Origin of the sequence: Lyngbya aestuarii BL J (genome assembly GCF_000478195.2) — a bacterium.
In the GTDB taxonomy this organism is placed as follows: Bacteria; Cyanobacteriota; Cyanobacteriia; order Cyanobacteriales; family Microcoleaceae; genus Capilliphycus; species Capilliphycus aestuarii.
This window is the reverse complement of record NZ_AUZM01000014.1, coordinates 57,672-109,351: the sequence shown is the minus strand read 5'-3', so window position 1 is coordinate 109,351 and position 51,680 is coordinate 57,672. Positions and strand designations below refer to the sequence as shown.

General features: G+C 41.5%; 34 protein-coding genes and 2 pseudogenes (1 of these 36 only partly in view). 18 read left to right on the top strand and 18 right to left on the bottom strand.

Translation table 11 applies throughout. From position 1 onward, the window contains the following. Positions 1–2,349: histidine kinase dimerization/phospho-acceptor domain-containing protein (locus M595_RS08470; RefSeq protein WP_023065669.1), on the bottom strand; the 2,349-nt coding region annotated here is incomplete at its 3' end. Positions 2,350–2,676: 327 nt separating this feature from the next. On the opposite strand from M595_RS08470, the gene M595_RS08465 reads away from it, so the two are divergent. The 7 genes from M595_RS08465 to M595_RS08435 all read left to right on the top strand — a co-directional run bounded on the left by M595_RS08465 (position 2,677) and on the right by M595_RS08435 (position 7,909). Beyond that, positions 2,677–4,248, top strand: a complete 1,572-nt coding sequence (locus M595_RS08465) for a metallophosphoesterase family protein (RefSeq protein WP_023065712.1) — start codon at positions 2,677–2,679, stop codon at positions 4,246–4,248. A gap of 331 nt (positions 4,249–4,579) precedes the next feature. Beyond that, positions 4,580–4,915: a cation:proton antiporter subunit C gene (locus M595_RS08460; protein ID WP_040483796.1), complete on the top strand. Its 336-nt coding sequence runs from the start codon at positions 4,580–4,582 to the stop codon at positions 4,913–4,915. A 26-nt stretch (positions 4,916–4,941) separates the two neighbouring features. Beyond that, complete coding sequence (locus M595_RS08455) at positions 4,942–6,369, top strand: cation:proton antiporter (RefSeq protein WP_023065676.1); 1,428 nt, start codon at positions 4,942–4,944, stop codon at positions 6,367–6,369. Further along, positions 6,366–6,758 carry a Na+/H+ antiporter subunit E gene (locus M595_RS08450; RefSeq protein ID WP_023065737.1) on the top strand — a complete coding sequence of 131 codons (393 nt, stop codon included), beginning with the start codon at positions 6,366–6,368 and terminating at the stop codon, positions 6,756–6,758. Before M595_RS08455 ends, M595_RS08450 begins: the two co-directional genes overlap by 4 nt. Then, on the top strand, positions 6,758–7,015 hold the full coding sequence (locus M595_RS08445) for a hypothetical protein (RefSeq protein WP_023065731.1): 258 nt from the start codon (positions 6,758–6,760) through the stop codon (positions 7,013–7,015). Before M595_RS08450 ends, M595_RS08445 begins: the two co-directional genes overlap by 1 nt. After that, a complete protein-coding gene (locus tag M595_RS08440) occupies positions 7,012–7,290 on the top strand; it encodes a monovalent cation/H(+) antiporter subunit G (RefSeq protein WP_023065683.1) in 279 nt (92 codons plus the stop codon). Before M595_RS08445 ends, M595_RS08440 begins: the two co-directional genes overlap by 4 nt. Continuing rightward, entirely contained in the window at positions 7,283–7,909 is a 627-nt protein-coding gene (locus M595_RS08435; protein WP_023065719.1) for a DUF4040 domain-containing protein, read from the top strand. Before M595_RS08440 ends, M595_RS08435 begins: the two co-directional genes overlap by 8 nt. Before the next feature lie 172 nt (positions 7,910–8,081). Here the strand turns inward: M595_RS08435 and M595_RS08430 are convergent, their stop codons facing one another. Further along, positions 8,082–9,380, bottom strand: a complete 1,299-nt coding sequence (locus M595_RS08430; protein WP_023065729.1) for a glutamyl-tRNA reductase — start codon at positions 9,378–9,380, stop codon at positions 8,082–8,084. A gap of 188 nt (positions 9,381–9,568) precedes the next feature. Continuing rightward, the gene (gene glpX, locus M595_RS08425; protein ID WP_023065662.1) at positions 9,569–10,609 is read right to left on the bottom strand and encodes a class II fructose-bisphosphatase; all 1,041 of its coding nucleotides are present in this window, start codon (positions 10,607–10,609) and stop codon (positions 9,569–9,571) included. A gap of 314 nt (positions 10,610–10,923) precedes the next feature. Here glpX and M595_RS08420 point away from each other — a divergent pair, with 314 nt between their 5' ends. Further along, positions 10,924–11,268: a thioredoxin family protein gene (locus M595_RS08420; RefSeq protein WP_023065713.1), complete on the top strand. Its 345-nt coding sequence runs from the start codon at positions 10,924–10,926 to the stop codon at positions 11,266–11,268. A 242-nt stretch (positions 11,269–11,510) separates the two neighbouring features. Here the strand turns inward: M595_RS08420 and M595_RS08415 are convergent, their stop codons facing one another. Together M595_RS08415 and M595_RS33130 are read right to left on the bottom strand one after the other, a co-directional pair. Beyond that, positions 11,511–12,086 (bottom strand): hypothetical protein, encoded by a 576-nt coding sequence (locus M595_RS08415; RefSeq protein WP_023065663.1) that lies wholly within the window; start codon positions 12,084–12,086, stop codon positions 11,511–11,513. A gap of 565 nt (positions 12,087–12,651) precedes the next feature. Continuing rightward, positions 12,652–15,456 (bottom strand): annotated as a pseudogene (locus M595_RS33130) (beta strand repeat-containing protein); the annotation flags it as partial. Between M595_RS33130 and M595_RS33125 the strand changes: the two are divergent. Beyond that, positions 15,362–16,012, top strand: coding sequence for a hypothetical protein (locus M595_RS33125; protein ID WP_510984654.1), 651 nt, complete (start codon positions 15,362–15,364; stop codon positions 16,010–16,012). The pseudogene M595_RS33130 and the gene M595_RS33125 overlap by 95 nt on opposite strands. 119 nt (positions 16,013–16,131) lie before the next feature. Here the strand turns inward: M595_RS33125 and M595_RS33120 are convergent. The 3 genes and pseudogenes from M595_RS33120 to M595_RS08400 all read right to left on the bottom strand — a co-directional run. Next, a pseudogene (locus M595_RS33120) lies at positions 16,132–17,484 on the bottom strand (calcium-binding protein); the annotation flags it as partial. 120 nt (positions 17,485–17,604) lie between these two features. Next, complete coding sequence (locus M595_RS32685; RefSeq protein WP_023065726.1) at positions 17,605–21,492, bottom strand: Ig-like domain-containing protein; 3,888 nt, start codon at positions 21,490–21,492, stop codon at positions 17,605–17,607. Positions 21,493–22,149: 657 nt separating this feature from the next. Next, positions 22,150–24,333, bottom strand: coding sequence for a hypothetical protein (locus M595_RS08400; protein WP_023065665.1), 2,184 nt, complete (start codon positions 24,331–24,333; stop codon positions 22,150–22,152). Between the two features lie 79 nt (positions 24,334–24,412). Between M595_RS08400 and M595_RS08395 the strand changes: the two genes are divergently transcribed. From M595_RS08395 to M595_RS08385, 3 genes are all read left to right on the top strand, one after another. Further along, complete coding sequence (locus tag M595_RS08395; RefSeq protein ID WP_023065701.1) at positions 24,413–25,834, top strand: proton extrusion protein PcxA; 1,422 nt, start codon at positions 24,413–24,415, stop codon at positions 25,832–25,834. Between the two features lie 92 nt (positions 25,835–25,926). Beyond that, positions 25,927–26,292 carry a DUF2237 family protein gene (locus M595_RS08390; protein ID WP_023065672.1) on the top strand — a complete coding sequence of 122 codons (366 nt, stop codon included), beginning with the start codon at positions 25,927–25,929 and terminating at the stop codon, positions 26,290–26,292. A 93-nt stretch (positions 26,293–26,385) separates the two neighbouring features. Next, on the top strand, positions 26,386–29,670 hold the full coding sequence (locus tag M595_RS08385) for a PAS domain S-box protein (RefSeq protein WP_023065718.1): 3,285 nt from the start codon (positions 26,386–26,388) through the stop codon (positions 29,668–29,670). Between the two features lie 32 nt (positions 29,671–29,702). Here the strand turns inward: M595_RS08385 and cas6 are convergent, their stop codons facing one another. From cas6 to M595_RS08360, 5 genes are all read right to left on the bottom strand, one after another. Next, entirely contained in the window at positions 29,703–30,812 is a 1,110-nt protein-coding gene (cas6, locus tag M595_RS08380; protein WP_023065724.1) for a CRISPR-associated endoribonuclease Cas6, read from the bottom strand. Positions 30,813–31,016: 204 nt separating this feature from the next. Continuing rightward, positions 31,017–31,889, bottom strand: a complete 873-nt coding sequence (locus M595_RS08375; RefSeq protein WP_023065706.1) for a Bpu10I family restriction endonuclease — start codon at positions 31,887–31,889, stop codon at positions 31,017–31,019. A gap of 15 nt (positions 31,890–31,904) precedes the next feature. Continuing rightward, positions 31,905–33,095 carry a DNA cytosine methyltransferase gene (locus M595_RS08370; protein WP_023065666.1) on the bottom strand — a complete coding sequence of 397 codons (1,191 nt, stop codon included), beginning with the start codon at positions 33,093–33,095 and terminating at the stop codon, positions 31,905–31,907. A 60-nt stretch (positions 33,096–33,155) separates the two neighbouring features. Further along, positions 33,156–33,488 carry a divalent-cation tolerance protein CutA gene (gene cutA, locus M595_RS08365; protein WP_009782318.1) on the bottom strand — a complete coding sequence of 111 codons (333 nt, stop codon included), beginning with the start codon at positions 33,486–33,488 and terminating at the stop codon, positions 33,156–33,158. A gap of 78 nt (positions 33,489–33,566) precedes the next feature. Further along, entirely contained in the window at positions 33,567–34,472 is a 906-nt protein-coding gene (locus tag M595_RS08360) for a pentapeptide repeat-containing protein (RefSeq protein ID WP_023065727.1), read from the bottom strand. A gap of 226 nt (positions 34,473–34,698) precedes the next feature. Between M595_RS08360 and M595_RS08355 the strand changes: the two genes are divergently transcribed. The 5 genes from M595_RS08355 (at position 34,699) to M595_RS08335 (ending at position 44,944) form a co-directional block, all read left to right on the top strand. Beyond that, complete coding sequence (locus M595_RS08355) at positions 34,699–40,998, top strand: translocation/assembly module TamB domain-containing protein (protein WP_023065705.1); 6,300 nt, start codon at positions 34,699–34,701, stop codon at positions 40,996–40,998. Positions 40,999–41,064: 66 nt separating this feature from the next. Then, positions 41,065–41,817 (top strand): hypothetical protein, encoded by a 753-nt coding sequence (locus M595_RS32205; protein ID WP_023065721.1) that lies wholly within the window; start codon positions 41,065–41,067, stop codon positions 41,815–41,817. Beyond that, a complete protein-coding gene (locus M595_RS08345) occupies positions 41,810–42,355 on the top strand; it encodes a pentapeptide repeat-containing protein (RefSeq protein WP_023065740.1) in 546 nt (181 codons plus the stop codon). The genes M595_RS32205 and M595_RS08345 overlap by 8 nt, the downstream gene beginning before the upstream one ends. Before the next feature lie 438 nt (positions 42,356–42,793). Beyond that, the gene (purF, locus tag M595_RS08340; RefSeq protein WP_023065714.1) at positions 42,794–44,272 is read left to right on the top strand and encodes an amidophosphoribosyltransferase; all 1,479 of its coding nucleotides are present in this window, start codon (positions 42,794–42,796) and stop codon (positions 44,270–44,272) included. A 204-nt stretch (positions 44,273–44,476) separates the two neighbouring features. Continuing rightward, on the top strand, positions 44,477–44,944 hold the full coding sequence (locus M595_RS08335; protein WP_009782322.1) for a helix-turn-helix domain-containing protein: 468 nt from the start codon (positions 44,477–44,479) through the stop codon (positions 44,942–44,944). A gap of 256 nt (positions 44,945–45,200) precedes the next feature. On the opposite strand, the gene M595_RS08330 is transcribed toward M595_RS08335, so the two are convergent. Then, the gene (locus tag M595_RS08330; protein ID WP_040483798.1) at positions 45,201–46,913 is read right to left on the bottom strand and encodes an ABC transporter ATP-binding protein; all 1,713 of its coding nucleotides are present in this window, start codon (positions 46,911–46,913) and stop codon (positions 45,201–45,203) included. Positions 46,914–47,251: 338 nt separating this feature from the next. Next, on the bottom strand, positions 47,252–48,904 hold the full coding sequence (locus tag M595_RS08325; protein ID WP_023065693.1) for a dipeptide ABC transporter ATP-binding protein: 1,653 nt from the start codon (positions 48,902–48,904) through the stop codon (positions 47,252–47,254). A gap of 184 nt (positions 48,905–49,088) precedes the next feature. On the opposite strand from M595_RS08325, the gene M595_RS08320 reads away from it, so the two are divergent. Next, a complete protein-coding gene (locus tag M595_RS08320; RefSeq protein WP_338041646.1) occupies positions 49,089–49,358 on the top strand; it encodes a bestrophin family protein in 270 nt (89 codons plus the stop codon). 26 nt (positions 49,359–49,384) lie between these two features. Here M595_RS08320 and M595_RS08315 read toward each other — a convergent pair whose 3' ends face one another. From M595_RS08315 to M595_RS08305, 3 genes are all read right to left on the bottom strand, one after another. Next, the gene (locus M595_RS08315; protein ID WP_023065738.1) at positions 49,385–49,759 is read right to left on the bottom strand and encodes a DUF4870 domain-containing protein; all 375 of its coding nucleotides are present in this window, start codon (positions 49,757–49,759) and stop codon (positions 49,385–49,387) included. A gap of 283 nt (positions 49,760–50,042) precedes the next feature. Then, on the bottom strand, positions 50,043–50,378 hold the full coding sequence (locus M595_RS08310) for a DUF4870 domain-containing protein (protein WP_023065671.1): 336 nt from the start codon (positions 50,376–50,378) through the stop codon (positions 50,043–50,045). A gap of 23 nt (positions 50,379–50,401) precedes the next feature. Beyond that, a protein-coding gene (locus M595_RS08305; protein WP_023065700.1) for a PAS domain S-box protein crosses the window boundary here: on the bottom strand, positions 50,402–51,680 show its 3' portion. It continues 1,451 nt past the right edge of the window; only the last 1,279 of its 2,730 coding nucleotides appear in the window; its start codon lies beyond the right edge, outside the window — the gene reads right to left on this strand; it ends in the stop codon at positions 50,402–50,404.

Sequence of the window (51,680 nt, the reverse complement as noted above, 5' to 3'; positions counted from 1 at the left end):
GGATTCAAAAATGCGATTTATTTTATCTGCGGGTATACCTATTCCCGTATCAGAAACGGTGACTGCAACTTGAGAATTTGCAGCTTTTTGATCGACTTTTGGTTGATGATTGTCACTATTTTCATCCCAACTAATGACTTGAGCAGAAACCGTAATAGAACCTATTTCTGTAAACTTAACTGCATTTCCAATGAGATTATGGAGAATTTGCTGCAAGCGGTTTTCATCTGCTTGTACGAGGGGTAAATCAGGAGAAATATTATTAATCAATTGTAAGTCTTTATTCCGAACAAAAGACTGATTTAATGTTAAAACAATTTCAGTAATCTCTCTTAAACCTGTTGGCTTTACTTGTAGCCGAATCGTATTGTGTCGCAGCTTAGAAAAATCAAGAATATCATTGACTAATGTCGAAAGTCGATGTCCACTATGAGCAATCATCATCAGATTTTTGCGTTGTAAGTCTGATAGCGTTCCTGTCGCACCTTCTAACATTGACTCTGCAATTCCTATCATGCCATTTAACGGGGTTCGCAGTTCGTGAGAAGTATTAGCAAGAAATTCATCTTTGAGCTTATCTAAACGTTCAAGTGCTTCATTTTTAAGCTTTAATTGAGCCGTAAAATTATGACGTTCGGCTTCGGCTTGTTTGCGTTCGGTAATATCCTCAAAAACAACTACAGCATAAATAATATTCTGATCACAATCATAAATAGGTTTGGCTAAAACTTCACAAGGAATGATCTCATTGTGATGACGAATCTCTAGATTTTCTGTTTTTAAACTTTTTCCTTTTAACGCTCGAATTAAAGGGAGTGCTTTGCTTGGATAAATTTGATCTGTTCCAGCCAAATAAAGTTGATAGATTTCCGAAAATTTCTCTAAGGATGTGTTGGGAATAATTCCTTTATTAAATAATTTTTTTGCCGTTTTATTCATAAACGTTAATTTGTCTTGAAAATTATCATAAACTAATACTCCAACGGGTAAACTTTCTAAAAATTGATAGAGGCGATTTTCACTGTGAATTAAACGCTCATTTAACTGTTGCATCGCGATATTTTTAGCTTCCAAGGTGCTGAAATATTCTTGAAGCTGTTCTCCCATACATTGAAAAGATTCAGCCAATTCTCGGACTTCATCACAATGAGAAGAATCTACTTGATAATTCCATTTTCCTTCACTAATTGCTTTCGCGGCTCGATTTAAACCTAAAATAGGTTTAGTCACCCATTGAGCGGTTAAAATTCCGATTCCAAAGGCAATCATAAAAGCAACAAGACAGAGTAAAATAGTTGTGCGGGTATTGGCTTGAATTTTTCCCATAAAGTCATCTTCAGGAACCACCACCACAATCAACCAATCTAATCCCAATTGATCTTGATAGGGAACCACTTGTACAAATTTTCGTTGATCATTGCTCTGAAAATTAAGTTGTTGAGACTGTTTGATTTGACTCAAATGTTCGTAGCGTTCAATCAGATGCTTTGTCGTTTCAGCAATCAACTGATTTTCACTGTTAATCGCAGCTAGACGTTGAGCCTGCTTGTCATTGTCATTAAAAATAAATGGTTCTTCTCCCGTAGAATTTGCAACCAACAAACCCGAACGCTCAACGATAAAAACTTGACTGTTTTCACTAATATTGATACTTTCTGCGAGATAATCACTCACTAAACTGAGAACAATATCAACCCCAATGACTCCGCGAAAATTACCCTGACTATCATAAAATAAATTTGAAGCTGTGATCCCCAACTCTCCCCCGGTGAACGTGTAGATTTTACTCCAGTTGGGTTTTTCAGTTAGAATAGTATTCACATACCAAGGTCTAACTCTGGGATCATATTCATCAACGCCCAAAAATTCATTCCGGTTTCCCTGTTCATCTAAACGATAAGAATAACGTTCCGGTGAAAATTCAACTTGTCTCGCGACAGAGGAACCATCTGCCTCTCTTTTTACATAAATAAATTCTCCCTCCTCACTCCCAAAATAAATCGCATACACTGAGTTAAAAAGTTGAATTTGTTCCCAAAGAAGATATTCAGAAAACTGTTTGTCTTCAAATGAAAGAATTCCTAATCTTGCAGAGCGGTGATTAAGGCGAGTAATCAGATAGGGTTTTTCTAAATAATCTTTGAGGCGAAGTTGAACCCGTTTTGTGACTTCATTACAAAGTTGAGAAGCGACATCGTTAACTGCTCGTTGTCCGTTGCGCCAAGAGAGATAACCCGTTAATCCCACCGTCGCCAACAGTTGTATCATAAAAGGAACGATTAAAACTGTTCGCAACCGAACCCGACGAGTCAGAGGAGAAACTAGACGGTTAAAAGATTGTATCAGCATTAACAAAAATCCCCCTGTCTAGTATGGTGCGAGTTTTGAGTTCACAGTTTAAGTCAAGTCGAAGCTGCTCAAGAAGCACAGAGATCAATTTACAAATTAGGTACCGATAAAGTCCATCGGACAAACTCAGAGAACCATTGAGTCAAATGCTCTAACCTATTTATACTAGACATCGAGTTCATCGGAAAATACGGACAACCTCAAAAATAATAATCATCCCAGATCTGTTGATCAAAAACGACCGTGCATCTGAAGTGGAAATTGCGTTAAAATCCGACAGGGCGAATTTATAAATTCCCGGCATCTTAGAGCCAGGTAAAAATATCCATGCAATTTATCACTGATCCTCCCATTACCCATAAAATCCGTCAAATGAAACAACGGGTTCGTTGGCAAGACTCTTGTATTATCAGTCATAACATCGATCAAACTCGTTTGGTTATAGACGATCAACAAGGAGACAACCCCGAATTTTCATTTTTAGTCGTTGGAGATAGCGGTACCGGACGCCATCGTGGACATAGCCCTCAACGAGAAATTGCTCAATTATTACTCAAACAGAGCGATTATTACCCTCGCTTTCTTCTGCATACAGGCGATGTGGTCTATCTGACGGGTTCTGCTGGTTATTATCCTCAGAATTTTATCAAACCCTATCGGGAGTTTCTTGTCGGTGGCGATCGCTACAAACAAATTGCCTATGACCAAATGGTGTTTAACTTGCCTTTTCTACCGATACCGGGAAATCACGATTATTATAATTTACCCCTTCTTTATGGTCTGATGGCTCAATTAAGTTGGCCTGTTCGTCATCTGTTAAAATCAAGAATCGATTTTGATGTCAGTTGGCGAGGTTCAGAGACGGGAGAGGCTTATGCACGAGCCTTTTTAGACTATCTCCAGCAGTTTCATAACTCCCCAGATTTAGAACGTCATCTGGATCAATATTACACCGCAGAAACCTCAACAGGTCGTTGCTTAAAGTATCAACCGAGTCAGTTTACCCGCTTACCAAACCGTTACTATACATTTTGCTACGGTGGAATCGATTTTTTTGCCCTCGACTCCAACACGTTTAATGCTCCGATACCGATTCCTGAAAATCAAGCCGGAGAAGAACAACGCCGTCAACTCCTGCAACGTTTGCGTGATCTCGAACAAGAAAAACAAGAATTACTCGTTGAATCGAATAAACTTGATCCCAATAACCCCGAACAGTCCGAACAACTTGATGATAATCAAGCTAAACTTGAGCAAATTGATGAAATGCAGTTTGATATTCACAAAAGACTCAATGCTGAATCGAATGGTGAGGTTGATATCGAACAATTACGGTGGTTAAAAAATCGATTAATTGCCTCTTGGCAAAACCCAGAAGTTCGCGGACGGGTGTTATTTTTTCATCATCCTCCCTATGTTACCGAAGCCACAAAATGGGAGCAAGCTCAAACTTTAGCAATTCGTTATCATCTCCGTCAAGTTTTCAATACTGTTTCTCAAACGATTGGTGAACAGGCAAAAGAGCGGCCAATTGTTGATTTAGTAATTAATGGTCATGCTCACTGTTTAGAACACTTATATACAGGAGATACTGGATACGCAGATTCTCACATCAATTGGATTGTTTGTGGTGGAAGTGGGTATAGTTTGCGTCGTCAAAAATCAGAAGGGCCAGAACTATATGAGGAGATAGAGAACGAACCCAACCCCCGTTTAGTGGCAAAGTCCAAGTTATTTATTGGTCGTCATGGTCATGGTAGCAAGAAACGCCGACCTTATTCGGGTTTAAGAATTGATGTTCGTTCGGGTCAACCCCCTCGGTTTTTTGTACAACCTTTAGTTGCAGAACGGTTTCACTCAAAATGGCATTATCCTGAGTGTGAAGGGTTTACAATTTAAAGCGTTGTGGTTCGTTTTCTCCTGGGATCAAACCGACTGTTTTTGATCACAATGACATCACTTTTCTGTACACCGATTGACCGAGAAATTGAGCTTCCCAATACAGCCTGAAATTTGATTTCAAATCAGCAGAATGTATTGTATCATAGTTGGGTAAAAATATCAAACCCTAATCTCTAAGTAACAGGGATAAAGTGTTTGAGATCCCAGCTAGGGAAACTCAAGATCAGAAAATGTATTTTTTTAAAGATTTTTAGATAAAGTATTAATAATATATTAATGTATTTTTAAAAGCTGATTACAATCAACCCTTACCCAACAGACAATCCCTGTGTTAGAAGCATTCGTATTCGCCACAATCTTGTGCGGCTTTTTCGGAATCATCCTCAAAAAGAACCTGGTCATGAAGATCCTGTCGATGGATGTGATGAGTACGGGGGTGATCGCCTATTACGTGCTAGTCGCATCACGAGACGGTTTATTCACACCCATCGTTTCTGGCATCGAAACAAAAGCTTACTCCGATCCGGTTCCCCAGGCGGTCATTTTGACAGCAATTGTGATTGGCTTTTCGATACAAGCATTAATGCTCGTCGGCGTGATGAAGCTAGCACGGGATAATCCGACATTGGAAAGCAACGAGATCGAAAAGAACAATACACCGTAAACGACCTACTCGTAAACGACACACCCATGAACACTATCACGATCGCCTGGATCGCGCTCCCCTTTTTTGTGGGGTTCCTGATTTATCTCATCCCCAAGTTTGACCGCTACCTCGCCCTCAGCATTACCCTAGTTTCAGCCGGATATGCAACATTGCTCTTTGTCGAAGGCTCACCTGTAACGCTAGAGTTACTGAATAATTTTGGTGTCACCCTAGTCGCAGACCAATTAAGCGGCTACTTTATCTTAACCAATGCTCAGGTTACAGCCGCAGTCATTCTTTACTGTTGGGGTAGAAATAAAACAGCCTTTTTTTATACACAAGCCATCATTTTGCACGGTAGCGTTAATGCCGTGTTTATCTGTGCTGATTTCATCAGTTTATACGTGGCTCTGGAAGTGATTAGCATTGCCGCCTTTCTCCTGATCACCTATCCCCGAAGCGATCGCTCCATTTGGGTAGGCTTGCGGTATTTGGGTATCAGTAACACCGCCATGCTATTTTATCTGGTGGGGGCGGTACTGGTTTATCAAGCCAATCATGCCTTTGCATTTACTGGATTAGGAAACGCACCCCCAGAAGCGGTCGCCTTGATCTTTATGGGACTGCTAACCAAAGGAGGCATCTTTATCTCCGGATTTTGGCTACCGTTGACTCACTCCGAATCGGAAACGCCAGTCTCTGCTTTATTGTCGGGAGTGGTTATCAAAGCCGGAGCTTTTCCCCTAATGCGTTGTGCGTTGATGGTCGAGGAGGTTGCTCCCATCATCGGAATTTTTGCGGTGGGGACAGCGTTTTTGGGAATAGCCTATGCCCTCTTTGAAGAGGATACAAAACGCATATTGGCTTTAAGTACGATTTCTCAGTTGGGCTTTATCTTAGCTAATCCCATCGCTGGCGGTTATTATGCCCTCACCCATGGCTTGGCTAAATCTGCACTGTTTTTAATCGCAGGATCTTTACCGAGCCGCAACCTCAAAGAACTCCAAAATAAACCGATTAATACCCCCATTTGGATTGCCTTACTAATTTTGAGCCTGTCTATTTCTGGCCTGCCTTTATTACCCGGTTTTGCAGCAAAGACGTTGACCTTAAAAACTCTCCCAACCGCTCAAGCGATCGCCATGAACATCGCCGCTGTCGGAACCGTCATTGTATTTGCTAAATTTATATTTTTGCCCCATAAGAACCAAAAGAATATCCGACCCAGTTTGTGGCCTCCACTGATCTTATTAATTACCGGGTTAATGGTGGCAGATATTGTCTCTTTAGAGCTTTACAGCCTCGCAAATATTACAAAAGCACTGGTCACGATTGGTTTGGGATGGTCGGCGTATTTTTTGATCTTTCAACGGTCTACACTCAAACTACCCCGTGTCATTGAACAATTTGAGCATTTGATCGGGGTAATGAGTCTGATGTTGATTGCGCTGTTTTGGATGGTGTTGGCATGATCGGGTATCTCAATTTAATCTTACGACTGACCATTTGGTTTTTGCTCACCTCAGATTTGAGTGTGGATAATATTGTGATCGGGGTAAGCATCGCCTTCCTGTTACCCCGTCGTTTTACCTCTCGCGAAAAACTCAGCGATTGGTTGCGGGTGTTTTGGGAAATTCTGGTGGCAATTCCCCAAGCTTACATCGAGGCGGTTGAAATTATGATTCGTCCCCATAACGACGAAGAGGTGGTTACAGAACGAGTCAAACCTCAACGGACACCTGGCTTGGTCTTCCTCGACATCTTCCTAATCACGTTTACCCCAAAGACTATCGTTGTGAAATACCACGAAAAAGGCTGGTTTAAAGTCCACCGAGTTCTACGGAGATCGAGAAACAAGTGATGAACCTAGCACTAATTGCGATGATTTTAGCGTTGCTGATTCCCATTTATGAGGCTTGTCAGGATGATAATATTTGGCAAAAAATGTTGGCATTTGCCAGTATTGCTACCAAAACATCTATTATGATCCTCGTGGTTTCTGTCTTACGCGATGATTGGATGATTGGAGTAGTGGGGGTGATCATCCTCAGCGTGGGAAATGCTGGATTAATGTTGCTCGCCAATATACTTAAACGAATGAGTGAACTTAGACCATGATCGATCTACTCAGTAATATCTGTATCGGTGTTGGAATTGTTTTTTGGTTTTGGGGAACGTTTCCCCTGATCGGCAATCGCTCTGTATTATTTAAGCTACATAGTCTTTCGGTTGCCGATACTCTCGGCTCGATGAGTATTATCATGGGGCTACTGTTGAAAATTCCCAGTGAATGGCCGCTTCTGATCCTCGCTATCATCTCCTTAGCGATTTGGAATACAGTGCTAGGGTATGTGTTAGCCTACTGTTCGAGTAGTGGGGATGATTATGAATGATAGCTATGTTTATGTGATCACGGCTCTACTCCCCTTAGCGGCTTCTATGCTCGTTTTCCAGCGGAATCCTTTTCACGCCCTAGTGATTCGGGGCATTCTGGGGGCTGTAGCGGCATTGGTTTATGCTGTTTTGGGGGCGGCGGATGTGGCTTTAACGGAGGCTCTCGTCGGGACGATGCTCTCGATTACGCTGTATGCTGTCGCCGTGCGTTCATCCTTAATTATGCGCTTGGGTGTGATTCAAGATCAGTTGATCCCCCTTGAGGGGGATTCTCTGGCCAACGACAAATTTCTCCCTGAAAATATCACTGAACCCCATTTAACCCAACTGGTTTCGGAGTTGATAAAAATTTTAAGTCAACACTATGTTCGTCTAGAACTGGTTCCCTATACCAATCCCCAGGCTTTGCAACGAGCGTTGATGGATAAAGAAGTTCATGCAATTTGTGCGCCTGAATATTGCGATCAAGAGAGCGCCGTCGAGAAAAACGAAAGCCCGTTTTATCACACGAAAGTCCGCATTCAACGTCTCTATGAAATCATGCAAACTGAACTTTCTTCACCTGAGACTCTCCTCACCTATGTACAAGTTTTAGATTCAGAAGACAAGCATCTTTGAACACTAAATTAAAAATCTTCAATGCGAACGCGCTAACGATAGACTGAACAAAACCGACAACTTTAGAGTGAGTTTTTCAAGTTGATTGCCCAACTAAGACGTTAACGCGATCGCAGTTATTTTAGAGAACGAATGCTGTCGAAAATGCCGAGAGGCAACCGACAAGAATTGACTAGCTATAGAGTTTGCTAGAAGAATTATCAGATTCGAGATTAAACAACATTTCTAAAGTTGTCATCGCTCGACGTCGAGCTTCAATATCTTGCTGCGCCCGCAGTTGTACCATCGGATCATGGAGAATTTTATTTACAATTCCCCGAGTTAAAGCTTCGATTACCTCTTGATGTTTTTCAGCAAATTCTGAACCCAAACGAGACAAAGCTTTTTCTAATTCTTGTTCTCGAATGCCTTCGATTTTTTGTCTTAAACAACTAATAATCGGTACTGTTTCTAAACTCCGCCACCACACATCAAAGGCTTCCACTTCTTCTTCGAGTAAAACCTCAGCTTCTTGAGCCATTTGACGGCGAGTTTCGTGATTTTGAGCCACAACCGCTTTGAGATCATCAACATTAAACGCCCGAATATTGGGGAGTTCAACCACATCAGCCGCCACATTACGAGGAACAGAAATATCAACCAACATTAAAGGTTGATGAGGGTCTAAAGCCCCTTCTAATTTAGCCCGATCTAAAATCGGATCAGTGGCACCTGTACTCGTAAACACAATATCGGATTGACCAATAACAGTCATCATTTCCGATAGCGGATGCAGTTTAAAATCGGCTTCACGGAACTGCAACGCTAATTCTTCAGCCCGTTTGGTTGAACGGTTAACAATCGCAATTTGAGTCGCACCCTTTGACAATAAGTGCTGAACTAATAAGCGCGACATTTTACCCGCACCGATAATCGCCACCCGATAGCCACTGAGATCTTCAAGTTTCATTTGTACCAGTTCCACCGCAGCCGAACTGATAGAAACCGCACCCGTACCAATATTTGTTTCTGTACGCACCCGTTTTCCGGCGGTAATCGCCTGTTTAAACAAGCGGTTGAGAATTTGACCAATCCCTTGATGACGTTGACCCAATTTGTGAGTTTGTTTAACTTGGGCGAGAATTTGTCCCTCTCCCAACACCAAACTATCCAAACCCGCCGAAACTCGCATCAAGTGCATAATGGCATCTTCATGCAGTAGCGTAAACAAATGAGGACGTAATTGGTGTAACGTTAACTTACTCAACTCTGAGAGAAACTGAGTCACTTCCCGAATACCCGGTTGAGTTTCAGAAGCAACCACATAAATTTCCATGCGGTTACAAGTGCTAAGAATCGCTACTTCCTCGATATGAGGGTAACTCAATAAATGAGCAATTGCACTTTCAATGTCTTGTTCTGGAATACTCAGTTTTTCACGAACGTCAACGGGAGCCGTTTTGTGACTTAAACCTACAACTGCAATATTCATAAAACGGTTGTTTGTTAATTCTTTTTTGTTAGTGATTTGCGCGTGATCACGGGCAGAACCTTCCTAGCTCTAAATTCCAGATTGCTAGAGATTATTCTTAAACTTGCCCTCAGACAGAAATGAGGAATGTGTTTATAGAGCAGTTTCGCTCCGTAATTTTTGATTCCCCATTCCTGACTCCTCTACCTTTAGTGTAGCTGTAGAGCTTTGGGTTTCGAGTCGAACATATGAATCGTATCAACGAAACGAGCAGTCTTGGACTGAGAAGAAATAACCAAACTCTCAGTCCGCGCGCCCCCGTGGAAGAAGCGAACCCCTTCCATCAGTGTTCCCGGTGTGATTCCACAAGCAGCAAATAACACCGTGTCACCCGATGCTAACTCATCGTCACTGTAAACGCGATCGGGGTCATTAATTCCCATCGATTTTAAGCGTTCCATGTTACCTTCTTTGCTTTCTCCGATTAAACCTGTTTTTACAACTTCGGGGTCATAAATCAGTTGTCCTTGGAAGTGACCACCCAGACAGCGCATAGCCGCCGCAGAAATCACCCCTTCCGGAGCGGCACCAATGCCCATCAAAGCATGAATATTAGTTCCGGCAAACGCGCAAGAGATCGCCGCCGAGACATCACCATCACTAATCAACCGAACTCGCGCTCCGGCTGTACGAATTTCATTAATTAAGTCTTTGTGACGAGGGCGATCCATCACCACAACCACCATTTCTTCAATACTGCGGTTCATGCAGTCTGAGAGAATTTTCAGGTTTTCGGTTGCTGATTTACGAATATCGACATGATTTTTGGCAACCGCTGGAGCGGCTAACTTCTTCATGTAGAAGTCTGGTGCCGCAAAGAGACCTCCTTTCTCCGCAATTGCCAAAACTGCCATCGACCCATTCTGACCGTAAGCAACTAGGTTTGTACCTTCGCAGGGGTCAACCGCAATATCGATTTCGACTAATTGTTCGGGGTCGCAAAAGCTGGAAGCATTTTCTTGAGTACAAATGCCAACTTCCTCACCAATATAGAGCATCGGTGCATCATCGCGCTCTCCTTCCCCGATTACAATCCGACCTCTCATGTGAATCTTATTCATCCGATTACGCATGGCATCAACAGCCACTTGGTCGGCAGTATCTTTTTCACCTTTACCCATCCATCGAGCTGAGGCGATCGCCGCCTGTTCAACAACTTCGATGATTTCTAAACCAATGACATTATCCACAGATTTTATCCTCCCAACATCTGAGCTTGCCAAATTCTATTAGGCACTCCCAGTGTTAAAGTCTATCAGAGGGGGGGATCGGCTTGGCATTCTCTTGCCGATGGTTTGTGTTAAGTTTTGCTTCTTTGCTCTGCTCCTATTGCCTCTGGGTCAACTCTGTAACCGATTCCGATTAATATGATAATTTGGGTTTAATCTAAAAGTAGCAAAGCCAAGCCAACTTAGATTCTATTCCATAGAGCCGAAACCCTATCTCCTGTTAAACTTTTTCTTTCCATTCACCCTGGTGATAGGCAATGCCAGTACAAAAAACCATGAGCAATAATGTGATTGTTATTCAAGATTCCGATTTTGAAACCGAAGTCCTGAGCGCTGAACAGCCTGTTTTAGCCTATTTTTGGGCAACTTGGTGTGGCCCGTGTAAACTGGTGGCGCCTTCTGTCGAAGCTGTTGCTCAAACCTATGGCGATCGCTTAAAGGTTGTTAAACTTGAAGTCGATAAAAGTCTCAATGCTGCCAAAACCTGCAAAGTTGAAGGCGTACCTGCACTGAGGTTCTTTAAAAATCAGCAAATGATAGAGTCCCACGAGGGAGCGATTACAAAACAACAATTAATGGACTGGGTTGAACAAAAACTTGAGAAGACCGAAAACTCCTGATCGCAGGAATCATTAAGATTGACTTAACTGAGAACGGGTTTAGGGATGGCTATAGGTTTTAGGGAATCTAGCCTTAAGTTACACTAGACCCGTTCTATTTTTTCTCAATCTTAATATTATTGCTCAAGTTCTGATTGAATTCTTTGTTGAGTCTAGTTTTATTGTATATACTGTAGAACATCCAAAATTGAGTAATATAAATAGAGCCAAAAATCACGACTCACTTTCTAATCCGTTAAAATTTAGGAACTCGGACTCAGTTGAGGAAAAGATTCGCGCAGAGCTAAATATTGAGGCTTCACCTCAGTTTCTAGCATAAAGTTACCCTGTTGACCATAAGCTTCAATCAGAGCTTGATGAGCCAGTTGAGCGGTGACTTGAAATTCCTCCATCGCTTGAGAATAAGCATTTTCTGTTTGTTTAACCGTTTCAGCTAATGATTCTAAGCGTTTTAAGGCGGCAGTGGCTTCGAGTTTGCGTTGATTTAGTTGAGGTTCGAGCTTTTTGAGTTCTTTTTGTTTGAAAGCTAAAGTTTCCTTTGCTTTTATTAACTGTTTGACTCGTTCTTTTTCACCTTTGAGAGACTGAAAATGGAGTTGCAAACGCTCCTCTAAAGGCATGAGTCGGTTAGGAGGTTGAAATACAGAAGGAATTTCGAGTTGAGAGATGGTATCCGTGAGTTGTTGGATATCAATCTGAAGTTGGGAGAACTGCTCTGAGAGATTAGATAGAGATTGCACAGGTTCAGAGGTTGAAGACACATCTGAGGAAACAAGGGTTGATGAATTTGGGTTCAGGGATTGAGACTTGACAGCCATAATTAAAGTTTGTTCGTTGTTTGATCGGTTTTCAACGATGCCCCCTGATCTTCAGGATAATCCTTCTCAAATACTTACTTGTGTTTAGACGTAATGCACCCTTAGAAATATCCTGAATAATCGGGAATAATTCCTGTTCAAAATTAAAACGTCTATCAATGCTGTACCAGAACTAAAACTGTCACAATTCTGGAACAGAGAAAAGCTTTTACAAAATGTTTGTTAGTTGTTTAACACTATAACAAACCATAACAATTATAAGATCATCTCTAATGAAAATCAAGGTTTTTGGAGTGAGGATGTTTGATTTCTTCCCAGGAGTTGGGGTGTCATGTCTATGTAGAATTATACCTAGAGAAGCGTTTGACTGGAGTCGGTACTTCGGAAACTCAGAAAAGTTAATTAACTGGGACGATTAGCGGGCTTAGACCTGGTGACTTAGGGACAAGTGTTATGAAGAAATTATACCTACAATTTGATTCTTGATTTACAGTTAGCCATAAAAAAAGTGGGCATTTATTGACACCCACTGATTGATTTAAACAAAAGATACTTCAGAACTTTTTTAGATAATAATGAAGTCATCGGTTAGCAGTTCAGTCACTCCTGTTACCCCTGAAAGTTGAACCAGAATCTGGGAATTATCACCTGCAAGATTATTACCATCTGCATCATAAATAAGATAAGTATCGCTACCATCATCAAAAGCAAATATTCCCGGTTCTCCTTCAGTGAGAATATTGGCTGAAACATCAGTTTGAACCGTTGTAACAAGGTTGATCGTTGTACCAAACTCCAGTTGAATTTGATCCCCATTCGTTGAACCCAAACCCTCAAAATCAGTAATCACATCAAACTGACCTAAACCAATTTGGGTATTAACTGCATCCGTCGAACTGGCGTTAAATGCTAATCCTCCGCCATCTTCAGGACTCACATAACGGAATAAATCAGTACCGCTACCTCCGGTGAGATTATCTATTCCCAAACCTCCGGTAATACTGTCATTTCCAACACCTCCAACAATGCTATCATTATCGTTATCTCCGCTTAAAGTATCGTTCCCTTCCAGACCATCTAAAATGTCATTTCCACCTAAACCATTGAGGTTATCACTGAGAGTTCCTCCGCTGAAAGTTTGAGGAGTGTCACTAGAAAAGTTGTCTACATTCACTCCAACCTGAGCGGTATCTATTCCACCCCGACCATCGCTAATTGTGTATTGAAACTGACCGAATCCCCGAGTCCCGATCCGAATATATTCTATCAGCGTACCATCAGTAGTTACCTCGTTAGTACCAACCCTGGTTATAGAAGTAATGGTTAACGGATCGGCATCGGGATCGCTATCATTTGCGAGAACATCAATGATGAATGGATTGGTATTATTCGTAAAGAAAGTACCCTCATCATTCGCAACAGGAGGACGGTTAATTTCCAGCAAAGTTGTTGCAGTATTGCTGTTTAGTTCGCCATCATTCAAAACAAATTGAACAGTGCGATCGCTTAAATCGGGATCGGGATCTATGTTATTGTAAATGACTCGTCCCAGTAGCGTCTCATACTCGGCTAACGTTGCACTTCCGGTAATATTAAGAACACTGGTAGAGGTATCGTAATTAGCAGTCACTCCAGTAGGTAATCCACTAGCCGACAAACGCTCATTTTCACCATCTGGAGGATTAACTAAAGTCACTGTTGCTGACTCAATATTCGTATCATCCGGGTCAACAATACTGGTACTTCCAACATTAACAACGGCTGTCCCTGTTCCGCCAGTGGTAAAAATAGTAGCGAAGTTTGTACCGTCTGTAGTCGTGTCTACATCCAAGAAAGGCGGGTCATTAACAGCAATAATATTAATGCTGGAAGTCGCCGTATTGCTATTAACTTCACCATCGTTTAAAGACACTTCAATAGTGCGGGTTGTGGTGTTTGGATTTTGAGAGAGGTTATTGTAAACCACTTGACCAATAGCGGTTTCATACTGTTCTAACGTTGCTGTTCCCGTTAAATCTAAAACCCCCGTTTCACTGTTGTAATTTGCAGTAATTCCACCCGGTAACACCCCATTAACCGACAAACTCTCATCAGTATCGTCTAAAATATTGGTCAAAGAAACAGTCGCCGAATCAATATTAGTATCATCCGGATCGACAACACCAACATTCCCCGAATTTGCAATATTAACTGCGCCTTCATCTTCGGTAAAGGTATTCGTAAAGTCGGTATTAGTTGCTGTCGTATCAAGATCTAGTTCCGGTGGATCATTAACCGGAATAATCTCAAGTTCTGTAACTGCAATATCGCTATCACTCAAACCATCATTAACTGTTACCTCAATTTGACGAGTTCCATCTGTCGGATTTTCGGAGGTATTTTGGTAAACAATTTGTTCAATTGCGGTTTGATAATCTTCGAGCGGTGCGCTACCTGTTAGCGAAAGAATACCTGTAGATGTCTCATAATTTGAAGCAATTTGATCGGGTAAACTTCCGCTAATTGATAAACTTTCTAAATCGCCATCTTGCAAGTTGGTAATCGCAATTGTCGCCGACTCCAGATTAGGATTATTCAAGTCGGTAATACTGACAGAACTCGCAATATTAACCGCAGTATCCCCCTCTGTAAAACTGGCATCAAAGCCTGTTCCATCTGTGGTTTCATCTAAATCTAACTCCGGTGGAAAGTTAACTTTTATGGTTGCATTGGCGACCTCACTATTCTCGATACCATCATTAACAACCACGTCAATAATACGGTCTGTTGTATCAGGAACCTCCGCAGTATTATTGTAGACAATTTGGCTAATTGCGCCTTCATAAGTAGCGATAGGTGCCGTACCCGTTAACGTAATTTGTCGGGTTTCTGGATTAAAATCTCCTACCGTAATTCCACTGGGTAAAGCACCTGTAAAAGATAACGTTTCATTCTCATCTAGAGCGTTTGTAAGTGTTACCGTTGCGGAAACTAAGTTCGTATTATCTGGATCGGTAATATTGACTTGATTTCCGATAGAAACCCCAGACTGTCCGACAGTAAAAGTAGTGGTTAAATTGTTTCCGTCTGTTGTACCATCGAGGTCTAACTCGGGCTGTTCATTATCTACCTCAACATTAATAAAAACGGTTGCAGTTCCCGTTTGAAGATTGCTATCAATTGCGGTATAAGTAAACGAATCTACACCCGAAAAACCTTCTGGCGGCGTATAAACTAACGACTGACCATTATTTGTAACTGTTCCGCCATTTTCTGTAGTGTTATCGAACAGACTAATGGTGAGAATATCGATCAGTTCGCCTGCTGCTAAATCATTATCCAACAGTGTAGTTTTACTGATAGTTAGTTCGGTATTTTGTGTTGCTTCTAAGCTATCATTGCCGAGTTCTAGAGGGTTTGTATCGGGCGTAGGAGTAGGAGCAGGGGGAGGTGTAGGAGCAGGGGGTGTAGGAGAGGGCGTCGGTGAAGGCCCAGCACCAGGGGTGGGTTCGGGGTCGGTTCCCGGTGTGGGTTCGGGGTCAGTTCCCGGTGTGGGTTCGGGTTCCGGTGTGGGTTCGGGGTCAGTTCCCGGTGTGGGTTCGGGTTCCGGTTCCGGTTCCGGTTCGGGTTCGGGTTCCGGTTCGGGTTCGGGTTCGGGTTCCGGTTCTGGGTCGGTTCCCGGCGTGGGTTCGGGGTCGGTTCCTGGTGTCGGTTCTGGGTCAGTTCCCGGTTCGGGGTCGGTTCCCGGAGTGGGTTCCGGTTCCGGTTCGGGTGTGATAGGACTGTCTGGATTTTCAATAAAGTCTGTATTGGTAAAGTTCGCGCTACTAACCCCTTGGAGAACCGCTAAAAACTCACCTGTATTCTTATCAATGAGAACCGTATTGCTATCTCGCCCTTCAATTAATAGATCTTCAAAAACCAGTCCCCCTGTTAACCCAATTTGATCAACCCCTTGTTCAAAATCCGTAATAATATCAGCCTGATCTATGGTTTGACCACCTGTTGTCCCGATAATAATACTACCACCGGACTCAGACTGATTGAGTACCAAACCCACTGAGAAAATATCGCTTCCTTCACCACCCGTAACAACATCAGCACCGCGACCCCCAATTAACAGGTCATTACCGATATCACCGGACAAGGTATCAGGGCCTTTACCCCCATTGAGAATATCTTCGCCTTGACCGCCAAAAACCGCATCGGCGCCAATATCACCACTAAGAAAATCATCACCCTGATTTCCGAGAACTTGATCGTTCCCCGTTCCTCCGAAAACGCTATCATTGCCAACATCCCCGAAGATAATATCATTACCATCACCTCCGATCGCACTATCATCCCCTTGACCGCCATAAAGCTGATCATCGCCAATTCCGCCATCAAGGAGATCGGTTCCCGAGTTTCCAAACAGGACATCATTTTCATCCCCTCCAGAAACCGAGTCATTCCCCTCACCCCCAACAACGGTATCATTTCCCTTGTCGCCAAAGAGAACATCATCCCCACTTCCGCCAATTAAACTATCATTCTCGCGACCCCCATACATATTATCGGCACCGACTCCACCCAGCAAAGTATCAGAGTCTTTATCCCCAAACAGGGAGTCATCGTCGGCGTCTCCCAGAATAAAGTCATCGTTTTGACCGCCTCGTAGACAGTCTACGCCTTCACCGCCTTGAATACCATCATTACCCTGATTTCCGTTAATCACATCATCACCGCCATCCCCACTGAGAATGTCATCTCCGGCTAAACCAAAAACGGTATCATCGCCATCGAGGGCGGAAATATTATCGTTGAAATCACTTCCTAAAATCGAGTCACCGTCTTCAGTTCCTACCCCTGCGCCTTGAATAAAAATAAACTCTGGTTCTTCGGGTTCCGGGTCAGAGTCCTCGTCATCATCACTATCATCATCATCACTATCATCATCATCAGGTTCGGGGTCGGGTTCGGGTTCAGGTTCGGGTTCGGGTTCAGGTTCGGGTTCAGGTTCAGGTTCGGGTTCAGGGTCAGGTGCGGGTGTGGGTTCCGGATCGGGTTCCGGTTCCGGGGGTTCAAAGTCATCCGGGGTAAATAGAAATGAACCCGCAGGCCCCGGTTCAACATCTCCACCATCTCCAGCCAGAGTTTCAAAACCGCCATCTTCTACGGGTCTTAAAACAATTAGTTGTCCGTTTTCAACCGATATCGCTTCGAGATAATTTTCATTGGGAACAAAGACTAACTGTCCGCCTTGGTTCACTAACGTTCCAAACCCTAACTCGGGTGGACTAATACTCTGAACAATACCGGGTGTATCTGTGGGAACTAGAACAGCAATTTCACCAACAAATAGTAATCGATTACTGGGTTGTACTCGTCGGGCAACGACCGCAGAAGTTTCTGAAACACCAACACCTGTAGAGGTCATACTTTTAACTCCTTTTCTAACAATTTATCTGTAAATTTGATTGTATAAAACAGTTTTTCAAAAACGGGTAATCCGTTAGACTAATTCGAGTAAAGTGCTAATGAATTACCCTCAATTCAACTAGATAATCGTGAAGTCATCCGCAGCAATAATCGTACTAATATTGTCGGTTGACGGATCAATAGAGGAGAGAATTCCCAAATCAAAAGCAGGTAAACTATCATCACTGAGATCTGGATCAAAAGCGAGAACATAGTTACCCGAAAAACCAGAATAACTGAGGTTATTTCGATAGACAATTAATGCCGAACTATCATTAGAACCATTTTGGTTTGCCAGTTGAGCATTCACCGCTTGTACATCATCAAACGTATCTTGGAAGATGATTAACTGTCGGCCAGTAATATCATCCCCTTCTGAACCTAAACTTGTGATAATAATGCTTTGCAGTGGTGTAGATGTACCCACATTTGGAACCAAACCGGGGAAATTACTCGTTCCTGAAACAATCAAGAACTGATCATTACCCACCTGATCAAAGTCATTAATAATGTCAACCCCTTCACCGGGATTGAGATAGTAGAAAACATCATTCCCTGCATCCGAAATCAGCAGATCACCGCCTGCACCTCCGGCGAGAGTATCATCTCCTGTTCCCGCCCGGATTGTATCATTTCCGCCATCTCCGAACATCAGATCATTATCTTCTCGTCCGAAGATCACATCATCATTATCTCCCCCAAAAATAGAGTCCTGACCCTGTTCCCCAATTAGGGAGTCATTGCCCTTTTCTCCAAAGATACTATCATTTCCGACTCCTCCACTGATGGTGTCACTCCCGCCACTGAGAGAACTAATTCCTGTATCTCCTAACAGGGTGTCATCTCCTTGATCACCGGAAATCGAGTCACTTCCTTGATCGCCAGAAATCACATCACTATTATCTTGACCCAGTATCGTGTCGTCATCTTCTCCACCCCGAACAAAATCACGACCCGCACCCGCGAAGATTACATCTTGACCTGCATCTCCTCGTATGGTGTCTTCTCCGGCGTTTCCATTCATCGTATCATCGCCAATTCCCCCCACTAGAGAATCGCTTCCGAGTCCAGAGGAGAGGTTATCATTACCTTTTCCACCGTCGAGTATGTTACTTTCATTTCCACCAATTAAGACATCATTCCCGTCATCGCCTTGGAGGGTGTTGATACCAGCCGCGCCATCGAGTAAGTCATTCCCCGATCCTCCGACAAGAGAATCATTCCCCTCTTGACCTAACTGAATATCATCGCCAGAACCTCCGTCAATCACATCATTACCTGTTCCGCCATCGAGGGAGTCATTACCGCCTAAGCCTCGAATCACGTCGCGGCCACCACCACCCAAGATGCTATCATCAACGTCTGTACCGACGAGAAGTTCGCCCAAGTCGTTACCATTGGTTGCTTTTCCGGGGATTGTATTTAACGTTCGATCAACCAAAGCAATATTAAATAATGCTTGGGGTAGAGTCCCAATACCATCTGTCACGGCAAATAAGAATCCATCTTCTCCAGCCGGGCCATCACCATCAAAGCGTATTGAACCGTTATCAATATTTTCCTGAGTAAAGCGATCGCCGACTCGTAATGCTTGAGTTTGGGTTCCGAGTTGAAGTAGATCACCTCGTTGAGTTCCTTGGGTGATGATGTACTCTACTTCACTGGGGGGATCGTCAGGATCGACGGCTAATAAGGTATCTCGGCTAACTGTTGTTGCTTGTGGATCGCTCAAGTCTACCACTAACAGTTGATTATTGGCCAGAACTGGAGGTTGATTAACCGAAAGTGTGACTAACGCTGTATCGGTTCGATTGCCAGTGTCAGTAATGGTATAGGTAAAGGCATCGGTTCCCAGGAATCCCGCTTCCGGAACATAGGTAAAGACGCCCCCGCCTTGGTTGATCAGTTCACCGCCTGTTGTTGGACTAAAAGCGGTAATTTGAATGACATCGCCATCGGGATCGGTATCATTGGTCAGAACGTTAAAGGTAACGGGTTGATCTAGGTTTCTTTTGATCGCGTCATCATTGGCTACAGGCGGACGGTTGACTGGTGTGGGTGGATCGATTGGTGTTGGGGTGGGTGGATCGATTGGTGTTGGTGTGGGTGGATCTGTCGGTGTGGGTGGATCTGTCGGTGTGGGTGGATCTGTCGGTGTAGGTGGATCTGTCGGTGTAGGTGGATCTGTCGGTGTAGGTGGATCTGTCGGTGTAGGTGGATCTGTCGGTGTAGGTGGATCTGTGGGCGTAGGTGGATCTGTCGGTGTGGGAGGTGTGGGTGTGGGTGTGGGAGGTGTGGGTAAATTATCGAGGGAAACGGAAACAAACTTATCTTCACTCAAGCTTCCACTATCAACCCCTAGCAATACGGCTAAAAATTCTCCTTCTTCGCCGCGACGAATAATCGTATCTCCGGCGTTTTCGCTGCTTTGAGAAATATCAAGATCGCTGAAGTTCAATCCTCCGGCTAACCCAATAAAGTCATCGGGTTGAAAGTCTTGAACAATATTAGCTTCTTCAATACTTTGACCCCCTGTTCCTTCGGCGATCGCAAAGGTATCACTTCCAGTCCCCCCTGCTAAGGTATCGGCGCCTTCTCCCCCAAACAAAAAGTCTGATCCGAGTTCACCGGAAATTTGGTCGTTTCCTTCTCCGCCCAAACCCGTATCGGAACCGGTGCCGGCAAAAATGGTATCATTGCCGAGATCGCCGAGTAACGAGTCGGCGCCATCATTGCCAAATATCAGGTCTTCGCCACTGCCGCCATAAACGCTATCATTGCCTTCATCGCCCCAAGCGACATCATTATCTTTATCGCCCAAAACGAGGTCATCATCTAAACCTCCCCGTAGAGAGTCGTTGGCTTGTCCGCCATACATCACGTCTCGACCTTGACCGCCGAGTAGAGTATCTTCGCCTAAATTCCCAAATAAACCATCATCGCCATCTTCGCCCACTAAGCGATCGCTTTGTTTTCCACCGTAGATTTGATCATTGCCTGTTCCCCCTTCCAACGTATCATTATCGGTGTTTCCAAACAGAAAATCAATGCCTTCGCTGCCTTGAATTTGGTCATTTCCAGCTAAACCAAAAATGCTGTCATTTCCTTCTAAACCATCAATCACATCTTCACCGGATGAGCCTGTGATGCTATCATCTTCGACAGTTCCTTTGCCAATGCCTTCGATCAAAATCGGCAGATCTTGAGGAATAACATTAATCACGACTTCAGCTAAGTCTGTAGCGGTGCCGTCAGTGACGGTATAACTAAAGCCATCTAGACCAAAAAATTCGCGGTTGGGTTCGTAGGTAAAGATTCCAGCCCCGGCAAATGCTAGTGTACCATTTTGGGTCTGTGTGAATGTCCCAATATTGAGAGTATCTCCATCGGGATCTATATCATTTTCTAGGACGTTAAAGAAGACGGGATCTCCCTGCTTTGTCTGAAATTGATCGTTGACTGCATCAGGGGGTTGATTGGGTCGGAGGGTATCATCCCCGCCTCCACCATCTCCACCACCATCTCCACCACCATCACCATCTCCACCTCCTCCGGTGGTATCATCTCCACCACCGCCATCATCGCCGCCATCATCGCCGCCATCATCGCCGCCATCGTCACCACCATCATCACCGCCACCGCCACCGCCACCGCCATCATCATCATCCTCCATAGCAAACGGAGGAAGGCTGGTTAATGAGACAAACTGAATACCTGTTACTCCTCCGGGGAGAGTTGTCCCAAAAATCTCCTCAATTTCAATATCTTCTTCAAATTCTAAGCCTTCATTTTCAATCCGGTTTGAGAAGTTGAACGTCTGAAAAACACTTTGACCTCCGCTTGTAAATTCGGTTTCAGTAATCTCAATTAGAATAGGTAGATTTGTAAATGGATTAACAATAACATTCCCATCCCGACCGACAAGATCTGCTGCAACTGTGGTGAAACCTACCCCTACACTGGTCATAATTTAACCTCCTATTAATTTACCTAAATTAACTGACTCATTTGTGAACATTAATTTCACGATTTTTTGTTGGAAGTCTCTCGAAATTATTATTCTTCTAGATTTTTGATTGAGAGAGGAAATCAAAACCTTAGACAAAATTAAATTGTGATTGTTACTGAATTAATTCTCAGTGTTTTAGATGAATTGGCAATCAAGATTTATTGGTTTTCTCAAACTCTATCCTGATTCACGATTTCAAGACTGAAAAAATTAGTCAGGGAAATTGACAATTTTGTAGGGATCTAGATTGATCGATCACGTAAAAAAGTATATCTCTAGCTTTTTTAAAAAATACTAAAACTTTATGAGGTTGCTTGAGGTCAATTAACCTTTTAATGTTAATCATTATTTTGAAGTCTGCAAGTCTGATTGAACAAAAAATCGGCACGAGGGAGGATTAAACGAGTCTAAACCCAGAAGGGGAAAGTCAACAAAATTATGAGTGATGAATTATAAATGAGAAATGATAAATTATTTTGATTCATAACTCAGTTAACTCATCGAATCTGATTGTACTTGGCGGTAAGACAATCAGTTGTGATAATGCAGCCTAAATAAAGATTTAATTCCCCATCAACAATCCTCAATTCTTACATGGTTTCTAGTGTTCCCCATTCAGTCTCTAAAGACATCAACTAAATTTAAGTCACACAAAGCATGAACAAGAGGTAAAAGTGGGCCGAGTTGGTCTTGACCATTAACAGCAAGATCGCTATGACAAAGATACAAGCGATCGCAAACTCGACTCAACAAATCTAGCAGAATTCGATGCAATCGTTGTGTATCAGCATTGATCTGATCTTCCGGTGTCCATAAATCTCCCGCCCATTCTTGCAAAAACAAAGGCGCACCCCATAGGGTACTCGCTCCCCCACTCAACCACAAGGGCGATCCTACATCCAGCCAAAAATGATAACGATGGGAGGTGCGGTTGGCGCGATATTGAAAAATTGTGGCTAAGGTTACAGCCTCCGTCGGAATAACAGGTTTCACGGGATAGGGATTTGCACTGACCACTCCCCGTCGCAACAGTTGAATAAAAGAACGAATGGTTTCGCTAGATGTCTCTGCGGCTGGGTGTGGGTGGAGTCTGGCGTCTACTTCCCAATAATGAATAGCGGTTTCCATCAATTCTCGTAATACGGCGAGTTGATCGGATGGTAGAGACTGGGTAGGGATGAAAAAGCGTTGAATGGCGCGATCAAGCAAAGAGACGGGACTGGGAATCAGACGTTGTTGATATTGTTGGCGTTGTTGGTTGATCCACTGCAAAATCTGATTGTAGGTTTGAGTGGCGCTATATCCTAATCTATCCCAACGGGGAAACGCTTTAACCTCTAGCAGTGTGGGTTGTTGAGGATGGGGACGAAAACAATAATCAGCCAGTAAACCCGCTCGGACTGGATCAATCGTTGATAAGGGTGGCGAGGGCAATTCCTCTGACTGTTTAGCGGGGTCTGAATGCCGCTTCACTCCACTTAAAACCACTAACATTTCGGCGATCGCTTCTCGTTCGACTAACCGCCCTAAATCGGGATAGACGAGGGCTAACAGCGTCAACAATGCCCGAACTAAAGGAGAACTCAATAAAGGTCGTTGTTCTTGAAGCGAGTCTACAGCGATTCCCTGATGACTTAAAATTTCTCGTAGGGTATAGCGAGCGATCGCATCTAAACCTGGCCCAATCACAGCGATCTCTTGAGGCTGAACCTGTTGGGTGTCAACGGCTTCAATAATGGCTTCAGCAGTGCGCCGGAGTAAATCAGCCCTCGACTGGGTTTTAATCAAACGAACATCTGATTCTGATAATGAGTAGAATAGTTCGGCGAGTCCAATATTGTTGTCGATTACACTACTAACAATCGGTTCAAAAAGCTGCGGGGCTAAACCGGAGGACAAATCCAAAGATTCGATCTGACAACGAGATTGTAACTCGGCGAGATCGTTGGGATCGGCGCCGAGCCCTAAGCGAATTGATCCGGTGGGGTTAAAGGTAAATGCTCCCATTTTTCCGTTTTCTAAGAGAAACTCAAACAGATGGCGCATAATGGCGGGATATTCATCGACATCATCAGCCAAAACCATTTGATAGCGACGAATGAGGTGTTGTTGATAGGTGGGATGATTTAACAAATGCCAGTAGAGTTCTGTGACAATACTGTAGGTGAGAAATCCCCGATCTAGACACCAATTTCGCCAACGAACGAGCAATTGACCGATGCAGGAATAAAGGGAATCTGATCCGTCTGACGAGCCAAATCCTTGTGCTAAAATTCGAGGAATTTCGGCAACAGATTTACCGCTCATCGCTGCAAGCTGCATTAAGTCGAGGGTTTGACGCACGATCCGATCCGGGCTGACTCCTGCTCGGGCGAGTTGGCCGCTTTCGAGTTCCTGACTCCAAAGCAGGGTTGCAAGTTCCTGCTCGGTTTCGGGGCGTAGTCTCACCGGAAATTGAGCCTTGAGGTTCAACGACTGCACCAGTAACGGCCAAAATAGAGTGACTTCATCCTGCAATAAACCCAACGGTGTTGTTGAGTGAAATGCGGAGAGTTCGGGGCGAGTTTCCCAGATGCGATCGAGGAGAATCAGTCGGTTGTCACTATTTGCGGCTAAGATTAATGCTGTCACTCGTTGAGGCTGTCTTTGTTGTAGAGCGGCTTTTGACTTGCTGATCGGGGGAACTGTTGAGATCAGATCAGACTGGTGATCAAGACTCCAATTCCCAAACTGCTCGATCAAGCGAGTTGTTTTGCCACTGCGAGTTTTTCCTGTTATCCACACAGACAAAGCGCCCACAATTCTATCTATAAATTTGTTAAGATCCCCAACACATTAGCACGTTCTTCCTCTGCTTAACATTTGCTAGCACTTGATTATGAAAACCTCGACCTGGACTCAGATTCAATACGCTCTGCGTCGTGCCAATAGCTGGTTTAAAGACACGACCGATCGGGCTTTAGATCAAGCTTATGATGCTGCTTTGAGAATTAAGGCGATTGAAGATGAACATTTTTACGGTGGAAAGATTACAAAAGACTCAACTGATTATAGCGATCGCGTTTTGTCTTATTTTGATTCTGAGCTAAAAAAATGTCTGAATATTATTCAAACTCGTTTGGTTGTTTTTAACACCAGTCGTTCAATTTTTGGCTGGTCGGAACCGTTGAATTCTAACGAAATGAATGGCTCGCTGCCTTCGGATTTGTCGATGGATGATTTGAAATTACCGAATCATGTTTCTCTCATTTGTGAAAAACTGGATTTTATTGATTCGGTGATTGGTAAGTATTCTCCATCAAAGCCTCGACCTAAACCCCCAAATAAACCTATTGAATCAACTTCTCCGGTTGAAATTAAAAACAATTCACAATCGGTTTCGCTCGCTAAGAGTATGAATGAAGAAAATACTCCTGTTCTCAATGAAAATCCTGAGACGATGAAATTTTCTAATTCATCTAATTCCGACAAAAAAAAGCTACCCGATGAACTCACAACGGGTTCAGAAACGAGTTTTTTACCTCGCTCTCTTTTGCGAACAGTCGGCCGGATTCGTCGCGAGTTGAATCCTGAATCGGAAGAAGAAGTGATTAAAAATTATCGTAAATCTAAAGTTAAAACGATTATTTCAGTGCGGTTTATTTTACTTCTCATTTTAGTTCCGCTTTTAACTCAACAACTCGCTAAAAATTTTGTCGTTGGACCGATTGTTGATACTTTTGTTTCCGAGCAAGAAAATGCTCAAATTTTTATGAATCTTGATTTAGAAGAAGAAGCTTATATGGAGTTACACCGTTTCAAAGAACGGTTAGAGTTTCAAAATATGATCGGTTTAGCACCGCAAATAGAACCGGAACAAATAGAAGAACAAGTTAAAGAAAAAGCTATTGAAATTGCTGAGGAATATCTAACATTAGGCAATGCTGCTATTAAAAATATATTTGCGGATTTGTTCTCAGTGATTACTTTTGTAATTATTATCTACACCAATAAAAGAGAATTAGAAATCCTAAAATCTTTTCTCGGCGATCTGATTTATGGTTTAAGTGATAGTGCAAAAGCTTTTATTATTATTCTCCTAACTGATATGTTTGTGGGGTTTCACTCTCCTCACGGATGGGAAGTTATTCTTGAGAGTATATCAAGACATTTTGGACTCCCGGAAAATCGAGATTTTAACTTTCTATTTATTGCTACTTTTCCCGTCATTCTAGATGCGGTGTTTAAGTATTGGATTTTCCGCTATCTCAATCGTAGTTCACCTTCTGCTGTTTCGACTTACAAGACAATGAATGAGTAATCATCTTTAAACAAGGTATAAGATTCATTAAAATAGAGGAGGAACAATAATGTTAAACTACTAAAAGCAATTCAATTTATAAAAATGAGGCAATGTCTGCAACTAATGTATTAGGGAATGAACTAGAAGTCTGTTGTACTTCTCCGATGACAGGATTTTATCGGGATGGAATCTGTAATACAGGTTCGGGTGATATGGGCGCTCATGTTGTTTGCGCTCAACTGACAGCAGAATTTTTGGAGTTTTCTCGCTCCCGAGGAAATGATTTGATGACTCCCAATCCTTTGTTTAAATTTCCCGGTTTGAAACCTGGAGATTGTTGGTGTTTGTGTGCTTTACGTTGGAAAGAAGCTTTTGATGCAGGAGTTGCGCCGCTTGTACGCTTAAAATCAACTCATGTACTTGCTTTAGAATATGTCACCTTAGAAGAACTAAAAGCCCACGCACTTGATGCTTAAATGCTAACAAGTTAAACCATGTTTTTTGGACTCAGTAGAACGAAAATATCACGTTCTGCTAGTCTTTATTATTGTTCTTTTAATTCTATCATAGTGTTTAGAAATTTTCTCCAGAAAATCAACTTACAGACTTCCCTAATTTCACTGCGAAGAATATTATTATTCTCTTTTATTATTCAAACTTTAGCAACATTAGTCATTGTAATTTTTCTACAAAAATCGCGACTTCTAGAGAACATCAATAATTATTATATTGATGAAACAATAATCCTTAGTTTTGTGGGGCTATCGACGGCGATATTTGCTGCTATTTTAATCTCTCATTGGATTGCTAAAGCTTTAGGTAAACTGAGTCAAGCTACCTCAGAAATTGCTGAGTTAAACCCAGAGTATTCTCTGGAAAAGTTTAAAGATTTTAGAATAAAAGAAATCCAAATTTTAGCGAACTCTTTTACTCAAATCATCAAACCGTTAAAGACTTCATGTGAACAGTTAGAACAAAAAAACAAAGATTTAGAACTTAGAATCCAACAAAGAATAGCAGAACTACAGCAATCCGAAGAAAAATTTAAAAAAGCTTTTCAAAAATTACCCTTAGCGATCAAACTTAGTTCTCCAGAAGATGGTAAAATTATTGATGTCAATGAAAGCTTTATTCGACTGATTGGTTATTCTAAATCAGAACTGATTTATCGAAGTATTTTAGAGCTAAATATTTGGGATAATCTTGAAGAACGCACTCATATTATTCAATGCTTAAAACAGCATCAAAGAATTGAAAATCAAGAACTCCAATGGCGAACAAAGACAGGAAATCTGATTGATGTCGAAGTATTTGGAGAACAGATTGACTTAGGTGGAAAACCTCAAATTTTATGGGTTGCTTCAGATATTACTCAGCGTAAGCAAGCACAGAAAAAGCGAGAACTGCGTAAAGTACATTTACAATTTCAGCAAGTAGTGATGATGGAATTGTTTCAATGTTCAGACATTCATAATGGTAATTTACAAGCAGCACTACAAACGATCACTCAAATTGCTGCTCATACTTTAAATATTCAGAGAGTCGGAATTTGGTTTTACAATAAAAAACACTCAAAAATTTACTGCGTAAACCTGTATGAACTCTTACTAAACAAGCATTCTAACGGTCAAGAAATTTATATTTCTGATTATCCAAACTATTTCAAAGCAATTGAAACTGAACAATTAATTGCAGTTAAAAATGCTCAAACTGATCCTCGAACTCAAGATTTTTGTGAAGCTTATCTCCTTCCCTTGGGAATTATATCAATGATAGATATTCCGATTTTTTCGGGGAATAAAATCGTTGGAATAATCTGCTTAGAACATATTGGATCTCCGCGAACTTGGCAATTAGAAGAACAAAACTTTGCGACTTATTTAGCTTATATTACCTCTTTAGCTTTAGAAACTCGTGATCGCACGAAAGCGGAAACAGCATTGAGACAGAGTGAAGAAAGATTTCGTCAACTAGCAGAAAATATAGAAAGTATTTTTTGGATGATCGATCCTCAAAAACAGCAAACCATTTATGTTTCTCCTGCTTATGAAAAAATCTGGGGTCGTTCTCGCCAAGAACTCTACAATCAACCTCTATCTTCTCTCGCTGAAGGAATTCATCCACAAGATCGAGAGTCAGTTTTAAGAAAAATCACTCAAAAGTTTCAATCTAATCAAGATTTAGAATATCGAATTATTCGTCGCATCGGTGAAATTCGCTGGATTCGCGATCGCTCTTTTCCCATCCGAAATGAAGCCGGAGAAATTTATCGAGTTGCGGGAATTGCCGAAGATATTAGTGAACGTAAACACGCTGAAGCGATACTTCAGCATCGAGTGGAACTCGAACAACTTGTCACCAGTATTTCCACCCAATTTATTAATCTGAATGCTCACGAAGTTGAGAGTGGAATTCAAGCCGCCTTACACCGAATTTGTCAGTTTATGCAGGTTGATTGTGGTTATCTATTTTTAGTTTCAGAAAATGGTAAGCAGATCATAAATACTCATCAATGGTGTGCAACTGAAATTGAATCGAAATGCCATTACTTACAAAATTTTGAGGTTGAATATTTTCCCTATGTCCTCGAAAAGCTGAGAAATTTTGAAGTCATCAATATTACTAATACTGAGGATCTTCCTCTCGCTGCAAGTCGGGAAAAAAATACCTGGCTAAAACAATCAATCCAATCGATTCTCTGCGTTCCAATGGTGTCTCGTAATCAACTCTTTGGGTTTATAGAATTTAATGCGATTCGTCAGCCTAAAACTTGGACAGAAGCCAGTATTAATATTCTCAAATTAATTGGTGAAATTTTTGTCAGTGCATTAGAACGTCAACGAGTTGAGGAAACATTACGACTCACTCAATTTGGCGTAGATCGAGCCATTGATGCTGTATTTTGGGTTGATCAAAATGCTCGTTTTTTATATGTCAATGAAGCCGCTTGTCAGTCGCTGGAATATTCTCGAGAAGAACTCCTACAAATGACAGTTCACGATATCGATCCTGACTTTACCCCAGAAGTTTGGCTCCAACATTGGCGAGATATTCAATTACAAGGTTCTATGACTTTTGAAAGTCGTCATCGCACCGCTTGTGGTCATCTTTTTTCGGTTGAAATTACCGTTAATCATCTTATATTTGGAATGCGAGAGTTTAACTTTTGCTTTGTGCGAGATATTAGTGAACGCAAACAAGCTGAAGAACAAATGCAAGCTTCATTAAAAGAAAAAGAAGTCTTATTACGGGAAATTCATCACCGAGTAAAAAACAACCTTTATATTATTTCTAATTTACTCGATTTACAATCAGATTCTATTCAAGATGAAAGTTTACTGTCTTTATTTTCTGATAGTCAAACCCGCATTCAAAGTATGGCATTAATTCACGATCAACTCTATCAATCAACGGATTTAAGACAAGTTAACTTTGGAGATTATATACATCGTTTAGTTGAAAATCTGTTTTTCTCATTGAGTGACACTCAAGGGTTAGTGAAATCAGTGATTCATGTAGACCCTATTCTAATTAACTTAGAAACTGCTATTCCCTGTGGTTTATTAATCAATGAATTAATTACCAATGCTTTAAAACACGCTTTTCCTAATGGTCGTTCTGGAGAAGTTTATGTTGAATTTTATCAAGATTTAGAAGACAAACTTTACTTAAAAGTTTGGGATAACGGTGTAGGAATTTCACCGGATATTGATTGGGAAAATTTAACTTCATTAGGACTAAAGCTTGTACAAATTTTATCAAAACAGTTGAGAGGAACTCTAAAGTTAAACTCTAATAAAGGAACTTCTATTGAGTTGATTTTTTCTCAATTGCAGTACAAATCACGATTTTAAATCCTGAGATGAAAGACTTCAAACTGAAATGTTTAATCAGGTTGACGTAACGCTCGACGCGCCAATTTTGCGTAGGTTTTAACCGTTTCATAGGGCATTTCTAAATCTACAGCGATTGCTTGTAAAGATTCTCCATCCTCCCGACGAGCTAAAATAGTTGCCCAAGTTTCTGCTATTTTTTGAGTGCGAGTTCCTCCTGTCCGTTTTCGTTGAGTTGTAAACTGTTCAGCTAACTCGGCAATCCGTTCACCTAATTGTTGTGAATGAGTTGAAATTTTTTCTGTTGCTTCAATCTGCCATTGATAACGGGTTTGTCCTAAACCAAAAGTTGTTTTATGTCCTGTTCCACAGTAGGGTGCAAACCGCCCTAAAGCATAAAATAATTGTTGGTTTTGGGGAGAAGCTAAAGAAGATTTTTTTGATAAACCTAATTCAATTGCTCCGGTAAAACCTGTCACCATTCCTCGTTTTCCTGCTGCAACTTTTGTCGAAGCAATCTGATGACGCCGAATAATCACGGACTCATCTACCCAGTCTAAAAAAGACTCTTGTTCAACAGGAAGATTAGAAAAATAATTCCAACGGCGTAGATAACTATGAAACAAATTTGTAGGGAGAGGTAAGGGAAAATGATGACCTTTGCGCCGAAAACTGGTTGGACTCACAAAACTTAGATTAACCTGAGCAGGTTTGGGGATGGGTGCATCAAGAAGTTGACGATAAGTTGTTGGGGCTAAGGCAATTTGACAAGATTGAATTGTTAACGGTGCATTTCGTAATTCAACCTGGGTTGGTAAACATTGAACCCACTCTGCTAACCACTGCACAACGGGCTGAGATAAAGCGGTAATAGACCAAAAATAAGTCTGCTCGGGTTGTAATTGTAAGTGTTTTCCCGACATTTTTAGCGCACCTTCCAACGCTGAAATTGTAAAGGGTTTTTCCGACTCTCCATCGTGGAGATAAGCTGATAAATCGGGGCTTGTTTGTCGCACTTGGTCGAGAAACCAGGCATGAAGTCCGATAGTATATTGAGGATACAGTAAATCTGCACCAGTCGGACGCAGAGCCAAAACTAATCCCACTAATTCAGTGTCAGCAGACCAACTTAAGGAAGTGTTTTTTTTAAAAGATCGTTTCACGCATTGAAGCCCTCATAAAAAAGTAATCTCCAACTTAGTATAAACTGTTTTTTATCATTTCAATAGAGTGTTGAGCAAGTCCAACAAATCGACCTAGATTAAAATGTAACGATGTAAATGCTCTGTGAATTGCTGATAAAAGTCATGCTTAAAGTCTAGTTCACTATCCTTAATGAACTTGTCCGGGGGATTTCACTTTAAAAGTTAAATTAAGTAACCTCGCTGTAATCCATAATTCACTCCTCCTTCCCACGAAGGGGAACTCAAAAATTCTCTAACTGTTTCAAACAGGTGGATGACAACATCTGAATAAATTGGATTTTTCACATAAGTTTCTAAGTATCGAAATTCACGATCTGTATTTTTCTGTTTTCTGAGTACATAAACCTGATCAATCTGGTATTTTCTCAAATTAACTGCATTAGTCAGTTTTAACCATTCTGCTACTACGATATAAAGTGCATTGGGATTCTTATTTTTCAATTGAACTGCTGCTGTTGACGCATCTTGTAGCATCGTTTTATCTAAATATGTTTTACATTCAACTGCTACTGCCGGAATATCCCAACTATCTTGTTCCCTTTCTGTCTGTCCACGACACTGTAATGTAGCATCAACGTGTACACCAATTGCAAAATCATGATCTTTTCTCTCAATCAAGGCTTGCGGAGATATCAGCATATTTCTATAGCTAGATGGCAAAAAGAAAATATCTTTAAAAGAATGTGATTTACCGATTAAGGCATATTCTGAGAATTCAGAAACTAGATCTTTAAAGAGATAATACATAAATTCTTCCAGCACTGTCGAATGTAGATTTGATCGGGAGTCAAATTTTTCAGCATATTTTTGCTGATCGATGAAATCTTTATAATCATTAAGATAATTTACTCGACACTCTAATATATGTTGATCTTCATTATTTTTTTCAATAAGGGGGCCTTTAAGCGATGTGTTTTGTTCATGCCACTGCTGATATTTTATTCTAATCTCTGACAAATATTGCTTTGAAATATCATCTTTATACTTTGTTTTATGATTTTCTTTTTGAGATAGATTTGCACCATGTGGTAGCATTTTAAAGCCTCTATATTACACTGCTTTTTTAAAATCGTCTTTTGAATTAGATAACTGTTGAAATAAATGGTGAGCTATCTGTTTAGCTAAAAGTGGAGGCACAGCATTACCAATTTGATTATACTGACATAAAAATTTTTCATTTTCTCGCCCTTCTCTAGCTAATAACTTATGACTTACAACAGTAGGTTTTCCCATAAAGACATAGTGATCTGGAAATGATTGAATTCTTGCTCCTTCCCGAGCAGTAAAATTACGATTAGCTGGCAATGTGTGACATGGACGAGAAGGGTGAAGACGGCGATTATTTTGATCATAAATATGATCGGCTATCTTTTCTGAGTTTCGTCTGCGAGGTCTTAGGTGATAAGGAACATTAGAACAAGAATCTCCCCACGACATAGAAGTGAAGCGTTCTACCATGCGTTTTGTGTGATTCATAGCCTTATGATTATAAAGTAATTTGCAGTTTACCCGAAGTCTTTTCTGATAGTCTGTTTGAGGAGGTTTACTGTAACTCATCTCCTCGGCACCTTCACCTGCTTCTAGATTTGGTAAATCAGAAATTGCATCCCAAAGGGTAGGACAAGATAATAATGAGTGTTCCCAAAAAGATAACTGAGTTTGTGAAGCTATTGTGTGAGTTGGGGGTGGAAATGGATGAGTAATTTTAACTTTAGATGCTACGATGAATAAACGGCGACGAATTTGGGGAATTCCATAGTCTGTTGCATTCAGTATACTGTAATCAACATGGTATCCAAGATCAATAAGTTCTTTCTTAATTATTTCTATTACTGCTTGTTCATTTTGAGTTTTTATCTTGACTAAGTTAGGAACATTTTCCATAATCATTAAGTCTGGTTCAAAAATACGACCAAACCTAATAAATTCTTGAAATAAAGTATTTCTCGGGTCTTTTGCATCTCCTGTACCTTGACGACAAACAGAGAAACCTTGACAGGGAGGGCCTCCAATAATAATGTTAGGTTTATTAGACTTAAATATACGAATTGCTTCTTCATCAGAGATTGTTTGTATATCCCGAATCACGATTTGAGAATCAGGATGATTATAAGCTAGTGTTTCTCCAGCCCACTTATCGATTTCAATACCTCCAACAACAGTACCCCCTGCCATTTTAAAACCGAGACTAAATCCTCCGGCACCTGCAAAAATATCCAAAACTTTAAATTGTTCTCTCATACTTTAATTTTAAAAAATAAAGTAACTAAAAATTTTTCAGTATCAATTAATCAATTCAGATTAATTCAACGAACTAGAATTTATCGTTTGACCCATCCATTGAAGATAATCTAAAGAACCCGCAATAATCGGAATGGCAATAATTTCTGGGACTTCGTATGAATGTAATTGACGAATTTTGGCTTCTAATGTTTCAAATTGAGTTAAATCTGTCTTAATTGTCAGTTGCCATTCTTCATCCGAACAGACTTCATCTTTCCAGGTGTAAATCGAACGAATCGGAGCCAGACTTACACAAGCTGCGAGTTTAGATTCTACTAATACCTTAGCGATCGCGGAGGCTTCCACTTGAGAACCTGCCGTGACTAAAACAATACCATAATTTGTCGTCATATCAATCTGAATTTTTCGACCAATCTAAGTTAGAGAAATTTCCCCAGACTAATACTATACAACAAAATTTATCCGGGATTAACTGACACTCATGTGATGAGATAGGGGAGCTGAAGAAACAGAACCCATTCCCGATATTCGTTGCAAATAGTCGGGAAAAGATGTAGGTAAAATCGTCCCAGTCAAACAGGTTCCATGCAGTTGACTCTCCTTTAACTGAGCATCTGTCAAGTCTGCATCCCTTAAATCTGCATTCGATAATTGAGCAAAGTTCAAATTTGCCCGTTTTAAACAAACCCCTTCCAAATTCGCTCCGGTTAAATTCGCTCCATTCAACCATACTGCTCGCATTTGAGCAAAACTGAAATTCGCCGCCGTCAAATTTGCTTTTGTCAAATTCACACCATTCAACTTCGCCTCGCTCAAATTCACTCCCTCTAGTTCAGCTTGAGCCAGATTAACCCCGTTGAGATAAGCCCCTCGTAAGTTCACTCCTGTTAACAAATTTCCCGTTAACTTCGCCCCTTGAAGTCTCGCCCCTCGCAGATTTGACCATTTTAGATTCGCTCCGGTTAAATCTGCTCCCCGGAGGTTAATCCCGTTCAAATCCGCACTGCATAGATTCGCATTGACTAGGGCTGCGACTCGTAAATTCGCCCCAACCAATATCGCCCCACTCATCTGAGCTTTGGGAAGTTTTGACCTCACTAAAAACGCCCCACTGAGATTGGCTTTCGTCAAATCCGCCTTTGCTAAGTGAGCTTCATTCATTTTGACAAAACTGAGGTTTGTTCGATGGAGACAAGCCCCCTCGAAGTTCGCACCCATTAAAAAGGCTCGACTGAGATTGGCTCCGGTTAGGTTTGCTTTTGAAAGGTTGACCCCAATCAGGATAACTCCCCTCAAATCAGCACCTTGTAAGTCTATCCCTGTAAAGTCTATTTCGCCTTGTTCATAACGTCTGAGCAGATCACTGACTTTCATGGAAATTCCACATCAACAGCCTATGATTACTATCTTGGCATGAACTCTTAAGAAAGTTTTTATACTTTTGTTGACGAAATGTCCCGATGTTATCTGAAATCTAGTTAAGCGGATTCTTACTCCTGGGACTTGCATTATCTGGCTGAATCTCGTAAAAATAAACAGGGATTGGGTGGACTAGATTTTCCCGCTTAAATTACCATACTCCTCAACCTCAACCCTTGAAATGACAAACTCTCCCGACTCGAACTCTGAATCGACTTCTCCCCGTCGTCGCCGTTGGCGTCGTGTTTTGATTTGGGGAGGTGTGGGACTGGGAGTAACAACGATTGCTGCGGGAACCACTGCCATTTGGTTTATTAACAATCAATTGGCTCCGATGGTCGGTGGTATTGTTGAGGGTATTATTGAGCGCCCTGTAACCGTTGGGCCAGTTGACCGGTTCACACTCAGTAGTCTTCGCTTTGGTCGTTCTGTGATGCCGGCTACCCCCACGAGCGACAGTAACGCCACAACGGAAGCAGTTGAGGTGGCGTTTTCATTATCCTCTATTTTCACGAATCCGACTCTAAATCTTGATATTACTTTAGTTAATGCTGATGTTTATCTCGAAGAAGATGCCGAAGGAGACTGGATTCAAACGGAATTAAATTTAGAAGGCGACCCACCCATTGATGTTAAATTTGGTGCGGTGGGTTTGAGGAATGCTAATGTTACTTTAACGCCCTATGTTGCGACCGGTTCACCTCAAGTTATCCCCTTAAATATTAGTCGGGCTGTTGTTGATATTACTGAAAACAATCAACGGATTAAAGGTCGTTTGAATGGGAGTTTTGAGCAGGGGGGATCGTTTTATGTGCAAGCAAATACTTTTCTGCCTGAAGGCAATATCGACGAGAGTGATATTGAGGGGAGATTGCGCTTAAATAATATTCCAGTTGGTCAGTTTTCAGGCTTGATTAAAGCTCCAGATTTTGCTTTACAAAGAGGCAACGTTGATGCTAATATTTTTGTAGAATTAGATGCGTTAAAACTTTCAAAGATTGAAGGAAAAGCGAGTCTTGAGGGGATTCAAATTGAGGTCGCCGATCTCGATAGACCGATACAACCCATTAATGCTCAATTTCGCTTCGCGGACACTCAAGCTAAAATTGAAAGATTAACAACGGGTTTAGGAGATATTAACGTTAATTTAAGCGGAACCGCAACAGCTAATCCGCAATTAAATATAGCAAAAACACAGTTAGATTTCACCGCCAATATTGAACCAACTCAACTTTCGACTTTTCTCGATATTGCGGAAAATGTCTCTGAAGAACCCATTAACTTACCTTTCCCCGTTTCAGGAGAAGTACAAACCGATGTAGGTTTAACGGGAACAGTTCAAAAACCCATTTTAACGGTCGATATAGACACAACTGCACCGACCCAAATTGATCGAGTTAATCTCGATAGTTTTAGCACAGAATTAAACGTTACCGCTCAAATCCAAGACGATTTTTCATTACAATCTGACCCAATTATTACCGTTAATTCCCTGCAAATTCAACCTGCTACGGGAGGTAATATTACCGGAGAAGGAACAGTTGAACTCAAGGGATTAAAACAACTGATTATTGATAATAAAACTCTTGTAGTTGAACCGATCAATGAACCCGAAGAAAAAACAGAAGTTGCGCCACAAACTCCTACTCAACCCCCAACTCAACCCCCAACTTTACTTCCGGTTCCCCCCACTTCAACCCCCAAAGAAACAGAAGCATTTCCTCTCAACCCTCAAATTAAATTTAACTTAGATGTTAATAATGTGGGCTTAGATTCGATTGTCGAATCCTATGGAATTGTTTCGCCATTTCGGTGGGGTTCAGTCTCGGCTGAAGCTGATATTTCAGGAAACTTAGAAAATCTTAAAGGAGAAGCCCAATTTTCCTTACCCACAGCAACCACTCCAATTTTTGGTCAAGCTGATTTAGATCAAACCAAGCTAAATTCAACGGTTCAAATTGCGGAGGGAAATATCACAATAAATGCCCAACAAATCCAACAACAACTCTGGAATGCCAATATTAACGCTAGTCAAGTCGCCCTCGAACCTTTAGTTAATATTGGATTACTTTTTTCTGACTTAGAACCCCGTTTAAAATCTGATATTTCAAGCATTAATTTATCAGACGGACGATTGGATTTAAAGGCAGATTTATTAGCAAATTTAGATAACATAGATCCGGCTGCAATTCGCGGCGAAACTGATCTCCAAATCAACTTAGGAGAACGTTCAATCAATGCCAATGCACAAATTAGACAAGGTACATTTTCTGCAAACTTTGACACCGAACCTTTACCATTATCTCGCCTTGTTGATGCGGGGATTACCTTAACCGATATTCCCGGGAATACTCAAACCCAAATTCAGAATTTAGAGATTCAAAACGGCATCGTACAAGCAGAAGGAACAGTTAGAGGAAATATTAATAATTTAGATCAAATCGCCGCCCGAACCCAAGCCTTAGTTAACCTGGGAAATACAGGCGGCGTTATCAAAGCATCCGGGCGTTTAAGTGGAGATTTATTTCAAGCAGAGATTGATACTTCAACGATTCCGTTAAATCCATTAATCGATTTAGGTTTACCCTTTGCTAACTTATCCCCTGATATCAATAATTCTATCCAAAATCTTGATCTTCGCAACGGAAGTCTAGAAGCAAAAGCCCTATTTTCTGGTAGTTTAAACAATGTTGATCAAGTCACAGGTACCCTCAACAGTCAGGTTAATTTAGGGAATTTTGGGGGAACAGTTGATGCGAGAGGACAGTTAACCAATGGTCAATTTCAAGTCAATGTTAATACCGATGAAGTTCCCCTTGAACCTTTAATTGATATCGGTTTACCGTTTGCTGATTTACCCCCAGATATTAATCGGGAAATTCAAGATTTAAACTTTAGAAATGGCGAATTACAACTACAAGCGACTGCATCAGGAAACTTAACCAATATTACTCCCGCCCAAATTACCGCGAATGTCGATGGTTTTGTTGATTTGGGACAAGCAGGGGGAATGGTAAAATTATCAGGTCAAGCCCTCAGTGGACGGTGGCAAACGATTATCAATGCTGATCAAATTGCTTTAAATCGATTTTCAGATCTCGTCGAGTCACAAACTCAAGATATTTTACAACCCTTACAACAACAAGGGTTAATTACGCAAGCCGAAGCAATGCCTTTATTGCGGGGAATCCTTGATAGTCGTTTAAGTGCAAGTGGTTCTTTAGTCGAACTCAAACCCGAAACTATTCGGGCAATGGGAGAGTTAGAATTAACAGAACTTCCAATTATCAAACAACCCCTAGAAGCAGCATTTAATTGGGATGGTGAACGAGTCGAAATTGAAAAACTTGAATCTCCACAATTTGGGGCGGATGGATTTGTTGCGGTAGAATTTTCAGGAACGGGAGTGCCGCAAGTCTCAAACCTCAACATTGATGTGCGTTTGTCAGACTTTAATTTGCAGTCTCCTGGTGTAGAACGGTTACTCGCCAATGTTCCCCCCGAAGTCGCCGGAGATTCGCCTTTACTGGCAGGTTTAGTCAACTTTGATGGGACTGTAACCGGATCTCTGTCAACGTTACAACTCACCGGGGACTTAAGTCTAGAGAATTTAATTGTCCGAGAGTTGGAGTTTGATCCTCTACTGGCTGGAAGCCTCAGCGCTGGATTAAACAGTGGGGTAAATTTAGCCTTAGCCGGAATTCAAGATCGGATCGAACTGGTTCTCAACGATCAATATTTACCCGAAAGTTTCCTGATTCGACAAGACGAAGCGATCGCACAAGGGACAACAGTCGGTGAGAATTTACTCGTTAATCTAGAACAATTTCCCCTCAGTATTCTGAGTTTAGCACCCTTAGCCGATCAAGGTCTCGGAGCAATTAGTGGTATTGCCACCGCTGATCTGTCCATTTCCCAGTTAGAAACCCTTGACCCCACTCAAATTGGCGTACAAGGAGCGATCGCCGTAGAAGAACCCGCCCTCGGTTATATTGATTTAGAACGCTTCAACGCCAATATCAGCCTGGCTAACGGACGATTTCAGTTAACTGAGGGTGAACTGGTCTACGGAGAAACGGAAATTTTAATCGCCGCCCGTGCTGACTTAGACGAAATTATTGCCGATTTACAAGCAGGTGTTACCGTTCCCTTTGGGGATAATATTCCTGGAACTCGCCCCGACTTTGAAGCAGAAATTGACATTCCCACTGGTAGGTTACAGGATGTCTTATCTGCTTTAGAATTATATAATCTCAGTGATCTCGCGCGAGGCCTCAAAACCCCTGAATATGGAACCGCAGCCGATGTTATTCCAACTCCTGTGGGTTTACCTCCCGATGCAACTTTGACTCAACAATTACAACGTTTTGAAGAAATTCAAGCCCTGTTTGCCCGACAACTTCTCAAAGATGAAGAAGAACCTTTACCTCCGTTAGAAGCTGTTAGAGGGAAGTTTAGCGGAGAAATTGCAGTTCAAGGTTCGATAGAATCGGGGGTTGTCGGCAAAGTTGCCCTCAATAATGTCGGGGATTGGACATGGGGGCGGTTTGATGCCAGTGAGTTTATTTTGAATGCTAGTTTAGATCGCGATAACGTCATACGGGTGTTGCCTTTGCAATTGACTAGCGATGAAACGGTTTATGATTTTCGGGGACAGCTTGCGTTAGATACCCAACAACCTTCTGGACAGTTTCGGATTAAAAATATTCGCTTAGAACAACTCCAAGATGAGTTAGAGAATTTTGTAGAGTTGCCCAATATTGATGTTAATGGTCAATTGAATTTTCGAGCCAATATCGCTGGGAGTTTAGTAAATCCACAAGCCACAGGAGAATTTACCGTTGTTGATGGTATTTTTAATCAGGAACCCATCAGAGAAGCCCGAGGAAGTTTTAGTTATAATAATGCTCGTCTATTTTTAGGAAGTACAATTCTTCTGACTGAACAAGATCCGATTCGGATTAAGGCTCAAGTTCCCTATCGTTTGCCCTTTGCTGAAGTTTCGCCAGGTAGTAATTTACTCCAAGCACAAGTTAATCTTCAAGATGAAGGTTTTAATATTATTGATTTACTCAATCCTGAAGTTGATTGGGTTGAGGGAAAAGGGTTGCTTGAGTTGAGTGTTCAAGGAATTTTGGAACAAGACTCCGATGGGAATATTGCCCGCATTTCGATTGAACCTCAAGGGTTGTTAAAACTTCAAGAGGGAATCATTAGTGTAGATAGCCTCAAACAATCAATTGTTGGGTTATCGGGAACTGCAATTTTTGTTAATGATCGGATTACCGTTAATGGAATTCAAGGAGAATTAACCGGAGAAGCCGGAAGTGGAAATATTACGGTTGCCGGGGTTTTACCTCTTATTTTTCCCTTTGAAGAAGAAGATCCCGATGTGACTAATCCCTTGCGAATTCAACTGGAGAATTTACAAGTAGGTGTCGAGGAATTGTACGTTGGAGATGCTGCCGGAATGATTGCCATTGATGGTAGTGCATTAAGACCTGAAATTGGTGGGGGAATTACCCTCTCAAACGGGACTATTATTGTACCGACTGCTGCTGCTGCTTCTCCGGATGCCGCCGGGGGAGGACTACCGGATACTGGGCCGGTTAAGATTAGTTTGAATAATTTTAGATTGACACTCGCAGAAGATCTTCAGATTGTTACTCCCCCCGTGAGTGAATTTTTGAGTGTTCCCATTGTTGACTTTTCTTTAGAAGGTACGATCGCTTTAAGTGGTACTTTAGAAAGTTTAGAAGATATTCGTCCGAGTGGCGTTATTGAACTCACAGGCGGCGCCCTCAACCTCTACACAACTCGTTTTACTTTAGATCGGGGTTATCCTCAACAGGCGATTTTTGTTCCCTCCGAAGGACTCGAACCGATTTTAGATTTACGACTGGTGACTCGGGTGCCAGAAACGACTCGTTTTCAAGCCCCAACTTCGGCGTTTTCCTCCGAGATTTCCGAAGGCCCAACTGCGAGTAGTTTAGGAACCGTTAGAACAATTCGGGTGACTGCATTGGTCAAAGGCCCAGCTTCTCAAATTAATGATATTATTCAATTAAAAAGTTCTCCCCCTCGTTCAAAAACCCAGTTAATTGCATTATTAGGCGGAAGTACATTTGAAGGCATTACAGGGGATAGTACCTTAGTTTTAGCGAATATTGCCAGTGCGGGTATTTTTAGTCAAATTCAGGAAAATGTTTTGGATGCAACTGGGTTAACAGAATTTCGTCTTTATCCAGCCCGTATTTCTAAAAGTGAGGGTTCAACAGCGTCTTCGGCTTTGGGTTTGGGTATAGAAGTCGGTTTAGATGTTACGGATAATGTTTCGGTTTCTCTGAGTCAAGTTTTAGCAGATGAACAACCCACCCAGTTTGGGGTCAATTATCGAGTGAATGATAACTTATTAATTCGGGGTGCGGCTGGTTTGGGGGGTGAAAGTGAGATTCGGTTTGAGTATGAAGTTCAGTTTTAATTCGGGGTTATACTGGGTTTAATAGATCTCTAGAAGTCGGAAATAAAAATTTTAGAAGTAGAACTCATGCAGCAAGTTAATGATTCAACTGAACCCATATATCGTAAACAACAAGATAATAAATGTCCCGATTTTCTGTATTTGGATTTAGAATTTAAGGATACACCAACTGACAGACTGGAACAGACCGAACTCCCCCAAAAAAAGGATTTATATCTAACCCTAAACTTTAATGAAGAATGGTTGGAACTACCCGGCGGAAAAGTTAAATATGGTCTTCGAGGCTTCGAGCTAAGATTAAACTTGACAAATTGTATAATTCCTGAGTTTTACCTATGTTTAAATGATACAATGAAGCTAGTTACTGAACGAGAAGTAGAAACTCAACGGGGAGTCGAAAAAAGTAGTAAAGTTGGCGGTTCACTGTCTCGGGAGAAAGCCGACTTAAGTGCAAAACAAGATTATAAAAATACAGAAAAACGAACAGAAAAGTTTCAGAAGACAGTCTATCATGTCTCGACGAAAGGAGATGAACTTTCTCCAGCTTGGGTATTTGAAGCGGATAAAGATGAGTCTGTACTAAAGGGAACACTCGCCGAACAGAAGCTGGCGACGGTAACAATTACAGATATTTCCCATCAATTGACAGCAACCTTTGAAGTGGTATCGAAAAATATTTACATCGGTGATGCGGAAGGAATCTGGCCGGATAATATTAGTCGAAACAAATTGGCAATTATTGAACGAAAAATTATTAATTGGTTACTGAAATCTAAATTACAACCCTATGTCAGTCAGGTGGAGTTAAGTTATGAATGAAGATCAATCCCTTCAAGAACTGGAAGCCAGTATACAGAAAATTATTGATGCAGATACCGATAATTTTCAGGAATTAGCTAAATTGGCTGATTTGAATCTCCAAACTGATTTCGTTAATGCAGACTTACACGGTACTAATTTAAGGGGTTTGAACTTTGCTGAAGCCGACCTCAGTGGAGCCAACCTCACTGGAGCCAACCTCACTCGAGCCTACCTCAGTGGAGCCAAGCTCTATGGAGCCTACCTCAGTGGAGCCTACCTCAGTGGAGCTGACCTCATAGGAGCCTACCTCATAGGAGCCTACCTCAGTGGAGCCTACCTCAGTGGAGCCTACCTCATAGGAGCCGACCTCATAGGAGCCTACCTCATAGGAGCCTACCTCAGTAAAGCCGACCTCAGTGATGCTCAGGTAGGAAATGCACGTTTTACGAGTAATAGTCCGGGAATGACGGAAGAACTCAAACAAGATTTGATCGCACGGGGAGCTATTTTTGATGGGGGTTCAAGAGATCGTGTTTTCGCCCCAACTTCTCGTTAATATTGAGTTGAAATTAAGCTAGGTCACGAGAGCGAGTATGATCAATGAAGCCGCACCAGAGAGTGATATTGATTTTCTGGTAGAATTTTTTATTAATGCAGGACTTTTTTAAATCTTATTTAAGCTATCAATAAATTTAATCTAACTGAATCAATGACTAAAAAATAGAGTCTAATCTTGAGTTACAAATCGATCTGTGACTCCTAGCTGACTCAAAAATCTCAGCACAATCGTTGCAAATACTGAAATTAGGGTTCGGTTAATCACATCCGAATATTGAGGGAATCTCGGATGACGTGTAGAGTGGTTTACGCTACTGTTGAAATGGGGGATCAGGGTGCAATAATGACACAGCTAGAGACTGTGATCGAACACTGCACAGCTTTGAACGAGATCCCAATTCCTGGTTATTCTGACACTAAAAACAACCACGCAACCATGATACCAAACGATTTGCTGACGACCGACTACTCCGACTCCACTCCTCAAAACCCCGATAAACCCGAAGAAGCTTGTGGTGTTTTCGGTATCTATGCACCCGGTGAAGATGTTGCCAAGCTGACCTATTTTGGATTGTACGCTCTCCAACACCGAGGTCAAGAATCAGCAGGAATTGCGACCTTTGAGTCAGAAAAGCTGTATTTGTATAAAGACATGGGGTTAGTGTCTCAAGTCTTTAATGAATCAATCCTCAGTGAGTTAAAAGGAAATCTAGCTGTCGGTCACACCCGTTATTCTACCACGGGTTCTAGTCGAGTTGTCAATGCTCAACCTGCTATTGCCAATAGCCGTCTGGGATCAATTGCAGTTGCTCATAATGGTAATCTCGTCAATACCCCTCAACTCCGCGAAGAAATTACCCGACGCCAATATAGTTTTGTCACCACGACAGATACAGAATTAATCGCCTTAGCGATCGCCTCAGAAGTAGATTCAGGTAAAAATTGGTTAGATGCTTGTATCAGCGCCTTTAAAATGTGTGAGGGTGCATTTAGTTTGACGATTGGGACTCCGGCCGGATTAATGGGTGTACGCGATCCTCATGGTATTCGTCCTTTAGTTATTGGAACTTTAGATACCAATCCCACTCGATATGTTCTGGCTTCTGAAACCTGTGGGTTAGATATTATCGGGGCCGAGTTTTTACGAGAAGTTAAACCGGGTGAAATCGTTTGGATCACTGAAGATGGATTGCAGTCTATTGAGTGGCAATCCCAACCCTCTCGCAAACTTTGTGTGTTTGAAATGATTTATTTTGCCCGACCCGATAGCCAGATGGAGGGAGAAAGTCTCTACACTTATCGAATGCGAATTGGTCGGGTTTTAGCAAAGGAGTCTTGTGTTGATGCGGATTTGGTGATTGGTGTTCCGGACTCGGGTATTCCGGCGGCGATTGGATTTTCCCAAGAATCTAATATTTCCTATATGGAAGGATTGATCAAAAATCGTTATGTGGGTCGCACTTTTATCCAACCGACTCAGGGAATGCGAGAAGCGGGTATTCGCATGAAGCTTAATCCCTTAAAAGATGTTTTGCAAGGGAAACGGGTGATTATGGTCGATGATTCTATTGTGCGAGGAACCACAAGCGGTAAGATTGTCAAAGCGTTGCGAGATGCAGGTGCAACCGAAGTTCATATGAGAATTTCATCTCCACCTGTGACTCATCCCTGTTTCTACGGAATTGATACTGATAACCAAGATCAATTAATTGCGGCGAAAAAGTCAGTCGCAGAAATTGCTCAACATATTGGGGTAGACTCCTTGGCTTATCTGAGTTGGGAAGGAATGTTGCAAGCTACCCATGAAGACCCTCAGAGTTTCTGTTCGGCTTGTTTTACAGGTCAATATCCGATTGATGTTCCTGAACCTATCAAGCGGTCAAAATTGATGTTAGAGGAACCTGCAAAGGTTTAAGACTGTTTACAGTCAGAGGTCGGGTGCAGGGGGAGATGGAACTGATCACTGATCACTGTCTACTGTCTCCGCCTCCTCTTGCCAAAGCCACTAATCAATGATTGTTCTTTGATAAGAATTTTCTATTACTCTCGGATTCACTCCGGAATTCTGTGCAGAACTTGGATAGATCGATCAACGTTCCGGATGTGATGCGAGAGGAGGATGCCACCAAAAGCTCATCTAGAATCCCACCTTACGACTGAAGACCTGAAAGTCCGTTACCGACAGGCTAGGGATACCACCGAAGCTCGTCGATGGCACCTACTTCAGCTCGTTGCCAGCGGTTGGACTATTAAAAGAGCCGCTGAAGTTGTGGGTTTAAACTACGACTATTCTAAGGAAATCATTCGGCGCTATAACCGCGAAGGCCCAAGTTCTGTGAGAAACCGCAGCCGCGATCGCCAACCGCCTGTTGCTCGTTCCTTGTTAACCTTGGCACAGCAACAGGAACTCAAGGAGGCATTACAAGGCCCGGCTCCGGATGGAGGTGCCTGGTCGGGTCCCAAAGTGGCTGAATGGATTGCTAAAAAAACAGGTCGCCAACACGTCTGGCCTCAAAGAGGTTGGGACTATCTCAAGCGACTGGGAGTAAACTGGAGACAGCGCAAAAATACCAACAATGATGAGTGAGTCTAATTTCCGCAAATTAGGTTTTCAGCCACTTAACATTGTATTGGTGCATCTACTTTGCGACTGTCCAACTGAGAAAACGTCTATCGAGTAAATGTGGGAATTTAAAACAGGTTTTTTCTTTACTCTATATCTAGAGTTGAGTTGAAATTCACTTGAAATTGTTTGCGAGTTTTACCATTAGTTCATCTATCTTCTCAGGGTTTGAAGGTTTTGAGATGACTATTTAACTTTGATCAATCCATCAGGGATGACCTTATTTTAAGCCAGATTGTACTCGCCACAAACTCGCATAAATTCCTGGTGCTTCTAATAATTGTTCATGTCGTCCCCATTCTACTAATTTTCCCCGATCCATAACGTAAATACAATCGGCATTCCGAACCGTTGAAAGACGATGGGCGATCGCAATGGTTGTCCGATTTTGGGTAATATATTCTAGCGATCGCTGAATGGCGGCTTCTGTTTCGTTATCGACGGCAGAGGTCGCTTCATCTAATATTAATATCGGGGGATTTTTTAATATGGCTCTGGCGATCGCAATTCGTTGTCGTTGTCCGCCGGATAACTTTTGTCCTCGTTCCCCAACTATTGTATCATATCCTTGCGGTAAGGTTTGAATAAAATTATCGGCTTCTGCGACTTGGGCGGCGGCGATAATTTCAGGTAAACTCGCATCAAATGTTCCATAACAAATATTTTCGGCAATGGTGCCGTGAAAGAGAAAAACATCCTGACTCACTAAACCAATGGATTGACGTAAATCTCTTAATTTGATCCGATCAATTTCGATCCCATCGAGGGTAATTGTTCCAGATTGAATTTCATAGAGTCGCAATAATAACTTCACTAATGTACTTTTTCCCGAACCTGTCGCCCCCACAATTGCGATCGTTTTTCCGGCGGGAATTTTCAGCGATAAATCTTCAACAACATTAACTCGATTATTGTAGGCAAAGGTAATATTTTTGATATCAATTTCACCTTTAACTTGATTAACCGGAAGGGGAATATCTCCCGGATGGGTTTCAATGGGTGTATCGAGTAAATTCATCACTCGGTTAATCGAAGCCATCGCCCGTTGATACTGGTCAAAGGTTTCTCCCAGTCGCGTTAACGGCCATAATAAACGCTGAGTAATAAACACTAAAACGCTATAAGTTCCCACCGCTAAACGTCCAGATATTGCTTGCATTCCCCCCAATAATAACGTTGCAATAAACCCAAAAAAAATCAAAATTCTAATCAGTGGCACAAACGCAGAAGAAAGTTTGATTGCCTGTTTATTACTCTGGCGATAGGCTTCACTTTGTTCGGTAATGCGTTCGGTTTCATAGTCTTCTGCGGTAAAACTTTTAATGGTTGTAATTCCGCTCAAATTATTCGATAACTGTCCATTTAAAAACCCCACTCGTTCTCTGACTCCTGCATAGCGAGGCGCGAGACGTTTTTGAAAAATCAGCGAACCCCAGATAATAAAAGGCATGGGTAACATGGCAAACCAAGCCACACTCGGGGCGATGATAAAAAATCCACCTCCGATTAAAATTACTGTTGTGATTACTTGGATAATTACATTTGCACCATAGTCTAAAAACCGTTCTAACTGGTTGATATCATCATTTAAAATTGACATCAAACTCCCGGTGCTTCGTTCTTCAAAAAAGGCTAATTCTAACTCTTGTAAATGACTATAAGCATCCAAACGCAAGTCATGTTGAATGGTTTGACCTAAGTTTCGCCACAGGAGTTCATAGGCGTATTCAAAGCTTGATTCTAATCCCCAAATTATTAAACTCAACAGTGATAATACCCAGAGTTGGCCGACAACATTTTCTATTCCCCATTGGGCGATAAATGAGTCTTGTTGGTTAACCACAACATCAACCGCAGCACCAATTAAAACAGGCGGTGCTAAATCAAAAAGTTTGTTTAAAATTGAACAAATTGTCGCTTTGAAAATTTCCATCCGGTAAGGATGAGCGTAGCGAAATAGGCGAGTGAGAGGATGAATGGTTTTAGATGATTTAGGAGACACTTTTCTAAATTCCGGTAGATGAATAAACCCTAACTGTACTTATTATTTTTGAGCGTAACTGTACAGAGACTTAAATATGTACTCTCATTGTTATACCATTTTTTTAGAACTTATTTTCACCTCTCCCTTATCCTCTCCTGAGATGAGAAGAAACTAATAGCCTCCTCCTACCCCCCTTTTTAAGGGGGGATTTAAGGGGGGATTGGGGAGGTTGGTAGGGGTAGAAAAGGGAGTCATAGGTTAAAAATTTTTCTGATGATTTAAGACCACTAAGAATTAATAGAACGAGCTAACAAAGGTGCCGCATTTAAAAGAGTTTTAGTATAAGGATGTTGAGGATGTTTAAAAATGTCTTCTGTTGAACCCATTTCTACAATTTTTCCGGCATTCATTACGGCTATTCTATCGCACAAATATCTCGCCACCCAAAGATCATGAGTAATAAACAAATAGGTTAAATTAAATTCTTGTTTCAAGTCTAACATTAAGGCTAAAACCTGCGATTGAACACTGGCATCCAACATACTTACGGGTTCATCATAAATGACTAATTGTGGATGAGTAATTAACGCCCTCGCAATGGCAACCCGCTGTTGTTGTCCGCCGGATAATTCACCCGGATAACGTTCAGAATACTCGGATGCAGGGGTTAATTCTACACGTTCTAACATTGCTAAAACTTGAGATTTTGCGGCTTCTGGTGTGGCTAGTTTATGAATAAAAAGCGGATCAGAAATTGCCTGTCCGATGGTCATCATGGGATTTAAACAAGCGAGGGGATCTTGAAAAACCATCTGCATTTGACGGCGATAGGAACGGACTTTAGGAAGTGATAAATTGGTTAATTCTGTCCCGGCAAATTCAACGGTTCCGCCCGTCGGACGGACTAACTGTAAAATACTTCGAGAGAGGGTACTTTTCCCACAGCCTGACTCACCGACTAGCCCTAATATTTCACCGGGATAAAGGTCTAAACTGACTCCATCAACCGCCTTAATTGCTGTTTGTTTGCGGGTAAAAAACTGTTGAATTAAATTTGATTCTAAGCTATAATATTGTTGTAGATTTTTAACGCTTAATAAGGGTTTAGCTTTGTTCTCAGAAATTAGAGGAGTTTCTGAAGGATCTTCAACCGCTTGAATATGTAAAGCTGCATTCAAAAGGGATCGTGTATATTCGTGTTGAGGTTGTTGTAAAAGTTGATCTGTAAAATTCATTTCGACCATTTTTCCAGCATACATCACCGCCATGCGATCGCAATATTCCCCAACCATTGCTAAATCATGGGAAATCAATAAAATCGCGGTTCCTCGTTCTTCACATAATCGCGTTAATTCTTGCAAAATTTGAGCCGAGATTGTCACATCTAAACTGGTCGTCGGTTCATCTGCTACAATTAATTTAGGATCAAGAAGTAAGGCTAATGCAATGGCGACCCGTTGTCGCATTCCTCCACTAAATTCATGGGGATATTGTGACCACCGACTCGCCGGAATTTTCACAGATTCTAATGTTTCAATCGCTTTTTCTTTAGCTTGGGAACGAGAAAGTTGAGGTTGATGAGCGTTCAATGTTTCGATACAATGTTCACCAATCGTCATCAACGGATCAAGACGAGTCATTGGGTCTTGAAATACCAACGCCACCGCTTCACCCCGAAACCGTCTCAACTGGTTGGGGTTCATCTCAAATACTGACTTTTCTCCAAATGTAACTCGCCCTTCCACTTTTGTAGAGGAGGGAAGCAACCGCATCGCCGCCCGCCCTAACGTTGATTTTCCACAACCCGACTCCCCCACCAGTCCCAACTTTTCTCCGGGTTTGAGGCTAAAAGAAACGTCATCCACCGCCCAAGTTACGGTATCGCTGCGACTCGGGTAGGCGACTCGAAGATGTTCGACGCAAAAAAGAGGATCAAACATGGGGGATGGGAGGTTAAGATTCATTTATTGTTGACGAATGACCTGAAATCCTTATTCTATCGAAATATATCAGCCAGTCGTCGATCAAGTATAGATGATTTAAAGAGTCATCAATTCTTTTCTAAATTTATCCTATGGTTAATGGCAACAAAAACTGGTTTAAACTTGCCTTTCGAGAAAGCAAATTCTGTTAATTTATTGTTTTGTTTTATCCCTACAATTAGCCGATGATTTACTCTGGTATAATGGAATTGTTGTCGGAATGATTAGCTTTACTTTGTTTGGTATTGAAGAAATAGGTCGGGAAATTGAAAATCCCTTCGGTTACGATCTTAATGATTTACAGTTGGATTCCATTTGTCAAACCATGCAACGAAATATCGCCGATATTATTTGCATAAAACCGAGCATTCACTGTCCTGAAAATCCGTTAAATTCTCGAAGTATAAACTAGCATAATTTATCATTTCATTATTAAATTTACTTAAAAAAGTGAAATATACATGGATATCGGTAGGCTTTACTAGGATTATTAAATACAGAAGCAATCCCAATTATAGGCATAATAAAACTCATAAAACAAACCCAAAGCAAAACTGGAATTGCTATTAAAGCATAAAAAATCAGAGGAAGAATCCAAAAAACTGGAATTGCAGCTAAAGCCAAGATGAAGAACAGAAAACCATAGATATTGATATGCAAATTTAAAGCTGCCTTAGCATTTGATCTCACCACCGAATCCTCAGTCGCAAAGAAAATCGCAAACGGAATTCCCACCGAAACTAAAAGACTACTAAAAAAAATCGAACCATGACACAAAGCTGATAACAGTCTGCGCTTATCTTCTGCGTTCATCAGTCACTCTCCCGATTCTCGGTTTACTCTTAACTTGTGGATGAATCTTACAAAGTTGGGGAAGTGTTCCCTTGTTGAATGGGAATCTGAATAATAAACTCCGATGCCTGTCCGACCTCTAATTAACATTCTAACAGCTTATGACTAAACTGTGGGGGGAGGTTTCCGGACTATGATCCGCGATACCGAGTCTGATTGTCCAGAGAATCGGTTAAATTCTCGAATTGTCAATTAGGACAAATAATCGCTTGATTCACGCCCTCTTTTTCCTCCAATTTTACCCTTAAAAAAAGCGAAAAATATACGGATAGCGGTAGGGTTTACTCGGATTATTAATCACAGAAACAATCCCAATAATTGGCATCACAAAACTAATTAACCCGACTATAAATAAAAGCGGAATTCCAATTAAAACAGAAATTAGAATAACACAGATAAAAGCCGCAATATAGAGATTGATATGAAAATTTAAAGCTTCTTTCGCATTTTCCTTGACCACCGAATCCTCAGTCGCAAAGAAAATCGCAAACGGAATTCCCACCGAAACTAAAAGACTACTAAAAAAAATCGAACCATGACACAAAGCTGATAACAGTCTGCGCTTATCTTCTGCGTTCATCAGTCACTCTCCTGATTCTCAATTTATTCTTCACCTTTAAACAGATTTAACCGCTTTCGAGAAGCAGTTGCTTGTCGAATTGGAATCTGAATCACAAACTCTGATCCCTGTCCGATATTAGAGTAGCATTCTAACTGACCCTGATGTTTTTCGACGACAATCTGATAACTAATCGATAGCCCTAGCCCCGTTCCTCGACCAATTGGTTTCGTCGTAAAAAAGGGATCAAATAGTTTGCAACGAACCTGTTCTCGCATTCCGGGGCCATTATCTACAATTCGGATCATCACCCAATTCGAGTTTACCACTTCGGTTTGAATTTGGATCGTTGGTTTTTGGGGAGAGAAATCATCATTAGACTCAAAATCAGACAATAAATACTCAACATTTGAGGTCTTCGGTTCATTTAAAGCATCAATAGCATTAACCAAAATATTCATAAATACTTGATTCATCTGACCTGCGTAACACTCCACCAAAGGAAGATTACCATAGCTTTTCACGACCTCAATTCCGACCTGTCCGGCTTGCTCTTTTAAGCGATTTTGCAAGATTAAAAGTGTACTGTCAATTCCTTGATGCAAATCTACTGCTTTAAACTCCGCTTCATCCAGTCGAGAAAAACTCCGCAACGATAATACAATCTGACGAATTCGTTCGGCTCCAATCTTCATTGAATTGAGCAGTTTGGGTAAATCTTCCTGAACAAATTCTAACTCAATTTCTTCAATATATTGCTTGATTTCTAACGCGGGTTGCGGATAATATTTCTGATAGAGATTTAGTAAATTTAATAAATCGTCTGTATGTTGAATGGCTGGAATTACATTGCTATAAACAAAAGTCACCGGATTATTAATCTCATGAGCAATCCCAGCAACCATTTGACCCAAACTTGACATTTTTTCAGTTTGAATCAGTTGAGTTTGAGTTTGCTTTAACTGTTGTAATGTTACTTCTAATTGTTGAGCTTGAGCTTGCGCTTGAATCGCATTTGCTTGGGTTTTAGCATAAAGTTGAGCTTGATTAATCGCAATCGCAAGTTGATCGGTAACGGCTTTTAATAATTCGATTTCATTCTCATTCCACTGATGAGTTTTTTGATGATAAGCACAAGCAATAATTCCAATTTCACCGCCTTGAGTTTCAATAGGAATTGACAACAACGAGAGAAAGCCTAACTGTGTTAAAAATTGACGCATCTCCGCTTCTGAAACCTCAGCAATATCATTAACTTGAATTCTCTCTAGCTGTAAAAATCGCATCGCCCAACTTCCCACCTGTTCTACAGAATAATCACCC

Bases quoted from the DNA above. Each gene is read 5' to 3' on its own strand.
- M595_RS08390 (WP_023065672.1), top strand. From the start codon at position 25,927: ATGTCTGCAACTAATGTATTAGGGAATGAACTAGAAGTCTGTTGTACT.
- M595_RS08355 (WP_023065705.1), top strand. From the start codon at position 34,699: ATGACAAACTCTCCCGACTCGAACTCTGAATCGACTTCTCCCCGTCGT.
- M595_RS08370 (WP_023065666.1), bottom strand. From the start codon at position 33,095: ATGAGAGAACAATTTAAAGTTTTGGATATTTTTGCAGGTGCCGGAGGA.
- M595_RS08435 (WP_023065719.1), top strand. From the start codon at position 7,283: ATGAATGATAGCTATGTTTATGTGATCACGGCTCTACTCCCCTTAGCG.
- M595_RS08360 (WP_023065727.1), bottom strand. From the start codon at position 34,472: ATGAAAGTCAGTGATCTGCTCAGACGTTATGAACAAGGCGAAATAGAC.
- M595_RS08445 (WP_023065731.1), top strand. From the start codon at position 6,758: ATGAACCTAGCACTAATTGCGATGATTTTAGCGTTGCTGATTCCCATT.
- M595_RS08330 (WP_040483798.1), bottom strand. From the start codon at position 46,913: ATGGAAATTTTCAAAGCGACAATTTGTTCAATTTTAAACAAACTTTTT.
- M595_RS32685 (WP_023065726.1), bottom strand. From the start codon at position 21,492: ATGACCAGTGTAGGGGTAGGTTTCACCACAGTTGCAGCAGATCTTGTC.
- purF (WP_023065714.1), top strand. From the start codon at position 42,794: ATGATACCAAACGATTTGCTGACGACCGACTACTCCGACTCCACTCCT.
- M595_RS08325 (WP_023065693.1), bottom strand. From the start codon at position 48,904: ATGTTTGATCCTCTTTTTTGCGTCGAACATCTTCGAGTCGCCTACCCG.
- M595_RS08455 (WP_023065676.1), top strand. From the start codon at position 4,942: ATGAACACTATCACGATCGCCTGGATCGCGCTCCCCTTTTTTGTGGGG.
- M595_RS08430 (WP_023065729.1), bottom strand. From the start codon at position 9,380: ATGAATATTGCAGTTGTAGGTTTAAGTCACAAAACGGCTCCCGTTGAC.
- M595_RS32205 (WP_023065721.1), top strand. From the start codon at position 41,065: ATGCAGCAAGTTAATGATTCAACTGAACCCATATATCGTAAACAACAA.
- M595_RS08310 (WP_023065671.1), bottom strand. From the start codon at position 50,378: ATGAACGCAGAAGATAAGCGCAGACTGTTATCAGCTTTGTGTCATGGT.
- M595_RS08395 (WP_023065701.1), top strand. From the start codon at position 24,413: ATGAAAACCTCGACCTGGACTCAGATTCAATACGCTCTGCGTCGTGCC.
- M595_RS08465 (WP_023065712.1), top strand. From the start codon at position 2,677: ATGCAATTTATCACTGATCCTCCCATTACCCATAAAATCCGTCAAATG.
- M595_RS08335 (WP_009782322.1), top strand. From the start codon at position 44,477: ATGCCACCAAAAGCTCATCTAGAATCCCACCTTACGACTGAAGACCTG.
- M595_RS08375 (WP_023065706.1), bottom strand. From the start codon at position 31,889: ATGCTACCACATGGTGCAAATCTATCTCAAAAAGAAAATCATAAAACA.
- M595_RS08415 (WP_023065663.1), bottom strand. From the start codon at position 12,086: ATGGCTGTCAAGTCTCAATCCCTGAACCCAAATTCATCAACCCTTGTT.
- M595_RS08450 (WP_023065737.1), top strand. From the start codon at position 6,366: ATGATCGGGTATCTCAATTTAATCTTACGACTGACCATTTGGTTTTTG.
- M595_RS08345 (WP_023065740.1), top strand. From the start codon at position 41,810: ATGAATGAAGATCAATCCCTTCAAGAACTGGAAGCCAGTATACAGAAA.
- M595_RS33125 (WP_510984654.1), top strand. From the start codon at position 15,362: ATGGTGAGAATATCGATCAGTTCGCCTGCTGCTAAATCATTATCCAAC.
- cutA (WP_009782318.1), bottom strand. From the start codon at position 33,488: ATGACGACAAATTATGGTATTGTTTTAGTCACGGCAGGTTCTCAAGTG.
- M595_RS08440 (WP_023065683.1), top strand. From the start codon at position 7,012: ATGATCGATCTACTCAGTAATATCTGTATCGGTGTTGGAATTGTTTTT.
- M595_RS08315 (WP_023065738.1), bottom strand. From the start codon at position 49,759: ATGAACGCAGAAGATAAGCGCAGACTGTTATCAGCTTTGTGTCATGGT.
- M595_RS08420 (WP_023065713.1), top strand. From the start codon at position 10,924: ATGAGCAATAATGTGATTGTTATTCAAGATTCCGATTTTGAAACCGAA.